General features: G+C 49.1%; 59 protein-coding genes, 1 pseudogene and 2 riboswitches (1 of these 62 cut by a window edge). Of the genes and pseudogenes, 22 read left to right on the forward strand and 38 right to left on the reverse strand.

The genetic code is table 11. The annotated features are described in order from the left end of the window. Positions 1-713 precede the first annotated feature (713 nt). The 14 genes from IPL17_RS16225 to IPL17_RS16290 all read right to left on the reverse strand — a co-directional run bounded on the left by IPL17_RS16225 (position 714) and on the right by IPL17_RS16290 (position 9449). Positions 714-1073, reverse strand: coding sequence for an ABC transporter permease subunit (locus IPL17_RS16225; RefSeq protein ID WP_345308125.1), 360 nt, complete (start codon positions 1071-1073; stop codon positions 714-716). Next, complete coding sequence (locus IPL17_RS16230; RefSeq protein ID WP_345308126.1) at positions 1070-1489, reverse strand: hypothetical protein; 420 nt, start codon at positions 1487-1489, stop codon at positions 1070-1072. Before IPL17_RS16230 ends, IPL17_RS16225 begins: the two co-directional genes overlap by 4 nt. Then, on the reverse strand, positions 1486-1752 hold the full coding sequence (locus IPL17_RS16235) for a hypothetical protein (protein ID WP_345308127.1): 267 nt from the start codon (positions 1750-1752) through the stop codon (positions 1486-1488). Before IPL17_RS16235 ends, IPL17_RS16230 begins: the two co-directional genes overlap by 4 nt. Beyond that, positions 1749-1970 (reverse strand): ABC transporter permease subunit, encoded by a 222-nt coding sequence (locus IPL17_RS16240; protein WP_345308128.1) that lies wholly within the window; start codon positions 1968-1970, stop codon positions 1749-1751. Before IPL17_RS16240 ends, IPL17_RS16235 begins: the two co-directional genes overlap by 4 nt. A gap of 137 nt (positions 1971-2107) precedes the next feature. Next, complete coding sequence (locus tag IPL17_RS16245) at positions 2108-2386, reverse strand: hypothetical protein (RefSeq protein WP_345308129.1); 279 nt, start codon at positions 2384-2386, stop codon at positions 2108-2110. A 4-nt stretch (positions 2387-2390) separates the two neighbouring features. After that, positions 2391-2567, reverse strand: a complete 177-nt coding sequence (locus IPL17_RS16250) for a hypothetical protein (protein WP_345308130.1) — start codon at positions 2565-2567, stop codon at positions 2391-2393. Between the two features lie 17 nt (positions 2568-2584). Further along, positions 2585-2947: a glycoside hydrolase gene (locus tag IPL17_RS16255; RefSeq protein ID WP_345308131.1), complete on the reverse strand. Its 363-nt coding sequence runs from the start codon at positions 2945-2947 to the stop codon at positions 2585-2587. After that, positions 2944-3744, reverse strand: a complete 801-nt coding sequence (locus tag IPL17_RS16260; protein WP_345308132.1) for a glycoside hydrolase — start codon at positions 3742-3744, stop codon at positions 2944-2946. Before IPL17_RS16260 ends, IPL17_RS16255 begins: the two co-directional genes overlap by 4 nt. 184 nt (positions 3745-3928) lie before the next feature. Further along, positions 3929-5272, reverse strand: a complete 1344-nt coding sequence (locus IPL17_RS16265; RefSeq protein WP_345308133.1) for a sugar ABC transporter substrate-binding protein — start codon at positions 5270-5272, stop codon at positions 3929-3931. Between the two features lie 142 nt (positions 5273-5414). Beyond that, a complete protein-coding gene (locus tag IPL17_RS16270; RefSeq protein ID WP_345308134.1) occupies positions 5415-6680 on the reverse strand; it encodes an ROK family transcriptional regulator in 1266 nt (421 codons plus the stop codon). A gap of 96 nt (positions 6681-6776) precedes the next feature. Further along, positions 6777-7289 carry an ATP-binding protein gene (locus tag IPL17_RS16275; RefSeq protein WP_345308135.1) on the reverse strand — a complete coding sequence of 171 codons (513 nt, stop codon included), beginning with the start codon at positions 7287-7289 and terminating at the stop codon, positions 6777-6779. A 92-nt stretch (positions 7290-7381) separates the two neighbouring features. Then, positions 7382-8008 (reverse strand): transposase, encoded by a 627-nt coding sequence (locus IPL17_RS16280; RefSeq protein ID WP_345308136.1) that lies wholly within the window; start codon positions 8006-8008, stop codon positions 7382-7384. Further along, positions 7956-8303: a hypothetical protein gene (locus IPL17_RS16285; RefSeq protein ID WP_345308137.1), complete on the reverse strand. Its 348-nt coding sequence runs from the start codon at positions 8301-8303 to the stop codon at positions 7956-7958. The genes IPL17_RS16280 and IPL17_RS16285 overlap by 53 nt, the downstream gene beginning before the upstream one ends. A 594-nt stretch (positions 8304-8897) precedes the next feature. Beyond that, positions 8898-9449, reverse strand: a complete 552-nt coding sequence (locus IPL17_RS16290) for a hypothetical protein (RefSeq protein ID WP_345308138.1) — start codon at positions 9447-9449, stop codon at positions 8898-8900. Between the two features lie 117 nt (positions 9450-9566). On the opposite strand from IPL17_RS16290, the gene IPL17_RS16295 reads away from it, so the two are divergent. Beyond that, positions 9567-9794, forward strand: coding sequence for a hypothetical protein (locus IPL17_RS16295; protein WP_345308139.1), 228 nt, complete (start codon positions 9567-9569; stop codon positions 9792-9794). 27 nt (positions 9795-9821) lie between these two features. Here the strand turns inward: IPL17_RS16295 and IPL17_RS16300 are convergent, their stop codons facing one another. Next, the gene (locus tag IPL17_RS16300; RefSeq protein ID WP_345308140.1) at positions 9822-10829 is read right to left on the reverse strand and encodes a hypothetical protein; all 1008 of its coding nucleotides are present in this window, start codon (positions 10827-10829) and stop codon (positions 9822-9824) included. A gap of 181 nt (positions 10830-11010) precedes the next feature. On the opposite strand from IPL17_RS16300, the gene IPL17_RS16305 reads away from it, so the two are divergent. Further along, positions 11011-11790, forward strand: a complete 780-nt coding sequence (locus IPL17_RS16305) for a hypothetical protein (RefSeq protein ID WP_345308141.1) — start codon at positions 11011-11013, stop codon at positions 11788-11790. A gap of 566 nt (positions 11791-12356) precedes the next feature. On the opposite strand, the gene IPL17_RS16310 is transcribed toward IPL17_RS16305, so the two are convergent. Together IPL17_RS16310 and IPL17_RS16315 are read right to left on the reverse strand one after the other, a co-directional pair. Then, entirely contained in the window at positions 12357-14804 is a 2448-nt protein-coding gene (locus IPL17_RS16310) for a type IV secretion system DNA-binding domain-containing protein (RefSeq protein WP_345308142.1), read from the reverse strand. Then, positions 14801-16546, reverse strand: a complete 1746-nt coding sequence (locus IPL17_RS16315; protein WP_345308143.1) for a hypothetical protein — start codon at positions 16544-16546, stop codon at positions 14801-14803. The genes IPL17_RS16310 and IPL17_RS16315 overlap by 4 nt, the downstream gene beginning before the upstream one ends. Before the next feature lie 481 nt (positions 16547-17027). On the opposite strand from IPL17_RS16315, the gene IPL17_RS16320 reads away from it, so the two are divergent. The 14 genes from IPL17_RS16320 (at position 17028) to IPL17_RS16385 (ending at position 29493) form a co-directional block, all read left to right on the forward strand. Next, on the forward strand, positions 17028-19019 hold the full coding sequence (locus IPL17_RS16320; protein ID WP_345308144.1) for an ATP-binding protein: 1992 nt from the start codon (positions 17028-17030) through the stop codon (positions 19017-19019). After that, on the forward strand, positions 18997-19686 hold the full coding sequence (locus tag IPL17_RS16325; protein WP_345308145.1) for a response regulator transcription factor: 690 nt from the start codon (positions 18997-18999) through the stop codon (positions 19684-19686). The genes IPL17_RS16320 and IPL17_RS16325 overlap by 23 nt, the downstream gene beginning before the upstream one ends. A 99-nt stretch (positions 19687-19785) precedes the next feature. Continuing rightward, positions 19786-20331, forward strand: a complete 546-nt coding sequence (locus IPL17_RS16330; RefSeq protein ID WP_345308146.1) for a molecular chaperone TorD family protein — start codon at positions 19786-19788, stop codon at positions 20329-20331. 65 nt (positions 20332-20396) lie between these two features. Then, on the forward strand, positions 20397-22661 hold the full coding sequence (locus IPL17_RS16335) for a molybdopterin-dependent oxidoreductase (protein WP_345308244.1): 2265 nt from the start codon (positions 20397-20399) through the stop codon (positions 22659-22661). Between the two features lie 10 nt (positions 22662-22671). Continuing rightward, entirely contained in the window at positions 22672-23232 is a 561-nt protein-coding gene (locus tag IPL17_RS16340) for a 4Fe-4S dicluster domain-containing protein (protein WP_345308147.1), read from the forward strand. Position 23233: 1 nt separating this feature from the next. Continuing rightward, on the forward strand, positions 23234-24034 hold the full coding sequence (locus tag IPL17_RS16345; RefSeq protein ID WP_345308148.1) for a DmsC/YnfH family molybdoenzyme membrane anchor subunit: 801 nt from the start codon (positions 23234-23236) through the stop codon (positions 24032-24034). 56 nt (positions 24035-24090) lie between these two features. Continuing rightward, positions 24091-24252: a twin-arginine translocase TatA/TatE family subunit gene (gene tatA, locus IPL17_RS16350; RefSeq protein WP_345308149.1), complete on the forward strand. Its 162-nt coding sequence runs from the start codon at positions 24091-24093 to the stop codon at positions 24250-24252. A gap of 32 nt (positions 24253-24284) precedes the next feature. Beyond that, the gene (locus IPL17_RS16355) at positions 24285-25370 is read left to right on the forward strand and encodes a TAXI family TRAP transporter solute-binding subunit (protein WP_345308150.1); all 1086 of its coding nucleotides are present in this window, start codon (positions 24285-24287) and stop codon (positions 25368-25370) included. A gap of 74 nt (positions 25371-25444) precedes the next feature. Then, positions 25445-25584: riboswitch (molybdenum cofactor riboswitch) on the forward strand. A gap of 54 nt (positions 25585-25638) precedes the next feature. Beyond that, the gene (locus IPL17_RS16360; protein WP_345308151.1) at positions 25639-26253 is read left to right on the forward strand and encodes an FmdE family protein; all 615 of its coding nucleotides are present in this window, start codon (positions 25639-25641) and stop codon (positions 26251-26253) included. Positions 26254-26255: 2 nt separating this feature from the next. Further along, positions 26256-26999, forward strand: a complete 744-nt coding sequence (locus IPL17_RS16365) for a sulfite exporter TauE/SafE family protein (protein WP_345308152.1) — start codon at positions 26256-26258, stop codon at positions 26997-26999. Further along, entirely contained in the window at positions 26996-27799 is an 804-nt protein-coding gene (locus IPL17_RS16370; RefSeq protein WP_345308153.1) for a hypothetical protein, read from the forward strand. Before IPL17_RS16365 ends, IPL17_RS16370 begins: the two co-directional genes overlap by 4 nt. Next, complete coding sequence (gene moaA / locus IPL17_RS16375) at positions 27789-28778, forward strand: GTP 3',8-cyclase MoaA (protein ID WP_345308154.1); 990 nt, start codon at positions 27789-27791, stop codon at positions 28776-28778. The genes IPL17_RS16370 and moaA overlap by 11 nt, the downstream gene beginning before the upstream one ends. Position 28779: 1 nt before the next feature. After that, the gene (locus IPL17_RS16380; protein ID WP_345308155.1) at positions 28780-29028 is read left to right on the forward strand and encodes a MoaD/ThiS family protein; all 249 of its coding nucleotides are present in this window, start codon (positions 28780-28782) and stop codon (positions 29026-29028) included. Positions 29029-29034: 6 nt separating this feature from the next. After that, the gene (locus IPL17_RS16385) at positions 29035-29493 is read left to right on the forward strand and encodes a molybdenum cofactor biosynthesis protein MoaE (RefSeq protein ID WP_345308156.1); all 459 of its coding nucleotides are present in this window, start codon (positions 29035-29037) and stop codon (positions 29491-29493) included. Positions 29494-29601: 108 nt separating this feature from the next. On the opposite strand, the pseudogene IPL17_RS16390 reads toward IPL17_RS16385, so the two are convergent. Beyond that, positions 29602-29823, reverse strand: a pseudogene (locus IPL17_RS16390) (transposase); the annotation flags it as partial. Positions 29824-30022: 199 nt separating this feature from the next. Continuing rightward, positions 30023-31054 (reverse strand): integrase core domain-containing protein, encoded by a 1032-nt coding sequence (locus tag IPL17_RS16395; protein WP_345308157.1) that lies wholly within the window; start codon positions 31052-31054, stop codon positions 30023-30025. Between the two features lie 204 nt (positions 31055-31258). Here IPL17_RS16395 and IPL17_RS16400 point away from each other — a divergent pair, with 204 nt between their 5' ends. The 4 genes from IPL17_RS16400 to IPL17_RS16415 all read left to right on the forward strand — a co-directional run bounded on the left by IPL17_RS16400 (position 31259) and on the right by IPL17_RS16415 (position 35731). Beyond that, the gene (locus tag IPL17_RS16400) at positions 31259-33202 is read left to right on the forward strand and encodes a PHP domain-containing protein (protein WP_345308158.1); all 1944 of its coding nucleotides are present in this window, start codon (positions 31259-31261) and stop codon (positions 33200-33202) included. Between the two features lie 72 nt (positions 33203-33274). Continuing rightward, positions 33275-34270: a hypothetical protein gene (locus IPL17_RS16405; RefSeq protein WP_345308159.1), complete on the forward strand. Its 996-nt coding sequence runs from the start codon at positions 33275-33277 to the stop codon at positions 34268-34270. An 800-nt stretch (positions 34271-35070) separates the two neighbouring features. Next, entirely contained in the window at positions 35071-35319 is a 249-nt protein-coding gene (locus IPL17_RS16410; protein WP_345308160.1) for an AbrB/MazE/SpoVT family DNA-binding domain-containing protein, read from the forward strand. After that, positions 35312-35731 (forward strand): type II toxin-antitoxin system VapC family toxin, encoded by a 420-nt coding sequence (locus IPL17_RS16415; RefSeq protein WP_345308161.1) that lies wholly within the window; start codon positions 35312-35314, stop codon positions 35729-35731. Before IPL17_RS16410 ends, IPL17_RS16415 begins: the two co-directional genes overlap by 8 nt. A gap of 405 nt (positions 35732-36136) precedes the next feature. Here the strand turns inward: IPL17_RS16415 and IPL17_RS16420 are convergent, their stop codons facing one another. Continuing rightward, positions 36137-37330 carry an ISAs1 family transposase gene (locus IPL17_RS16420; protein WP_345308162.1) on the reverse strand — a complete coding sequence of 398 codons (1194 nt, stop codon included), beginning with the start codon at positions 37328-37330 and terminating at the stop codon, positions 36137-36139. Positions 37331-37483: 153 nt separating this feature from the next. Further along, positions 37484-39868: a methyl-accepting chemotaxis protein gene (locus tag IPL17_RS16425; protein ID WP_345308163.1), complete on the reverse strand. Its 2385-nt coding sequence runs from the start codon at positions 39866-39868 to the stop codon at positions 37484-37486. A 597-nt stretch (positions 39869-40465) separates the two neighbouring features. On the opposite strand from IPL17_RS16425, the gene IPL17_RS16430 reads away from it, so the two are divergent. Continuing rightward, on the forward strand, positions 40466-41653 hold the full coding sequence (locus IPL17_RS16430) for an ATP-grasp domain-containing protein (protein WP_345308164.1): 1188 nt from the start codon (positions 40466-40468) through the stop codon (positions 41651-41653). A gap of 350 nt (positions 41654-42003) precedes the next feature. Here IPL17_RS16430 and IPL17_RS16435 read toward each other — a convergent pair whose 3' ends face one another. The 14 genes from IPL17_RS16435 to IPL17_RS16500 all read right to left on the reverse strand — a co-directional run bounded on the left by IPL17_RS16435 (position 42004) and on the right by IPL17_RS16500 (position 53686). After that, the gene (locus IPL17_RS16435; RefSeq protein ID WP_345308165.1) at positions 42004-42615 is read right to left on the reverse strand and encodes an FmdE family protein; all 612 of its coding nucleotides are present in this window, start codon (positions 42613-42615) and stop codon (positions 42004-42006) included. A 53-nt stretch (positions 42616-42668) separates the two neighbouring features. Beyond that, a riboswitch (molybdenum cofactor riboswitch) is annotated at positions 42669-42814 on the reverse strand. Positions 42815-42818: 4 nt separating this feature from the next. After that, positions 42819-43235 (reverse strand): ubiquinol-cytochrome c reductase iron-sulfur subunit, encoded by a 417-nt coding sequence (locus tag IPL17_RS16440; RefSeq protein WP_345308166.1) that lies wholly within the window; start codon positions 43233-43235, stop codon positions 42819-42821. Between the two features lie 3 nt (positions 43236-43238). Beyond that, positions 43239-44447, reverse strand: a complete 1209-nt coding sequence (locus tag IPL17_RS16445) for a hypothetical protein (protein WP_345308167.1) — start codon at positions 44445-44447, stop codon at positions 43239-43241. 1 nt (position 44448) lies between these two features. Beyond that, a complete protein-coding gene (locus IPL17_RS16450; RefSeq protein ID WP_345308168.1) occupies positions 44449-45528 on the reverse strand; it encodes a cytochrome b N-terminal domain-containing protein in 1080 nt (359 codons plus the stop codon). Between the two features lie 193 nt (positions 45529-45721). Continuing rightward, positions 45722-46912 carry an NrfD/PsrC family molybdoenzyme membrane anchor subunit gene (gene nrfD, locus IPL17_RS16455; RefSeq protein WP_345308169.1) on the reverse strand — a complete coding sequence of 397 codons (1191 nt, stop codon included), beginning with the start codon at positions 46910-46912 and terminating at the stop codon, positions 45722-45724. Continuing rightward, the gene (locus tag IPL17_RS16460) at positions 46909-47685 is read right to left on the reverse strand and encodes a 4Fe-4S dicluster domain-containing protein (protein ID WP_345308170.1); all 777 of its coding nucleotides are present in this window, start codon (positions 47683-47685) and stop codon (positions 46909-46911) included. The genes nrfD and IPL17_RS16460 overlap by 4 nt, the downstream gene beginning before the upstream one ends. 9 nt (positions 47686-47694) lie before the next feature. Then, positions 47695-49881, reverse strand: coding sequence for a molybdopterin-dependent oxidoreductase (locus tag IPL17_RS16465; RefSeq protein ID WP_345308171.1), 2187 nt, complete (start codon positions 49879-49881; stop codon positions 47695-47697). A gap of 69 nt (positions 49882-49950) precedes the next feature. Next, positions 49951-50157: a hypothetical protein gene (locus IPL17_RS16470; protein WP_345308172.1), complete on the reverse strand. Its 207-nt coding sequence runs from the start codon at positions 50155-50157 to the stop codon at positions 49951-49953. A gap of 60 nt (positions 50158-50217) precedes the next feature. Continuing rightward, the gene (locus tag IPL17_RS16475; RefSeq protein WP_345308173.1) at positions 50218-50499 is read right to left on the reverse strand and encodes a YeeE/YedE thiosulfate transporter family protein; all 282 of its coding nucleotides are present in this window, start codon (positions 50497-50499) and stop codon (positions 50218-50220) included. Between the two features lie 9 nt (positions 50500-50508). Then, on the reverse strand, positions 50509-51054 hold the full coding sequence (locus tag IPL17_RS16480) for a YeeE/YedE thiosulfate transporter family protein (RefSeq protein ID WP_345308174.1): 546 nt from the start codon (positions 51052-51054) through the stop codon (positions 50509-50511). Positions 51055-51057: 3 nt separating this feature from the next. Beyond that, complete coding sequence (locus tag IPL17_RS16485; RefSeq protein ID WP_345308175.1) at positions 51058-51882, reverse strand: hypothetical protein; 825 nt, start codon at positions 51880-51882, stop codon at positions 51058-51060. A gap of 40 nt (positions 51883-51922) precedes the next feature. Continuing rightward, on the reverse strand, positions 51923-52258 hold the full coding sequence (locus IPL17_RS16490; RefSeq protein ID WP_345308176.1) for a metalloregulator ArsR/SmtB family transcription factor: 336 nt from the start codon (positions 52256-52258) through the stop codon (positions 51923-51925). A 193-nt stretch (positions 52259-52451) separates the two neighbouring features. Beyond that, positions 52452-52988 carry a hypothetical protein gene (locus IPL17_RS16495; RefSeq protein ID WP_345308177.1) on the reverse strand — a complete coding sequence of 179 codons (537 nt, stop codon included), beginning with the start codon at positions 52986-52988 and terminating at the stop codon, positions 52452-52454. 32 nt (positions 52989-53020) lie between these two features. Then, on the reverse strand, positions 53021-53686 hold the full coding sequence (locus IPL17_RS16500; RefSeq protein ID WP_345308178.1) for a helix-turn-helix domain-containing protein: 666 nt from the start codon (positions 53684-53686) through the stop codon (positions 53021-53023). Positions 53687-54123: 437 nt separating this feature from the next. Here IPL17_RS16500 and IPL17_RS16505 point away from each other — a divergent pair, with 437 nt between their 5' ends. Next, positions 54124-54738, forward strand: a complete 615-nt coding sequence (locus tag IPL17_RS16505; RefSeq protein WP_345308179.1) for a helix-turn-helix domain-containing protein — start codon at positions 54124-54126, stop codon at positions 54736-54738. Positions 54739-55846: 1108 nt separating this feature from the next. On the opposite strand, the gene IPL17_RS16510 is transcribed toward IPL17_RS16505, so the two are convergent. The 3 genes from IPL17_RS16510 to IPL17_RS16520 form a co-directional block, all read right to left on the reverse strand. Next, complete coding sequence (locus IPL17_RS16510) at positions 55847-56239, reverse strand: hypothetical protein (RefSeq protein ID WP_345308180.1); 393 nt, start codon at positions 56237-56239, stop codon at positions 55847-55849. 5 nt (positions 56240-56244) lie between these two features. Beyond that, entirely contained in the window at positions 56245-56751 is a 507-nt protein-coding gene (locus tag IPL17_RS16515; protein WP_345308181.1) for a hypothetical protein, read from the reverse strand. A 156-nt stretch (positions 56752-56907) separates the two neighbouring features. Next, on the reverse strand, positions 56908-57373 hold the 3' end of the coding sequence (locus tag IPL17_RS16520) for a glycosyltransferase (RefSeq protein ID WP_345308182.1). It continues 785 nt past the right edge of the window; 466 of the gene's 1251 nt are visible here — the last part of the coding sequence; its start codon lies beyond the right edge, outside the window; its stop codon occupies positions 56908-56910.

Genomic DNA, 57373 nt, shown 5'->3' on the forward strand with positions numbered 1-57373 from the left:
TGACCGAATGGCATCACTTCCGCTTTGGAAAAGATCCAGAAGGGATTGATTCATAAAGCGGCGATAATCGAGAACCTGTGCCGATTGCGATACGAGGTGGTGCGATTCGGCAGCGCCGGAACATCTGCCCAATCACTGATGCCCAATGACCAGAACGTCGTTCCCCAAACATCATTCAATACATCCACACTTTTATATCTTTCTGGACACAGCCATTCCTGAAAAGCTTGAGTGCAGACGGGACAATAACACCCTATGAACGTGGCAGCCATATTCATTATTCACATGCCACATCCAAACTGCCGGATGTTGACCGTATCGCCGCGCCATTTCACCTGCCAATCTGGAGGATGCTTCGCGGTAAGCCACGCTGTTCGGGCAGTAGATTTGACGCGACCCTTATTGTAGGAAGTCTCATCCATAGCCACGGGCCAATTTTCAGGATGGCAGACGCGAAAACCAGGTGAGGCGGGGAGGCGGTCGCTGCTGCTAATGCAACTTGCACACCGTTGGCATGTAATAAATCCAATATGCGATCTAGCCAGTCAAATTGATATTGACTGGGCTTGGGTTCCAGCTTTGCCCAACCAAATGCCAAGCGAAACCAAGTTGACGCCAGCCCCGACCATTAAGCGCATCATCTTCCTCGCCAGATTTCTTCGTTCCACTGTCTTTAGATTGTAATCCCCGCCGTAATAAATTTTATTGATGTTTTAACATTTCGCCGCCATGAAAAGAATAATTAGAGAACAGGTTATTTGATTCCCGCGCTGCCGCCCGACAGACTGAGTTGATCCATAAAGCACTGACCAAAGAAATAGACCAGAATCATTGGTACGGTCAACACCAGAGCGCCGACCATGACCAGATTCCAAGGTGGAATCTGACCGGCGCTGGATGGCAACCGCCACCAGCGCGGGACGGATCAAAGGCAGGATGATGTAAACGTAAATACCAAAGAAATTCAAGCCGTCAATTTGCGCGGCTTCATCCAGTTCACCTGGAATACGGGTGATAAACTGGCGCAACAGGAAAATGTTGTAGGCCCCGCCAAAAAAATTCGGTACGATCATCGGCAGCGAGTGTTAATCCAGTCCAATTTGGTGAATAGGACAAACTGCGGGATGAGCGTCACGGTGGGGATCATCATCGTCGAGAGCAGGACAATGAAAATGATTTCTTTTCTTGGGGCGCGCAAACGGGCAAATGCATAAGCCACCAGACTGCTGACAAACACCTGTCCCGTCATCGAGAAGAATACCAATGTCAGGCTGTTGAGTAGAAATTGACCGAAGTTCAGCCTGGAAGTGAATACTCGTGTGAAATTTTCAAAATGAAATTCATGCGGAATAAAAGTAAAGTCAGTTTGGATGGTGGCGTCACTGGCAAGCGCCATTGAAATGACATACACAAAAGTGCAGCCAAAAGCGCCCCCAAAACTGTCAGGATCAATACGTAAAGAATTTTCGATCAGTCTCATTTTGCTCATGATTTACGTACCTCTGATTCGTAATAGACCCAAGCGCTTGAGGAGCGGAACACCAGCAGGGTCAAAATCATTACCAGCACAAACAGGATCCAGGCGATAGCGGAGGCATAGCCCATTTTGTAGAAACGGAAGCCATTGTTGAAGAGATACGGCACGATCATCATGCTGGCGTTGTTCGGTCCACCCATGGCTTGCGCCGCCGTGCCGGTCATGATATAGATTTGGGTAAAAATCTGCAACGCGCCGATCAAACCGTTGATCAAGTTGAAAAAAAAAACCGGGTCAGCAACGGCAGGGTGATGCGGTAGTACTGAGTGATAGGGGAAGCGCCATCCAATTCAGCAGCCTCATAAAACTCGCCAGGAATGCTCTTCATTCCCGCCATGAGCAAAGTGATGTTGGCACCCACCGTCCACAAGGACATCAAAATCAACGCAGGCTTGACCCAATCAGGCTCCAACAGCCAGGCGGGCCCATTCATCCAAAGATCGCCAGAAAGCGATTAATCATCCCGGCATCAGGCGCGAGGAGCCATTTGAACAGCAACGCCGAAGCCACACCGGTACGGTCGCCGGGATGTAATAAAGCGTACGATAAATTGCCGAGCCTTTGATCGGTCTATTCAGAAAATAAGTAATAAAGAGGGAGAAAAGCATGCCCAACGGCACGGAGATAAACGCGTAATATAAAGTGTTGAAAACAGTTTTCCAAAAATCTTGTCTTTGGTGAATAGTTGATGTAATTGTCCCAGCCAAGGAACTTGGGTGAGGTGAACAGATCCCAATTGGTCAGGCTGAGAAAAAATGAATAGAGCATCGGTCCCAGGGTCAGGACGATAAAACCAAACACCCAGGGGAACACCAGCAGATAAAACCACAACGCTTCTTTTTTTCTCATATGCCTACCTATTTATGACGAGTGTGGTTACACTCAGCGGCGCCAGAGTCCATGCACCTGACTCAGTTCGCGACTCTACCAATGCCAGATCGAATTGCTCTGAAGTCTCGAATTGCTGAACGGACTCAGGCAATTGACCCTGCAACGCTCCCAACATAAGGACAACTGGTTCGTTTGCCAAATTACCGCCACTACCACCTAGCGCTGATCGTCTGCGGAGCGATACGCTGACACAAGTAGGGTATCATCACCGCCCTGTGTTTCCAGGCGCACAAAACCGGGACGGATGAAGCGCGAATAATTTCCCAGAGCCCACAAACGTTTGGTTTGCAGAACATCTTGATTGAGCGGGTTGACATAGATCAAACCGTCGCGATACTGATATTTGGAGACTGCGATCCAATATTGCCATGATGTAACGTTAGCAATCACCAGGTCATCGTGGATGACATTCGCCATAATCAACGCGGATTCCATACCCGCGTCCCGCCCCTCCTGCATCTCCGTCCACTCCGACATCCACAGTGGCTTATCCGGATGGTTCTTCTGCATATATTTCATGAAGCGTTCTTTATCCGCGCGTGAGACCAATACGAATGGATGGAAAGATGTGGCAGGGCATCCCAGACCTGTGGATCGCTGGCAAGTTTTTCGATGTAGACATCTGCGGTCTTCCACTCGCCCGACTCGAACAGGGATAACTTTACATCCAATTGGTTTTGTTGGAGAGTCTCCAGCAAAACGCGGGTCAGGTCAAGCACTTCAGCGGGACCATAATGACAGCCTTCCTGCCCGTTTTTGTAACTCCAGTTCCATTGTGGCTCATTGATCGGGCTGAGCCAATCAACTGGAATATTTTCCTCATCTTGCAAGTGACGAATCACATCTACCATGTATTGTGAAAACTCCGCATACATTTCAGGAGATAGATTCGACTTGCCGTCCTTTTCCCCAGTCGTTAACCCGGAAACAGTCATACGTGCCGGGGGGCTGTTGACAAAAACTACAAAATGTTCAACGCCTCGATCACGCGCCGCCCGCAACATCCACATGGCATTGGCGTCGCGAGTCCAATCATATTGCCCGGGGGCAACTTCAAACGTTTCCGCGCGTCGCCATACATCCTGAATGTTCTCGCCATTACCGCCGCCGATGTTGTGGCGGTAAAAGGACAGACCAATTCCCTTTGCAGAATCAAATAAAAGGTCGGCAATGAGGCGCCGTTTCTCATCCTCCCAGCCGCCGACATCCTGTGCCCACCAGGCTCCTGCCGCGCCGAATCCTTCCATAGTTTGCGCTGTGGATTGGGCGTTGATGGTCACTACAACTGTTTTTGAATTTTGGGAGATAGGTGTCATGGGAGTCATTTCCACGTTAGGAGGATGTGTTTCTACATCAGGTTTTACCGTGACACAGGCGTTCAATTGAATCAAAAAGAATAATAACAAAATACCTGCAGGACATTTGAACGCAATTCTCACAATTTGGCAATCCGGGGAGAAAACTGTGGGAGGCTTGCACCTCCCACGGTTTCTTCAAAACTTATTGAGCGAACAGATCAACTAGTTGTTCCTGAATGACATCCATCGTCGGTTGAACTTCGGCGCGATTCGCAAACACTTCGCCGAGGTTGGTGTCGAAGACAGACATCATTTCGTTCCACTTCGGGGAGAGGGGCAAAGCGAAGGCGGCATTGGCAGAATCGCCCAACGCAGACATATTGATCGGCTTGCTACTCCAACTCTGATTGAGGAATGCGTCACCGCTCAGGTTGGCGATGTTGGCAGGCGCGTCCTGCTTGAACTCGACGATCGGAGCCTGACCTTCTTCACTTGTGAGGAATTCGATCAGCTTCCAGGCGGCTTCGGGGTTCTTGCAATCTTTGGAGATGGCTAAGCCAGAACCGAACACCACTGTGGCATTGTTCTTGTTCTTGAAGAGTGGAGAAATGTCCCAATTGAAGGTGGCGTCTTTCAATCCGCCGATGCCCCAGAAACCGGTGGTGCTCATGGCAACCTTGCCCTGCGCAAAGAGAGGATCCGGGCTGTTGGTGCCGAGGTTGGCATAATCTTCGGGGGAGGGAGCTACCTGATATTTGTAGACCAGATCATTATAGAACTGGATGGCTTCCACAGCTTCGGGAGAATTAGCAACGGGTTGACCACTCGCATCCAAAATAGCTCCGCCGTTCATATAAATGAAGCTCATCCACCAGGGCCACCAACCGCCAGCGGCAAAGCCGTATTGAGTCACGGTATCGCCATCACGGATGGTCAGCTTTTGGGTGGCATCCAGGAATTCGACCCAGGTCCAATCCTTGGTTGGGTAGGAAACGCCAGCTGTATCGAACATATCCTTATTGTAATAAAGGATCAGCGCGCCGCCACGGTCAGGCATGGCATATAAATTGCCGTCCAAGGAATAAGCGGTGGTCAAGCCGCCGGTTTCACCATAGCGGGCTTTGAGGTCGAGGCTGTCCTTGGTGACGAAATCATTCAAGGAGATAACCTGTCCCTTGGATGAATAGGAGTGCACATCTTCCGACAACTGGATGATATCGGGAGCGGTACCGCCCGCGATCATGGTCTGAACCTTCTGGCTGTAGTCGCTGGGGATGTACATCAGTTCAACTTTGATATCCGGGTTCTTTTCCATGAACATGTTCACACGTTCCTGGTAGACCTGGGTGTCCAGATCGCTTCCCCAGAAGCTCAATGTCAAGTTGACCGGTTCGGTCACTGGTGCTTCAGTGCCGGCAGGGACTTCTGCTGCAGGCGCATCGGTGGCGGCAGGTGCTTCCACCGCAGTGGTGGGGGCAGCTTGACCACAAGCTGTCAACAGCATACTTAACACAACGAGCACGGCAAATAACTTGGATAGTTTCATTTTCTTTTCTCCTTCTTGGTTTATGTGAAGATCGACTTGATTGTTAAATAGACGCGTTGAATAAACCGGAATGCGTTTAAATTCCGTTCACCTCCTGTATACTAAATTTTTGGGATTATGTTCTTAGTTCGACATACACGGCTTACGTCTTGGCTGCCGGAAAGCCTTCGGAACGAACTGCAACAGCCTGTCGTCCGGTGCTCGCTAGAAATTCTTCAAGCACCAAGGTTGCCGCACCCACACTGACCGGATTTCTTTTCATCTTGCTGAGAGTAAATTGAACTGATTTAAAAGGTTGAGCGAGGGACTGTTTTTCAACCAATTCAAGTAATTCTGGCAACATTACAGATCCCAATGCTCCTGTCACCCAAGACCCGAGAATCACTTGTTCGGGGTTGAGAATATTGATTAAGCTGGATAACCCAGCGCTCAAATAAACAGCGGTTTGATGAATAACTTCCTTAGCCGTGGTGTCGCCCTCTTCTGCGGCAGTAGCAATGGCTGAAATCGTGCGGGTTTGATCTTCAGGAAAAAGCAGTGGACTTTTCGGATCAATCTCAGTCAGGGTTTGAATGATTCCAGGGGCACCGACGTACGCTTCCAGACAGCCCTGATTTCCACATCGACAAGTCCGCCCACCGGCAACGATTACGGAATGTCCCCATTCTCCTGCGGTGTTGCTGGCACCGCGAAAGAGCTGTCCGTTGATCACCAATCCAACTCCAACACCGGTCCCTAATACCACGGCAGCCATCGTCTCAGCGCCTCTTCCAGCGCCGAACCAGGCTTCTGCGAGGGCATTGAACTTAAGCGGGTTATCCATGTATAAGGGGAGGTTTAGTTCTTTTTCCAGCATGGACTGTAATGGCACATCCTGCCAGCCCCATGAAGGCGCAAAAACAGAGACGCCTGTTGAATGTTCAAAGGGACCCGGGATGCTGATGCCGACGCCGACCACCTGGTCGCGAGGTAATCCGACCTTACCGAGGAGCATATTAAAGCCGGACACGATCATATTCACTACCTCCTGCGGTTCTTTCTTCGTGGAGGGAAGTTCTATTTCATATTCGGCAAGGTTTTGGAGGGTTAGGTCATACAACTCAAATCGAATATAGGTTTCTGCCACATCAACCCCTACACAAGCTCCAGCGGAAGCATTAACCGCGAGGATTGCCGTTGGGCGTCCGCCTTGGGAGGCGACAGTACCTGTTTCTACAACCAATCCTTCTTCCATCATGCCAGCAATGAGATTGGCGACTGTGGCGTTGCTCAACCCTGTTAATTGAGTAAGCTCTTGGCGGGTGCTGGTTTTGCGCAAAAGCAACTGATGCAAAATTTGCAGGCGATTCGCCTCGCGAATATCGCGGGTTGTTGGCTGAGTTTTGTCGATGGGGAAGTTTGAAAGCATGGGAAACCCTGTTATTATTTGACTTATTCTAATACTCGGAATAATATTTGTCAATAGATTAATTTCCCCACTCAATTGCTGCATGATGAAGTGAAGCTACCCCATCATGATCTTTGGCCTATATTGTAATGCCTCTGCCAAATGCGCGGACTGTATCTCTTCACTGCCTGCCAAGTCTGCAATCGTGCGCGCCAGTTTCAAGATGCGATGGTAAGCTCGTGCTGACAAATTGAGCTGACTCATGGCAGAGCGCATCAAGCTCTGACCTTCGGCTTGCAACTGACAAAATTGCCTGACCTCCCCGATGCGCATATCCGCGTTGCAGACAATATCTGCCGACTTTCCATTTGCAAAGCGTTTGTTTTGAATATCGCGCGCTGCTTGCACACGAGCGCGGATCGATTCGGATGATTCGCTAACCCGGTTGCCGCTTAATTTTTCATAGTCCACGCGCGGGACTTCGATATGAATATCGATACGATCTAACAGTGGGCCTGAGATTCGCTTTTGATATTTTGTTACTGTTGATGGGGCGCAAGTGCAAGGCTTGAGTGAGTCACCATAATATCCACAAGGGCAGGAATACACACAATAGACCATATTTTTCATGCACAACAAAGAATAAAAAGGTAGTTTTCAGAACTTTCCTAGTGGCTGACTGGAAGAACTTATATAACTTTTCTAGCGACCCGACTGTTTGATTAGCGAGACCATAAAGGCAGCGAAATGGGTAGCGAGTGTAAGAATAGACGATCAATGAGGCGCAAACCGATCTGGAAAATACTCAAGTCACGACGATCCTTGCGATCGACCAAATGACGGAGGCCAGCACGAATTGCACGACTGCCAATCGAAAGGAGCCAGACATATAGGAAGGCAACAGCCAAAGTCAAGCGAGATAAACGCGGTGGATTACGCAACATGGTGCTCTCCAGATCAAAGCCATGTTTTTTGAAATCAGCAAACATTTCTTCTATCCACATGCGTCTGCCATAATAGCGCAGAGTCAAGGAGGCATTCGGTAGATTGGTTGCCAGACACCAGGGTTCTTTTTCACCAATCCGCCAGTGGATCAAGGCAGAGACCGGATAGATCTCAGTTTGGGTCAGGTAGCAGTTCGGAGACCAGGTAGTCTGTCCAGCATGTTGAACGACCTTCTCTATTCTCTGCCATCCTATTTGTTCGTTGATCCACAGGCCGGTATTGCCTTTTTGTCGCAGAACAAAGAACCAGTGCCATTGTTTCAACTGCCGCAGGACTGCAATCGAGCCAAATTCACTGTCTCCAACCAGAAAAACGGGTGCATTTTGCGGAATAAGGCTTCCCACGTACTTCAGCAAACTGACCTGCTTCAGTAGCACTGCTATGTCCACGGACATGACGAACCCAGGACCAGGCAATCGGTATCGCTCTTCGGCGGTAGGCCAGACTGACCATCAGGAGCTGATGCCCAAAGCCTACCTTCGTACCATCCACGATCAGGCGGATCTCGCCAACCTGCTGGAACTGCGACAACAACCAAGCTTTGGCAGTCGACCGATACCAACTGCGCACATCGATGGCCGGATTGGCAAGGAAGCGGCTCAAACGTCGAACCGTACTCACGTTCTTGGCTGTACTCATTACCTTTCCCGCGATCTTGCTCAGGCTCACGGAGTGACTATGAAAAATGCCTACTACCAACCAGACAAAATTCTGTACTTGTGTTTTCCGCTGTCTCGGTCGCAGTTCACAAATTCGCTGAATCCAAGTACGATAGGTTTCGTTGATCGGCATTGGAACCTCCTGGTGAAATCGTTTGTCGCAAAACAACTTTACCCGATTTCCTTTGCCGATCAATATCCTTTCCTTAAACTGTCAGGTCACTAGTAACTTTTCAAAGTACAACTTAATCGATCGCAAAACCCAAAGATAACTTTGACCAATTTACAGAAAATACCTTGCACTATCTATCCCAAATAATCGGATTGGATGTCTTCTTGCAGGGTATTCAATATTCGGGCAAAATAGCTGGGTTGATCTCATCGGTATCCTTTCTGGTCTAATCACCCAAAAGTTTGCCCCTGAGCTCAACTTTTTTCAACCCTTATATATAAGAAGGAGCCTATTTGGGAGACTCCTTCTTATATATTTACATTCTTCCACTCTTTTAGTGGGTGCTGCCGAAATCTGAAGACTTTTTATGTTTTCATGTTCACTAATGGTTGAAGTATATTTTTATTTTCTTTCTCTATACATCCATATCGTTTCAAGTTGACCAGCGCTTTGCCCGGTCAATTCTTTCCAGGCTAATTGAAGTTCAAGATCAAACATGATTCCCGCATTCAAGATTGAAAGCTCATATGCAGTAACTTTTCGCGGTAGCGATAACAATGGATTGGCTTCGCCTATGCGGGATAAACGACTTCTTTTCCAATTTTTCATTCTTTGGATTTCTTTTTCACCTAGAGGAGAGAATAGGATCTTTGAATTCTGATCTCCTGCTATGCAAAGTAAAGCTCGCGGTTCATCGTACGATTCCACGAACTGCAAGTTTAAATCCACTCCTGAAACCCTTGTCGCAACCCTGCTTAGCCAGGCAAGCGGATCATTCATGCGCACCTCGCGCGCCATCCTCTCTCTCTTTATGAGCAGGTCCTGAATTGCCCATAGCTCGGTTTGTTCGCGCAAGGCGTCGATCGCCTTGCGCTGACGTTCATTTCCACGGCTGATCAAAGCGCCGAAGATGATCACAGCCGCTGATACGACAATTGCTAGTATTATGTCCATTTTAGAACTCCTTGTTATCTTGATTTTTCGTCATCTTTTGACGGGTATTGAAGATTTTGGATTGATATCTGATCGAACATACTTCTTAGGCGATCAAGCGCAGCGGGACGCGGGTCGATGACACTCACAGAAGTGATTACGATGAATAAAGCTGCCAATATCGGTAAAAGCCAAAGGGGCGTAGCTTGGGCAGGGAGTGATGTGTTGGCTGATGGGGTAATTATTACAGCTGTTGGTAAAACAACTGTTCCTGTTGCTGTAATTATCACAAGCACGGTAGGCACAGTTGTCGGTGTGGGACTGGCGGTCGTTGAGGTAATCAAGGGCATCGTAGTAATAACATGAGGTATATATGCTTTTGTTGAAGTTGAATCAATTATTCTCATCGGCGTTGATGTGTAAGTAGATATGCTGGTAGGCGTCGCGGTGAAAGTATGGGGTGTAAGTAAAAGTATTGGTGGGTACCGCGGTTAAAGTTGAAGTCGGGGTGTAAGTAGATGTGTTAGTGGGTGTCGCGGTGAAAGTCGGAGATGGAGTGTAAGTAAATGTATTGGTAGGCGTCGCGGTCAAAGTTGAAGTCGGAGTGTAAGTAAAAGTATTGGTGGGTGTCGTGGTCAAAGTCGGGGATGGAGTGTAAGTAAAAGTATTGGTGGGTGTCGTGGTCAAAGTCGGGGATGGGGTGTAAGTAAAAGTATTGGTGGGTACCGCGGTTAAAGTTGAAGTCGCGGTGAAAGTCGGAGATGGGGTGTATGTAAATGTATTGGTAGGCGTCGCGGTGAAAGTTGAAGTCGGGGTGTAAGTAAATGTATTGGTGGGTGTCGCGGTGAAAGTCGGGGATGGAGTGTATGTTGATGTGCTAGTAGGCGTCGCGGTCAAAGTTGAAGTCGGGGACGGAGTGTATGTTGATGTGCTAGTAGGCGTCGCGGTCAAAGTTGAAGTCGGGGACGGAGTGTAAGTAGATGTGCTTGTAGGTGTCCCTGTTGAAGTTGGAGATGGGGTGTAAGTAAATGTGTTGGTGGGTGTCGCGGTCAAAGTTGAAGTCGGAGTGTAAGTAAATGTATTGGTGGGTGTCGCGGTGAAAGTTGGGGATGGGGTGAATGTAAAAGTCTGGGTGGGTGTTGCAGTCAAAGTTAGAGTCGGGGATGGAGTGTAAGTAGATGTGCTTGTAGGTGTCCCTGTTGAAGTTGGAGATGGGGTGTAAGTAAATGTGTTGGTGGGTGTCGCAGTGAAAGTCGGAGCTGGAGTGTAAGTAAATGTATTGGTGGGTGTCGTGGTCAAAGTTGGGGATGGGGTGAATGTAAAAGTCTGGGTGGGTGTTGCAGTCAAAGTTAGAGTCGGGGATGGAGTGTAAGTTGATGTGCTGGTATGTGTCGCGGTCATAGTCGGAGATGGAGTGAAAGTAAATGTGCTAGTAGGTGTCGCGGTCAAAGTTGAAGTCGGGGACGGAGTGTAAGTAGATGTGTTTGTAGGTGTCCCTGTTGAAGTTGGAGATGGGGTGTAAGTAAATGTGTTGGTGGGTGTTGCGGTCAAAGTGAAAGTCGGGGACGGAGTGTAAGTAAATGTGCTAGTAGGTGTCGTGGTCAAAGTGGAAGTTGGGATAAGGGTCGGAGTCCTAGTCGGGGTGGATGTAAATGTGGAAGTGGGGATGAGGGTCGGCGTCCTGGTCGGAGTGGATGTAAATGTGGAAGTGGGGATGAGGGTCGGCGTCCTGGTCGATGTGGAAGTGAAGGTAAAAGTCGGAATAACTGTCGAGGTCCTGGTCGGAGTGGATGTAAATGTGGAAGTGGGGATGAGGGTTGGAGTCCTGGTCGGAGTGGATGTAAATGTGGAAGTGGGGATGAGGGTCAGCGTCCTGGTCGATGTGGAAGTGAAGGTAAAAGTCGGAATAACTGTCGAGGTCCTAGTCGGAGTGGATGTAAATGTGGAAGTCGGAATGAGGGTCGGAGTCCTGGTCGGAGTGGATGTAAATGTGGAAGTGGGGATGAGGGTCGGCGTCCTGGTCGATGTGGAGGTGAAGGTAAAAGTCGGGATAACTGTCGAGGTCCTGGTGGGGAAAGAAGTCGGTATGGAAGTTGGCGGTCTCCTGTTAGGAGTTGAAGTAACAGTAAATGTTGGCAAGGGTGTTGGTGTCGATGTAGGCAGAGCAGCTACATACCAAACATCCACGGAACGAAAATCCACATATCCGCCCGAAGCGGTGAGCGACCATGTTCTGCAGCCAGCCGGTACAGTCAAGATCATACTGACAAAGCCAGGCAGACTTCCGCCGGTGTTATACAAATACCAGTTTGCGGTTGAACCACAAGCGCTCAATATGGCGCTGCCCACACTGGCATCCTGAGTGAAGGCGACCATTGCTTCGAAATAGGTAACATCACGCGCAAAGGCGCCGCTGACGCTACCTCCATTTCCAATCCGAGTGACCCATTCATAGCACCCCGACCCGCAGAAAACACCACCTTCCTCCGGGGGCAAGGTGGTTCCATCTTTGTGGCCGAGATACACATACTGGGCATTACCATTCCAGTCGATATAACCACTGTCATGCGCCTGGTCATAGGTGCGATCCTCATTCAATACGATTGCCAAACGCGGGATCGCGGCTGTGTTCATTAGGATGAGGAAGATACAGAACAGTACTCTTTTAGTGGTACGGCGCATGCCAATCTCCAAATTATTTTTCATTTCTTCATCACAAGGATCAGAAGTCTTAATAGATTCCAATCACCCACTTTCTTCACCTGGCAAGCACTTTGTGGACCAAGTGATATTCCGCTGGCAGCCATCTGCCCATTCATTTTTTATGGGTGTGTAAAAACTTTCCCGGTTTGATCGGTCCGGCTGCCCTGAAGCTGCGGCTGTGATCATATGTTGGATCAAAATTTGCAAGGTTTCCAATGATGCTCCTCACAATCCCAGATTAAGCGGGTCAGCAGGCGGTTCAGGTTGGCTGACTCTGGTGCTCTGGCGTTCCATCCGTGCGCCCAGAAATTCCTCTAATAGATCCGCCAATGCCTTGGGCAGCATATTCCTCAAAACCCGAGATGCCCGTTCCTGCCAGCCATCGATCGGCTGATAGTCTGCCTGGTGTTCCGCAATGACCTCCTCGATGAGCCGGTTCACCCTGGCCCTGTCTGCACGTGGTAATGGTTTGATCCGAATCAGCGTAGGCGGCTGCCAATGACCATTCACGCGCGCGCGCAGCCAGCATTCCAGGGATGGCAGGTCGAGGGTCATCTCCCCATAGCGCACGGTTGAATTCAAAGTGGCACGGATCAGATCGGCGTCTTCAGGATCGGGAGAGAAGAACATCTGCGTGGAGGTGTTAGCCAGCATGGCCTGTACGACCGGCTCCATTCCTTCCACCTTGCGCATCATGGACATGGACTGGGCGAGCACAAACATACGCGCCCCGAATTTGGCACCTTCGGAGAGCATGGACTCCAGGCGCATGCCTGAACCTATTTCCTGGGCTTCATCTACAATAATATAGAAGGGAATGGGTTCTTCGAGTGTGGCACGGCGATATGCCGCGTCGAAAACGTTGTAGACGACAGAGGCGGTCAGCCGCGCGCCTTCCCGACCCATTTCACCGGACGGCAGGCGCAGGATGATCCAGTCCCGCTCATTGATCCAACGTTTCAAGTCCACAAAACGCTCTTGATGCATTGCAGAGAACAGCCAGGGCGAGAGCTCCAGGGCCATGACCTTTGAGAGGACCGGACTGATCACTTCTGTGATCCAACTCTGGCTCTTTTTATCCTCCTCGCCAGTCTGCCCAAGCAGGGCATCCAGCGCGATGGCGCTCATGCGTTCAGCGGGCGGGAGGGCCGCGATGGCGGTATGGCGCCAGTGCTTGTTGTATGCCATGAAGACCACATGCAACAATCCCAATCCATCATCAGGATGATCTTGATTCCAGACATGCGCGATACGAAACAATCCCAGCAGCGCGGCCTGCATGCGCGGTCCCCAATAATCATCCCAGATGCGGCGGCCGATCTGCACGATTGCGTTGCCGGCCCAGGTGAAGTCCGGCACAGCCAACAAGTTCAATGGGATCACATAGGGTTGGTCCGGAGTGATGATGCGCAGCCGTTTGATGGCGGCAAGACGCTGCTCTTCAGGTAACTGAGCGATCGCGTCCAGAAAAGCATCGGCTAGAGAGACATGCGGGTCGGTCAGGAAAATTCCAGGCGCGTCATGTCCCTGTGCGATCAATTGTTCAAGCAGGGCGAAGACGAAGGAGGTCTTGCCTGAGCGGCTTCCGCCTGTGGCCATGCCATGAACGTCGGGATCGATGCCAACCATTTCATCAGTAGCCACGCTTTGTCCGATCTTGAAGACTGCCTCAAGCAATGGCTGGGATGGAGGCGGGGCCGGCACTTCCTGGGTCGTGTCGCGGTCAAGCAAGCCGCTGCCTTCGCCCAATTGAAGCGGCGCGATCAGGCCGGCCAGATCACTGGCCGGCTGCGGGAAGGTGTGTCCCGTAATTTCAGGCCAGGAATCCGCCAGCTTCCTCCAGGACCCCTGTCCGGCAAACATCGGCAGATCGATGGGTGCGGATAGGGATAGGGCGACCCTAATCAGGGGTTCTTGAATTCTTTTTTCAAGGACCTCTTTGGGAATGGAACGCCACTCCAGCCAGTTACGAATTCCCCAGGAAGCGGCGATGGAGATCAGCGTGCCGGCCAGAACGAACAGGATCTCTGGAACAGGCTTAAACCAGCCTGCGTTCCAAATGCCCGCGCTGATACCGGCCATGATCATCCCAAGAAATAGCATACCTCGCAGCAATTCCAACTGGAATCCCCACGGATTGGGAGCATTGTTTTGCACGCCGCCTTCGGTGCCATACGAATAGGCTGAAAGACTTCGCAGCCTTTCCTGAAGTTCGCCTTCGTTACCCAGCAGCCAGAGTCGCAGACCTGCTTCAGCGTTGATCAGCCGGCTCCCGATTGCCAGAAGCGTGTCACTATCTTTCGCAGAGACAATGATGGATGGCAATCGGTCGGATGGATGAAATGCGTATACCGTTCCTTTGATGTCCAGCATTCCCAATTTACGCCAGCGCGAGTGCTGGCCTGTCATTGCTGCCCAGGCCCGCGTGACTGCTTCCGCGTCGGCGAGCTGAGGGGGAAGAAATAATCGAATACGCAAACCCTTTGGAGATCCGATCCATTCGATCATGGTTGGAAAAGGCAGTTGTCCGAGCCAGCCAGCAACTTGTGCCCGCAGATCATCCAGGGCGTGTGGCGCGAACAGTAACTCCCAGGCCTGCCAGGGACCGCCGCTGCACAGTGAGCACTCTGTTGGACTGGATGCGAATTCATAGCCGCACCTGATGCAGATCATCGCATGACTCCCATCGCGCCCAGTTGTTTCCAGAATTGGATCCACGCCGGTGGAATGGAAACCAGCACCGGGAACAACGCGCCTCGGCTGCCGGAGGGGGCGGCCAGAAAAACGCGCGGGGGTAATCTGGATGTGAGCTCGGCATTTCTGTGTGCCTCGCTTTCCGGGATGCCAAGCGAGCGATAGAAGGCGAAGGCTTCCTGCGGGCCAAGCCTGCCAATGAAAGCAGTGGAGGCCAGACTCAATGAGGTCGGGTTCTTCATCAGGTCGGCAGGCAGGTGGGTGATGAGAGTCACGCCGACTCCGCGTTTACGCGCGCGTCGGCCCAGTTCATCCAACAGGTCTGTGAAGGGACCGCTACGTAATAAACGCCAGCCTTCATCAATGAAGATATCCATTGGCTGTTTCCCAACTGTGACCGCGTGATAGAGAAACCACGCCAGCACCGCGTGCACGATGGCGCGGTTCTCTTCACGCAGGGAGGACAGATCTAAGTTCCACCATTGTCCGGCTGGAAAGTGGGGCGATAACAAGGCTTTGGGTCGATCAAAGAAACCTTCAAATAAGCCGCCACGCATGAACGGCCGCAGCAGCGCGATCGGGAGGGCCGCCTCGGGGGTATTGATTGTTCCCAGGGTTTCGACCAATTCGGCAATCGAAGTCGGACCGGGTCTGCGTTCCCATCTGCGTTTGACAGCCTCATGCAAGACGGCCTGCACTGCGGGGGATAGTGCCGCTTCGCCTGCCAGCGCAGCGATCAGGAAGCGCGCGGCGAGTAATAACTCAGCCGGGTTCTCGCCCTGCAGGGGATGAATGAGGCAGGTCTTATTGTCTTCGGGAATTCCTGCTGGCACGACCCAACCCCCGACGGATGCGCATAGATTATTATTCTCGCCTTCGGGATCGATCGAGATCACAGTGCGTCCCTGTAATAATCTTTGCAGCATGATCCAGCGCAAGAGGCTAGTCTTGCCGGCACCGGGTTCGCCCAGGATCAATGTTGTGGCGTGCGGCGGTGGGGGAACGGCTGGATCGAGTCCTTTTGTAAAAGAGAAATGCACATCGCGTCCATCACGCGCATGGGTGCCGATCCAGACGGAATCATCCGCGGGCAATACCTGGCGTGACGGCGCCGGGATCAATGGAAGCGTCTCCTCCATAAACAGTGTGGGTTCATCGAGGCCAGGAAAAAGCCTGCCTCCAGGTTGGAAGTGTTGCAGTGCGCGCTCGGCGATATAGAAGAGGCGCTGCGCTGACAGTCCGCGCGCGCGTAAATTGGCTTCGATGACTCTGCGCGCCGCCTCGGCCTCCTCGAAACGGCCGCGTTCCACGAATAACCCGCTCATCAGCGCGATCTTGAAAGCCGGCTTGCCGAAGGTCAATTCAGACTCGGCCGCATCCATCGCGTGATCTGCGGAGCGTTCCGCGATCGATGGACGCCGGCCGGTCTTCTCGGCCAGCGCCATCATGAACCCTTCGAAGAGCGTGCGGCGGGTGCGCAACGAACCGCGCAATATGTCGGGCGGTTCGCGGTGTAATGACAGTGAATATATTGCTGGTAGGTTGGGATAAAAGACATCTGCGGTCAGACGCGACCAGGGACGATCGGCCATGCCAGGCACCCCGCCACCGCGCGCGGAAAGAGGAAGCAAATATCCGCCTGGAAAGAGCAAGTGGTCTTCGAGGATCTCAACCGCTGCGGATGCGATCGATGCAGCAAAATGATTGTGTGGTTCGGTCATGGGCTGCATGATACAAAAACACTGACAGGGGTGTCCTGTTGGTGTCGGTATGAAGACATAAGATTTACATAATATTTTCTTCCAGATCGCGGGTACGATCCCCGTAAGGACCGCCAAGGTAAACAAAAAAACTGCCCTAAATAGGCAGTTTTTTTGTTTACTACTGCCCATTTTAGCGTAAAAACAGGCCTGAAAAATAGTTACGCACCGTGAGTTCCATTATCGGGCATCTTGTAACGAACCCGCGATCTCGGAACTTGTATCGCTATAGTAAAAATCCAATCTCCTCGGTAAAACTATACCTTCGAATACCAAGATATTGTGAACTCAAATAAACCTTGCCATTTGTCACTATTAAGATGTCCTTTTGTCAGTATTTCAGATAAACGGGAGTTTCAGTGATTGATAAATCTGCGAAAACCATGCAAAATGATTACTGAACATAGTTTGGAAGGGTTTCCGGCAAAACGGAGCATAAAGTATGAATAATTTAATGGAATTAATTTCAAAAAATGAAGACTGGGTATTAAGACGGGTGGTGGAATATGCCAAAGTTCATGAATACACCCGCTATACTTCGACCCTTATCGAAGCATGGCGCATTTCAATTGCATCACTTAATATGGCCATGTTCAATGCCATCAAGACCAATGATGTCATTGAACCTCCCAACTTGGAGGATAAATTCAACGAATCTGCCATCGATAAATTCAGCATCGAAGAAGTTCACAAACATCGTGCGCGGGGTATTACGCTTGGAATGTTTCTTGGTCTGGTGAAATATTATCGGCGCAGTTACTTTGATATGATTCGCGAACAAAACTTTGACATCCGGGAAGAGCGTGAATACCTGGCTTTTTTGGAAAATTTCTTCGACCGATTTGAAGTTGGATACAGTGTTGAATGGAATTCACTGAACGATAATCAGGCTGTCGATGAATTACGAAACCAGAACCGTGTTCTGACCAATGAAAAAAACAAATACCTAACCATTTTCGAAAGTCTTTATGATCCAGTCATTCTACTGGATCGCAACAATAACATCGAGAATATCAACCAGGCTGCTGCTGAATTATTCCAGGAATATGATCTTCCCGCCCATCGCTATTACGATCAAAAGCCTGCCAATACTGCCTTTCCCTGGCTGGCGCAGGAAATCACGGTCTTTTCCCAGAGCCGTGAGCAGGAAATGATCATCGTCAAATCCATGCAAACTTTGCTGGGCGAGCGTCATTACCAGGTCAAAATGAAACGGATGCAGGATTTTAGCGAAAAATATCCCGGCACAGTCGTCATCCTGAACGATTTAACCGAACGCATGAAAAAAGAGGAAGTGATCACCTTAAACCGTGCCATCCAGCGCTGGGTCAACACCCTGGTCGACCTCAGCCGCCGTATCTCAAGCGGGATGGACATTGAAGAGATATTGTTGATGTCGATGGAATCTGTATATAACCTCACCGAACCAGAGGTGGCCGTGCTTGGAATGTGGGAACCCGAACATGAACAATTCCGCATCAAATACCAGGTCACCGGACAAGGCCTTGAGAAGACCGATTTTGTATTCTCCTCCGATGATCTAAAAGTTGTTAGTGAAGGGCTTGTGTTTCCCATACAGCAGAAAAATATCGGACATGTTTTCCCCATTCTGTTAAAAACCAATGAACAGGTGATTGGCGGATTGTGGATCGGTCGCGCACAAAATGTGCCATTCACTGCCTCGGACAAAATGGTGCTCGAAAGCATTGCCCAGCAAATTTCAATTGCCATCGAACACGCTTTGATGACGGCACAAATTCAATCTGGCGCAATTGTCGAGGAACGTGCACGCCTGGCTCGTGAAATGCATGATGGGCTTTCACAGATACTTGGCTTTCTCAGTCTGGAAATGCAGTCACTTGAATTGCTGGTGCATCAAGGCAAGATTGATGAGACCCTTGCTGAACTTCATCTTGCCCGTACACGCATCCGCGACGCACAAGCTGAGGTGCGTGAAAATATTCTTAACCTGCGAACAGCATTGTCCAAAGACGGCGAAGCGATCCCATTCTTGTGTGAATATATTCGTGAGTTTGGTATGCAGACAGGCATTGAAACTCATATTGAGCAGGAGGGCGAGCAAAAGACCAGCCTGCTGCCAATTTGTGAGGTTCAACTGGTGCGCATCATTCAGGAGGCGCTCACCAATATCCGCCTGCATGCGGATGCCAACAATGTCTGGGTCAAGTTTTATTCCAAACAGGGAAACCTGTGTGTTGAAATTATTGACGACGGCATTGGTTTCATTGAGACGACCCTTAAGAAACATTTTGGATTAAAGTCCATGCGCGAACGGACAGAGAGCGTGAATGGCAAACTGACAATTGATTCACGGCCAGGTCACGGAACCCATATTACGCTATGCCTGCCCCTGATCGAACGCGTAGCCCATTCTCGACAGGAGATATTAAATGCCCAAGCAACTGCCGCTTAAGACTCTGGTAGCTGATGATCACCGCCTGTTCAGGCAGGGATTGATCTCCTTGATGAACGCGCGCCCTGATTTATTGACAGTGATCGGTGAGGCGGAACACGGCGCGGAAGCTGTGGAGATGTGTGAACGGCTACGCCCTGATCTTGTGATGATGGACATCCTCATGCCTCAAATGGATGGTCTGCAGGCTGCCAAGAGGATTTTGGAAAACCATCCAGACACTGCCATTATCATTCTGACGGCATCCAGATCAAATGAACATTTGGAGGAAGCAATCGGGCTGGGAGTGGCCGGTTATCTCTTGAAGAATCTCGATGCCAGTGAATTGTTTGATCTCGTGCTTGGCGTGACTCATGGGGAAGTGGCTGTTACTCATGCCACTGCTGCTCGGGTAATGAAAAATATTGGGTTTGGGCGCAATCGAACTTCCAATCCATCAGAGCAAATCACTGCCAGAGAATTGGAAGTTTTGAAATTGGCCGCGCTCGGGGTCAGCAACCCGCAAATTTCAGCACGATTACAAATTTCCGTGAACACAGTTAAAGCACACATCAAAAGCATCTTCGAAAAACTAAATCTCGAAAATCGTACTCAACTAGCTGCTTATGCAATTCACAAAGGGCTGATCACCCAGGAGGATGATCTGCAAGACTACCCGATTGGGTAATAAAAAAATGGTCTGATGGCAGGATGCGCAGAACCAGCAGAAAGGTTAAAGTAGTTGTGAAAATTATCGCAAACACTTCCCACCTACTGCGGAGTCTCCATGTCCACCTTATCAAACCAGTTCGAACAACTTAGTCTTTTTTTCTTTGCAGGGGATGCGGATGAGATGATGATTCCTTATTTCGAATTAGGCATTACTCCACCGGTTGACAATTGGTCAGCGGTGGAGTTTTCATTTAATCACCTTTTTGTAGGTCCACGCGCAGTGCTGGCTCCACCCTATGCTTCGATTTATATCGAAGGAGACAGCGCGCGCCTGATGGGCGAATCCACTCATAAGATACGTCAGTTATATGAAATAATCGGCCTGACCTCTCCCTGGCTGAATAAAATACCCGACGATCATGTTGCCCTGGAACTGGATGCGCTCTGGCAGATCGAATCCGTCCTCGAAAAAGTGGACATCCCTCAATTACGGGATGTGCGCGAATACCTGCTGACTCACATGCAAGCCTGGGTGCCCAAGTTTGTTAATCGGATCCAGGCTGTGGACGATGTCCATCCGGCCATCCTGGCGGTTGCTGAAAAATTGAAATCCACAATTTTTGCAGAAGAAACAATGACGGCGATGCATGTCGCCGCTTGATAAACACGAAAGGAGTTATTCTTATGCAAGACAAAAGTAGTTCAGGCAAGAAGAACATCCAGCAGATGCTGGAAAACAAGGTCTCAAGGCGAGACTTTCTAAAAATGCTGACGGCCGTTGGCGCCATCGCTGCCCTGCCGGGAACCGGTCTGCTCCGCAGGGGACCCAGTGCGGCTACTTTGAGTAGCGGCGGATATGAAGGCAAAGATGCCTATCAGGTCTTCCACAATGCCTGCCCGCGCAATTGCTACGACACCTGCAGCATTTTGAGTTACGTGAAAGACGGCGTGCTCAAATATGTTGAAGGCGATCCCGCCTCGACATTCACCAGAGGCGGATTGTGCGTCAAGGGATATTCCTATCCTCGGTCAGTCTATAGTCCTGACCGGATTAAATATCCCATGAAACAGGAAGGACGCGGCTCCGGAAACTGGAAACGTATCTCCTGGGACGAGGCGCTCGATACCATCGCCAAAAAGGTTCTTGAGATCAAGGAAAAGGATGGCAGTTTGCTCGGGATGGGAATGACTAAATATTCTGGCAACTTTGGCATCACCCATTACGGAGTGGAAGGCATGATGTCCTCCCTCGGGTACACCACCCGTTTCGTAGGCACACCCTGCTGGCCGGCCGGCATTGACGCCCAGAATTTTGACATGGGCAATATGTGGTGCAACGATCCTGAGGATATGGTTAACAGCAAGTACATAATTGTCTGGGGCGCGAACCCGTGCACGAACTCGATCCATTCGATGAAGTACATCAATGAAGCCAGACGGCGCGGCGCCAAGATCGTTGTGATAGATCCGATCTTTACTCAGACCGCTGCCAAGGCGGATGAGTACTGGGAGATCAAACCCGGCATGGACGGTGCCCTTGCGCTCGGCATGGCACGTCATTTGCTCGACCTGAAAATGGAAGACCAGACTTGGCTCGATGAAAATGCAGAAGGATATTCTGAATTCGCCTCCTACTTACGTCGTGAGATCACCGTGGATTGGGCAGCTGAACAATCGGGCATTCCCGCTGAACGGATTAAACAGATTACTCAGGAATTCGCCTCTGTCAAACCCGCCACCATCTGGGCTGGCTATGGCCTGCAGCGCCATGTCAACGGCGGCGCAAACGTCCGCGCGATCGATGCCTTCGTAGCCATGACTGGCAACATTGGTAAAGTCGGCGGTGGCGCGCGTTATGGACATCTTTTCACTTGGGGATTTAATTACAACGCCCTTGTGCAAAGCGCCCCCGAGGGTTCCGTTGGCTATACTGGCGTAACCGGTCCAATGGGTGAATTTGATACAGGTCAAGGCGGGGCTGCCGCAACTTACACCGACCGCGCATTCAATATTAACAAGATTGCGCAGGAGATCCTTGACGCCAACGATCCTCCCGTTCGCATGTTATGGGTTGCCAATAAGAACGTGCTCAGCCAGGACTTTGACCGCAACAAGATCATTGAAGCCTTCAAGAAATTGGAACTGATCGTGGCCGTCGACCTGTTCTTTAACCCGACCGTCGAGCAGGCTGATATCGTGCTGCCGACCACTACCTTGTTTGAAGATTGGACCGTGAATGTCTCATACTGGCATTACTGGATGTCCATCAATGAACAGGCCATCGCCCCAATGTATGAAACCAAATCGGATATTGAGATTGCCTCCGCGCTTTCCTCCAAACTCAATAGCATGCAAGCCGGTTCCTGCACCTTCCCTGAGAACATCGATCCCAAGGAAATGATGGTTAAGGAATTCAATGATGGCATCTATTCGCTCTTTGGCATCAAATCCTGGGAAGATCTAAAGGAAGGCGCACACAAGGCTCAGTTGGCTTCATCCGCCTCCTGGTCTGATAACAAATTTGGCACACCCTCGGGAAAGTTCGAGTTCAAATCAAAACTCGCGGAGGAATACGGTCATACGGCGCTACCTAAATTCAAGGAAGCGCGCGAACCCTACGCTACCTATCGCCTTCTCACCCCGCATTCCAAGTACAACCTACACTCACAATTCCAGAATTTGGATTGGATGTTGGACTACAACCCTGAACCGTTGGTTTACATCAACCCGCGTCTGGCGATTGAAAAGGCAATCTCCGATGGTGACATGGTGCGTGTCTACAACAAGACCGGTGAAGTCAAACTTAAGGTCAGCGTTAGCGATATCGTGCCCGCAGACACTCTCCTGATGTATGAAGGTTGGTACGGTCAGAAGAATTCCTTCAATGTAAATATTCTCGTGGATGACACCTCTTCGGATATGGGCAAGTTCAAGACTGGCTCCCCTGGCGTCGCCCTCCATGATCAATTTGCCGAAATCGAAAAGGCATAGGAGATAGCAAATGACTAGATACGCTTTTTCCGTCAACGCTGAGTTGTGCATCGGTTGTTCCTCATGCGCAATGGCTTGCAAAAACCAATACAACCAGGAACCGGGCATGGTCTGGCGCAAGTTGTATCCTCTCAGTGAAGACATTTATCCACATCGCGACCGCGCATTTTACTCGCTGGCCTGCAATCACTGCGACCAGCCCGCCTGCCTTGAAGGCTGCCCGGTCAGCGCGTACACACAACGCGAAGATGGCATCGTGGTTCACAACCAGGATGTCTGCATCGGCTGCCGCAACTGTCTGCGCAACTGTCCGTTTGGCGCACCGCGCTATAACGAAGCTGAAGGCCATGTTGAAAAATGCAGCATGTGCTGGGAACGTATTGACGAAGGACTGCTGCCTGCCTGTGTGCAAGCCTGCCCGACCAATGCCTTGACTCTGGTGGATCTCGACACCTTCGATGAAACCGGCACCCTGCAATTTCCGCCCGGTTTCCCACATCGTGAAGATGTTGGACCATCCACACGTTTCAAATTACCTGCCGCTCCCGTTGTTGTTCGGAGGGATGTATAAAATGGAAAATCTAGAACTTCCGCTCGTCCTGTTTACCCTGTTGACCCAAATGGCCGTCGGCATGGCGATCTTCGCTGCCCTGCGCCAATGGACTGTCGTTGAGGGACCTACGATCAAAACTCGCAATGAATGGATCACTGTCCTGGTGCTGATCGGCTTGGGAGTCTTTGCCGCCTTCTTCCATCTAGGAAAACCATTTGGCGCTATCCGAATGTTGACCAACCTGGGCTCTGCCTGGCTTAGTCGTGAAATTCTCAGCTTCGGTCTGTTCGGCGCACTGACCGCCTTCACATTCTACATGGTATTTACCAAAGCTTCTAAAGGCTGGCTTTTCAAAGTGACGGCCCTGATCGGTCTGCTGGCTGTTTTCTCAACCGGCATGGCTTATGCTTCCGCGGGCTTGGATGCCATTCATAATGTTCTGCCCCTGGTCTTCTTCCTGCTGACCGTTTTCACACTCGGACCAGCGCTGGCTTCATATTTTGTGGAAGAGAACTCACAGTCCCTGCTGCGCTCCATCCTCGAGCCAAGCCTGCTGGCGAGTCTAATCGTCCGTTTCAGCTTCCCCTTTGTCTGGCTCTCAGGCAGTGAGGTGATGCGCGCAAGCGGGCAGAACTTCATGTCTTCACCGTTGCATTGGATCCAGATCGCCGCGCTTCTCATCGGATTCATCGTCGTACGCCGCAGCAAAGGCATTCCGACCTGGCTGCCCATTCTTTTACTGGTCGGTGAACTGTTGGGACGCGTAGCATTCTTTTCCCTAGTAGTCTCATCGGGTTCCAATATCGGTGGGCTGTATTAAAATATTATAAACAAGGGGCTTGCCGTCACGGGCAAGCCCCTCACTATCGAGGTCTCATGTTTGGACTTGGACATACTGAACTACTCATCATTCTGATTATTGTCGTATTGCTCTTTGGAGCCGGACGGATCGGGAAAATTGCGGGCGAACTTGGTATGGGCATCCGTTCCTTCAAGGATGGGATGAACGAGACCAAGGAGAACGACGTATCGCAATAAAGGTCGCCATACTCACCCAAATTTGACTTTTCATGAAATTTAAGAATCGATTGATCTTTTGTATTGTTTTGATGTTGCTGGCAGCAGGCTGTGCAGCCAGCGCCGATTCAACAAAAGCAGAACAGAGCATACAATCTCCTACACCGTCTCTTGTGCCAGCCACGCAAACGCGGTCTTTTTCTGTCGGGATCGCAGCCGGCGAAAGCAACGGCTCATGGTATGAATTGGCAGATGCACTTGGCAGACAGATGACAGACAGCCTTCCAAATGTCCGGGCTACGGCGCAAGCTACCGACACCGTCATGGAAAATCTGAAATTGCTGACATCCGGCAAGGCTGGACTGGCTTTCGGCTATGATTATCATGTCATTCTCGCCAACCAGGGAACGCTTGCGGGTGCATTCCCCAAGGCCGAACCTGAAAAACTTACAATCAAATGCGGCGTAGAAATCACCCGACCCTCATTCCCGGAGTATGCTCAGGCGGCGCGAATTATCATGGCTTTACATGAAGAGCACTTGCTGATCGTTACCACCGAAGCTACCGGCATTTCCACCTTGATTGACCTGAAAGGCAGGCGCCTTTCAAGCGGACTGGCAAACAGTGGAACCGAAGAACAAGCCGTTTATGTCTTGAAGGCCCTGGGATTGGATTGGGACACGGACTTCAAACATGAACAAATGGGGTTGGCTGATTCCATCGCAGCCCTTAAAAACGGATCGATCGACGCGTTTTTTTGGAGCGGAGAAGCATCCACCGCCTTGATTGATCTTGAATCTGTGCCGGATCTGAAAATAAAATTATTATCCATTGACGGAGAGATTGCAGAAAAGATATTGCAAGCATATCCACAAGTCTTTCACAAGAGCAGATTGACCGGCTCCTCCTTTGGATTGGACACCGACGTGGACACTTTAGCAGTTACAGTTGTGCTGACGGCCATGCAGGAATTTCCAAACGACCTTACCCGCCAGATCATCTCAATGATCATTGATGGCAGACTCGACCCTGGCGGCTTGACAGCTGAACTTTCATTGGCACAATTAAAGCCTGAAGCACGAGCCTACCTGCATGAAGGCTCGATTGAGTACTTCAAGGAACAAGGTCTCTCAAAGTAGCCGATCGATTGATTTGCGACAGAATTGTCGGTGACACATATCACTGAACCTGAACTAAACAGTACGCTACATTATAAAAACTATCTCTCCGAAGTCTGCCGAGCCTGTGGATAAACTCCGTGGCCAACAGACCCGACCATTTTCTAAATGGTCCAGGTGATTGTGGAAACACCTTCATCCCCCGTATTTGGAAAGGAGACGCGCCCAGATTAATTCAAGCCGTCTCTTGTTTGAGATGGCTTTTTGTTTTTCTGAACTGAGGCATAGAATGAACACAAAAACTCTTTCTCAATTACTTGACCTCTCCGCATCATCGCACAGTCACTTATGCCCGCGCCAGATCCTCGGCGTGCGCATGGGGATGCACGCGGGCGATTTACTAAATCTACCCTTGCCGCAACATGATAAGCGTCTGCTGGTCATCACAGAAACCGATGGCTGCTTTGCGGATGGACTTTCAGCGGTGACCAATGCGACCGTCGGACATCGCACTATGCGCGTCGAGGATTACGGAAAAGCTGCTGCTGTTTTCGTAGACACCCAAACTGAACAGGCGATTCGGATCGCCCCTGCTACTAATATCCGCCAACTGGCTTGTGGTCATGTTCCTGAAGAACAGCGTCATTATTTTGCGCAAATGAAGGCTTATCAAACCATGCAAGCAGAGATCATGTTCAATGTGCAAACAGTGCTGCTGAGTGTTTCCCTGCGAGCCATTCTTTCCCGCCCAGGTATTCGCGTGGAGTGTGAGGTTTGCGGTGAGGAGATCATGAACGAACGCGAGATTATACAGAACGGTCTGACCCTTTGCCGAGCCTGTTCTGGGCCAGCCTATTACCGGAACCCTGTTTCAATCCCTGTCTATGAGCAAATGACTGCATGAGTATGAATCTACTTTCGGCGCTCGTCCTTATCATTGCCATGCTGTATTCAAGTGCGGGGTTTGGCGGAGCATCCGGCTACCTGATTGCCATGAATTTCTTCGACCTGCCTGCGGCGGTCATGTCAAGTTCTGCGTTGGTGCTGAACATTGTTGTCTCTTCCATTTCATTTACAAACTATGCGCGTGCCGGACATTTTCGTCTGCGCTTATTGCTGCCATTTTTGATCACCTCCGTCCCAGCTGCATTCATCGGCGGGACCATGAAGATTTCAGAGCAGACCTATACCACCCTGCTTTATATCGTTCTCACCTATCTTGCGCTTCGCATGGTCTTGTTCCCAACTCTAACAGAAGCACCACATTGGAAGCCGCAGCCTGTTCCCAGGTGGGCGGCTTTAGCCAGTGGTGCCGCCATAGGTCTGCTCTCCGGTATGCTCGGGATCGGCGGTGGGATTTTCCTTTCCCCACTCATTATCCTAATGCAATGGGGCAACACAAAGCAGGCAGCGGCATCAGCGGGCGGTTTTATTGCCATCAATTCGATCAGTGGATTGATTGGCCGCTTTTCGAACGGCACATTGGAATTTGGCACGTTTGGGGTTTCCATGCTCATGGTCGGTTTGCTCGGCGCGCTGATCGGCAGTCAATTAGGCGCGATTCGGTTTTCCGGCGCTGGCGTTCGGCGCGCTCTGGGAACAGTTCTTAGCATTGCATCTGCAATCTACTGGATTAATTTTCTTCGATGACTCCCACAGACCGATATATTCTTGTGTGTGGCGCAAACGATATCGGCTCTGCGGTTGCACATTGCCTATTTAGATCTGGCTACCCAGTGGTCATTAACGAAGCGCATCAACCGACAACCACACGCCGCAGAATGTCTTATACAGATGCGATCTTCGATGGACATGCTGTGCTCGAAGAGGTTGAGGCAAAAATAATAAGCGAAAGTACTCTTTTGCGGGATGCCCTGGCTGCTCATCAACACATCCCTGTAGTTTTGGATGATTTTTTCGGACTTCCGCCTACGATACTTGTGGACGCGCGCATGCGCAAGCACTCACATCCTGAGTCTCAAATTCACCTGGCCGCCTTAACCATTGGGCTGGGACCTAATTTCATCGCGGGTGAAACCACCCACCTGGTTATTGAAACTGCCCGTGGCGATTCGCTCGGACGAATTATTGAACAAGGCTCGTCTAGGCCATTGCAGGGGGAACCAATCGAGATCGAGGGTCATGCGCGTGACCGTTATGTGTACGCACCACTCGCTGGCACTTTTCACACATCACTTCAAATTGGCGATCAAGTAGAAAGTGGGCAGGAAGTGGCGCGCATTAATACAACACTCCTTTATGCACCCATCCCCGGCATCCTACGCGGGCTGACTCATGATGGTGTGCCCGTGACTCAAAAAACAAAAGTCATTGAAATCGATCCACGCATCGGGCAGGCGCAAGTTTCTGGGATTGCTGAACGTCCGGCCCAAATTGCGCAGGGAGTTTTACAAGCCATTCAGGAATGGGAAGAAAAATATGTTCATTGATCCATTTGGACGCACCATTGACTATTTGCGTATCTCACTCACAGACCGCTGCAATCTGCGTTGTGTCTATTGTATGCCGCAGGAAGGGTTGCGCCGGCAGCCCCGCTCCGAACAATTGACAGTGAATGAAATTGTTCGGGTTGTTGAAACTGCCGCACAGGGCGGCGTAAAGCGTGTCCGCCTCACGGGCGGGGAGCCATTGGTTCATCCACATATCGTCGAAATCGTACAACGCATTTCATCCATTCAAAATATCGAAGAGGTGAGTCTCACTACAAATGCCATGCTGCTTGAACGGTTTGCCCAGCCGCTTGCCGATGCAGGCTTGACACGTATCAACATTAGTTTGGATACTTTGGATGTCGACAAATTTAAGAGAATCACGCGCGGGGGAGAGATTGACCGCGTCTGGCAGGGAATCTCAGCCGCCGAACATGCGCATCTTTCGCCCCTCAAGCTGAACACTGTGATCGTGCGCGGACTCAACACTGACGAATTGCCCGCACTCGCGCGCCTGACAATGGAACATGCGTGGCACATCCGCTTTCTAGAAATAATGCCGATCGGCAACTCCGGGGATTGGGGGAACGGATTTCCTGCGCCGCAAAATCGCTATGTCTCGGTTCAAGAAATGCGCGACCAGCTTTCAAGGTTCGATCTTCAACCCGAATCTACTCCCATTGGGAATGGACCTGCGCGAACTTTTCGTATTCCCAATGCGCTCGGCACAGTGGGCTTCATTTCGCCGCTGGGCGAACATTTCTGTCAGAACTGCAATCGCTTGAGATTAACCGCTGATGGAAGATTGCGTTCATGCCTTGTCATTGCCAATGAAATTTCCCTGCGGGATGCAGTACGAAACGGAAAGCCTCTTGAAGAGTATTTTACTCAAGCCATTGCACAAAAACCAAAACAGCATGACATGATGGCTGCCATACCGGCTGATCCCCAGCGTGGCATGAGCCAGATCGGTGGTTGAAATGATCCAAGTAACAACTCTTTTCTTTGCAACCCTGCGTGACCGTGCGGGAGTTAGATCTTTTGAAATGGAAATCCCAACCCAAACCAGCGTTGCAGAGTACAAAACCATCTTGATCGAAAAGGTTCCTGCGCTCGCAGACCTGTTGGGACATGCGCTGATCTCGGTCAACCAGGAATATGCATTTGATGAAACAATGATTCTAAATAATGCAGAGATCGCATTATTTCCCCCAGTATCAGGCGGTTAATTAACCATGAAACATCCGACTATTTATTCCATCACTGAAAACGAAATAGACTTGAATGACCTGCTCGCACAGATTACGCTAGCATCCACAGGTGCGGCAGCCATTTTCACAGGGATGGTACGCGGGATCACTTCCCGGGATAATCCTCACGAAACTATGTATTTGGAATATGAAGCCTACAAGCCTATGGCAGAAGCCAAGATGAAACAGGTGGCAGACGAGATTCGTGATCGCTGGAACAGCATTGAGGGGATCGCGATCATTCAGAGAATTGGGCGGTTATATCCACGAACTCCGACCATCTTGATCGCCTGTACATCCGCGCACCGGGATACGGGGGTATTTGATGCAGCGCGGTATGGGATAGATCGCCTAAAAGAAATAGTGCCCGTCTGGAAAAAAGAAGTTTTCCCAAACGGGGAAGAATGGGTAGAAGGGGAGTACATCCCAAAACCTGGGGAATAGAAAAATTCGAAATCAACTGTTCTGTTTATTTCTTGGCAATAGAGATAGGTTGAAGACATATATCGTTGCCACAAATCTGTTTATGTGATTCTGATTATTCGTAACTACTCAGCTGTTTAGAGAGATAAAAGCAGAAATATAAGAACGGCCCTCAAAAGCGGCAAATAAAACATCGAGGACAGACCAATCATTTTTCCGAGCATTAGAAATACACCCGCCAATAGAGGAGAAGGTTTCAGATCCATGATCTGAACGAAAGCACCCCGATATCTTCTGCTTGACTTTCATCATGCGTAGATCGTGTTTTGCCTGATTGTTGTCAAACGGCACATTAAAATCAGGTAGTGGGTCAAAGCACATGATTATGAGTAATCGCCAGATTGTTTTCGACAAGGAACCAGCGTATCACCAAATGGTGTATATACTCGACCTTAGAAAAAGATAAGGTCTTGCGGACATATCTGCTAAGCGTTGGCGTAGAGTGCAATTCCAGCGTTCCATATGAGCGGTCTCGCCCTGTTCTGGCTACTTACTCATCCATCAGATTTTTTTGGATTTTTGGCTTTAATCTTGTTTGATCATAGTGATCGGGGGTGCGCTGATCAATGCCCTGATGCAGTCGCTCCTGATTGAAGTATGACGTGTACTCCGTAGCTACCCGCTGTAAATGCTTATCATCATAGATCAGAATATGATTCATGCATTCTCTGCGTAAACTGCCCATGAACCTTTCACATCCCCCATTCGCCTCGGGCGTTCGATACGGTGTCTTCACCTCTTTGATACTTCCGGCTACTGCTAAAAAGTGTGCCGCATATTTTTTATAGTGGTCACGAATAAAATATTTCGGACCTTGACCCCAAGGTGTCGCTTCTCGTAGCTGTTGTGCCATCCATTTATCAGTAGGGTATTTTGTTACTCTTGTATGTATTATCCGCCGTGTTCTCAGTTCCATCACCACAAATACATACCATTGCCGAAACAACCAATCATACACAACAGTAAAGTCGCATGCCCAGATGCCACTGGCTTGATTCTTCAAGAATGTTGCCCAATTTTGGCCCGAAGAACCCGTTTTCTTTTCCTTCGGCATGTATCTCTGGACTGTTCGTTTACTCACTTCTATCCCCAGCTTCAACAACTCACCACGGATTCGCTCTGCTCCCCACAATTGATTCTCTTTCGCCATCTCTTGAATCAAAGCGATTGTTTCAGGCGATATCTTTGACTTGCCTTGCGATTTTCTCCGCCAATAAAATTGAAACAACTCACGATGCCAGCGTAATAAAGTATCCGGTTGAACGATATGCAGGGCTTGTTTCCAGAATGCAGTAAAGTGCGATAAAAACACTAGGCGAAAACGATCAGGATTGCTTAGCTGTGGTTGTTTGATCTGCCGTTGTAGCACGATCAATTGTTGGCGCAACAATGCATTTTCTACAACCAGATCGGTATGGCTGCGAGTCAAATCTGAAAGTATGCCAACGATTAGGACTGAAGATGCCGGTTTTGTCCAATGTTTGATGCGTTCTTTTAGCCAGTCAAGGAATTTTCCCATCATGCTACTCCCAGATAATTATGAAACGAGGTTAAAGTAGCATGATAATCCCCTTTTACCTCTTAAATCCGAGCGGATGAGTAAGTAGCCAGCACAGGTAGGGGTGATTTATAACTAAAAGACGGAAAAATTTAGGTATCAGACAAATTTGAAATCCACTGCTCTGGCTTTGGATTCAAAAGGCTGAACCGTTTACAATCAAGCCCAATGTACCTTCATCTCACCACCCATTCCGCATTTTCCTTGCAGGAAGGATTGACTGCCCCCGTCGATCTTGTTCAAGCCGCGCAGGCGAGTGGCATGTCTGCACTTGGCCTTACCGATCACAATCTGCTCACCGGCGCCATTGAGTTTATAACAGCCTGCAAACAGTATGGCATTCAACCTGTTCTCGGGCTGGAGATCGACCTGGATTATGGTCCACTCAATCTGCTTGCCACCAGTCTCGAAGGCTGGTCCAATCTCTGTCGGTTGAGTAGCGCGCTTGCCCTGCAGGAAAGCCCAGAAGCCGTATGTTCCCTGGATATGCTCTCGACCTATTCAAAAGATTTGATCGCACTGAGCAGCAATCCAAAATCACTCAAGGAGATTTTTCAGGATCGTTTGTACGTAGCTTTGCAAGATCCCGCCAAGGCTGCTTCTCTCTCAGACATTGCAAGTAAATTGGTCTTGCCCACAGTAGTTACCCATTCGGTGTATTACCTTCGCCCTGAACAAGCTATTCTGCAGCGGACTCTCACAGCCATTCGCCTGAATAAAAATGTTGACGGCTTGCCAGATCACGCCATCGTACCATCCGATGCGTATTTCATGAGTTCGGATGAAATCGAATCACGTTTCGAGGAATTTCCTGAAGCGCTCAAAGCTACAACGGAAATCGTGGAACGCTGCAAATTCAATCTGCCGATCGGTGGATCGCAAATGCCGACTGTTCCCTTGCCGAATGGCATCACCGCAGCTCAACATTTGCGAAATAAAGCGATAGAAGGTGCGAAGCAACTCTATGGCGAGGTCACGACGGTCATCCAGACTCGCCTGGACCACGAGCTGGATACCATCGCCCGCATGGGCTTCGAACCGATCTTTCTGATCGTGGAAGATATCATGGATTTTGCCCGGAAAACCGGGGTTCCATTTTCTTCGCGTGGTTCAGCAGCTTCCTCTCTCGTAGCGCACTGTTTGGGGATCACCAGTCCGGATCCAATACGATTGAATTTATATTTCGAGCGCTTTTTGAATCCGGCCCGCAGTACCCCGCCCGATATTGATACCGACCTATGTTCGCGCCGCAGAGATTCAGTCATTCAACATGTCTTTGATACGTATGGAGCGGAACGTGTCGCAATGGTTGGGACGATCAATCGGTATCGTCCGCGCTCAGCACTGGGGGATGTCGCCAAGGCGTATGGACTTGAGCCTGCGAAAGTCCGCGAACTTGCCAATCAATTGCCACATTCATGGTGGGCACGCCTTGAAGAAGGAGAGGAAGGAAAAGACCCGCCGTCTCCCTTTGCAGAATTGCGCGCCGCCTATCCATCAGAGCCTTATCAAACCATCTTCGATGAGTCCGAAGCCATCTTGAAACTGCCGCGCCATCTTTCGATGCATCCGGGCGGTATCATCGTCGCCCCCGCTATACTGACCGATCTCGTACCTGTCATGCGCTCGGGAGGGAAGGGCGTTGTCATCACACAACTGGATTTGGAATCAGTGGAGGCTTTGGGACTCGTGAAGATCGACCTGTTGGGCATCCGCGGTCTGACAGTTCTGGGAGACGTGGCGGAATTTGTTCAAGAGAGCCAACCGCATCAGTTTATCTCTGCGCTGGCAGTTTTAGATTCGACCCCAGCCGATGACCTGGCAACTGCCCAACGCATTGAAAAGGGTGAAACGATCGGCTGCTTCCAGATCGAAAGTCCGGGTATGCGCGCCACCTTGCGCGAGATCCATGCGCGAAGTGAAGATGACATCATGGCTGCGCTGGCTTTGTATCGACCTGGACCGCTCAGCGGTGGACTCAAGGATGCCTTCGTGCGCCGCTTCAAAGGGGAAGAGAAAGTCAAACACCTGCATGCCAGCCTCGCGCCGTTGCTCGATGAGACTTTCGGAGTCATTTTGTATCAGGAGCAGGTTCTGCAGAATCGCAAATGAACTTGCAGGTTTTAGTCTGGCAGAAGCGGACCTGTTGCGACGGGCGATGAGTCATTTTGATCCAGGTAAAAGATGCAGGAGTTGGAAAAGAAGTTTGTCGGCCAGGCACAGGAAAAAAGCGGCGTGCCACTGGAAATCGGTGGACGAATTTGGGAAATGATGGCGGCCTTTGCCGGCTATGGGTTCCCCAAGGCGCATGCCGCTTCGTATGCGAGGGTAGCCTGGCGTTCAGCCTGGTGCAAATCGTATTTTCCATCTGAGTTCATGGCGGCGGTATTAGCCAATTGGGGCGGGTATTACAGCCAGCGCGTTTATCTCAGTGAGGCACGCCGAATTGGATTGACAGTTCGCCCGCCGCACGTGAATTATTCCGGGCATAATTTTTCAGTGAGTAAACTTTTAGATTCTGATGAACGTGCGCTTTTCATGGGCCTGGATCAGGTTAAAGGAATTAACCAGCGGACGATTAAACGTATCATGCAATTCTCACCCTTCGTTTCTCTCGAAGATTTTTTGACTCGGGTTGATCCACGGGCTCAGGAGGCTGACAATCTTGCGCGGGTTGGTGCATTGGATGGGTTGGGGAAAATTCCTGCGATACTCAGGCGATTGCAAAATGGCGGTTGGCAACAAAACCAGATGAGTCTGTTTGATTGGACAGACACCAGCGAAGAAGATTGGACTTTGGAGCAAAAGGTACATGAGCAATTGGACATCCTCGGCGCCAGCCTCGATGCTCATCCGCTTGAGTTGGTATCAGAGAAAATCGTTGGGGTTGGTGCGATCACGACTTTGGATGCTGTTGAAAGGATCGGGCGCAGGGTGACGGTTGCCGGCGTGAGACAGACTTCCCATCGGAGTCGGACAGCAAAAGGGGATTCGATGTTGTTCCTGACTCTGGAAGATCTATATGGAACATTGGATGCGATCCTGTTTCCAGATGTGTATCGTCATGCCAAACTCATCATCGATTCAACCCAACCTTTTTTGATCACCGGCGTGATGGAGATGGATACAGAACGCGGGGAACCCTTCTTGAGGGCGGAGAAAGTTGTATCAGTGGGATAAATGAAAAGTATTCTTGCAGGTTTCTTGCCTCAAGAATATTGATATTCCAGCTCGAAGTAGCGCAAACGCACAATATTTTCCAGGAAAAATATGAACGATTCCAGTTGTATATTGTACAAGAAGTAAATCTTTGAAAAAGCGCTGATGCGTCCGTCGGTTGGCTTCGATTTTGAAAGTTCAAAGTGATCAGGGATCCGCTGTTCAATCCCCTGATGCGGCCTTTCTTGATTAAAGTATGCCGTGTATTCTGTGGCCACATGCTGTAAATGCTTTTCATTATGGATCAGAATATGATCCATGCATTCTCTGCGTAAACTGCCCACGAACCTCTCACAAACCCCATTCGCCTGGGGTGTTCGATACGGTGTCTTCAACTCTTTGGTACTTCCGTCTGCCGCTGAAAAGGGTTTCGCATATTTGTTATCCCGATCACGAATTAGATACTCCGGTCCTTTCCCCCAAGGTGTTGCTTCCCGTAATTGTTGTATGGTCTATTCATCAGTCGGGTACTTTGTCACTCCTGTATGCACGATCCGTCGCGTTTTCAGTTCCATCACCACAGTGAAGGATATAGCCAATCATGCAGCTCCCGAAAAGTTATGAGCGTAAAACAGCATGATAATCTCTTTTATCGCTCAAATCCGGGCGGATGAGTAAGTAGCCAGCACAGGGTACGAATGCGCTTTTCTGGTGTCTGGCAATGTAATCCCTTGAAGGTTTCATCGTGCTCATCCTCATCTTCAATTGCAATTATATGTTATACTTTTATATACAAAAGTATAACAACAAGGAGCGTCAATATGGTTCTGACAATTTCAAACAAAGGTTGGGTGGTTATCCCGGCCGAAATGCGAAAAAAATATAACCTTGTGCCCGGCACAGAGGTAATGCTTGTTGATTATGGTGGCGTACTAACCATCGTACCTGTTATAGCTGACCCCATCAAAAAAGGACGCGGCTTCTTAAAGGGACAGACTTCGTTATCTACTATATTAAAGAAAGACCGTGAATTCGAAAAAAAGCGCGAAAAGAGGCTTACTCATGCATGATCTGCCAGCCTACGTCTTGGATTCTTTTGCTTTCATTGCGTACCTGGAAGATGAGCCTGCAGCGCAGCGTGTTCAAAAAATACTAAGAGACGCTGAAGAAAATAAATGCAAAGTATATATTTCGATTATCAATTTGGGAGAGATACTATATAGTGTGGAAAGGAATAATGGATTGGCGAAGACGCATGAAGCGCTTGCCCTTATTCAAAGCCTCCCCATTGAAATTCTTCCTGCAGATAACCAAACGGTTCTTGCCGCTGCTCACATCAAAGCTAATCACCCTATTTCATATGCAGATGCCTTTGTAGTGGTTGCTGCTCAAAAAATAAATGGTACGATTATGACCGGGGATCCAGAATTTGAAGAGGTTACCAACCTTGCTAAAATCGAATGGTTGAAAAAAAGAAAGTAAACATGCACTTGTCTCATGAGTGGACATCCGTCTCGACTTTAACGAAATCCCCCATCTATTGCTTGACAGTCTCAGTGTCCCCGCATAGAATGGGCAAGTCTTTATAGGAAAAGCACCTAAAAATACTCAAAATCAACTCATAGTCAGTAGGTAAATAGTTACGCTTCGCGGGTACGATTCCCGTCGGGACCGCCAAGAATAAATGAAAAAACCGCCATTTTAGGGCGGTTTTTTTGTTTATTCTGACCAGTTTTAGCGTAAAAACAGGGCTGAAAAATAGTTACGCACCGCGAGTTCCATTATCGGGCATCTTTGAACGAACCCGCGATCCAGACCTTGCTTTGATACTGTACAAATCCAAATCAGTCAAGGAAACTATGCGTTTGCATCATGGCTGTAGCAAAGTCAGGAAAAAGGGGTAACCAGGAGGGCAAAAGCCTGGGAAAGATGCGCGGCAAAAAAACGTCTTGCTTGTGCTGCATTTAGAAAGCCAGACTGACGGATCAATGCCAAGATAAGATTGTTGATATTTGACATCACTCTTGCGCCGTTGCCGATTATGAATCGGGTTGCATCTTCTTTTAGGGTAACATCACGCCGATAGTGGGAGCCTGTCTCAATTCCCCAATGAGCGCGGCGAATTTCCAAGAGTTTCATCGGCGCAGCTTTTTTGCGTGATAAGCTAGTAATTCCAAATTCGACTTCACAGGAGGTTTTATAACAAACTCCTTTTCGCCACCACTGGAATTCACGTTCGAGCCGATAGACTTGAGCTAACCCGGGCCAAGCCGCATAGGTATTAAGCATTTCGCTAGTTGTCAAAGTTCGTTTTTCAATGCGTCCATGACCCTTATTAACTTTTTGTGCTTGATGGAAATCTGCTTGGATTTTTCCAAACCCGTGCTTGGGATATTCAGGTGCAAAGAGGGATTGGATGTTTTTGTACAGATTGGATTGGTTTTCTTTCACGGGAAAAACATAGTCGCCTTTTTCATCCAAGATAGTTTGCGCCAGGCGTTTTTGGGTGTGTAAAGCGTCCCCTGTAACTACTTTCCCAGCAATTTTCGCCAATTTTATAGCTTGAGGTGCCTTGGTGATCTCGTTTTCTTTACTCCCAACTTCCACTTGCGCTATAGTTTTCCCGGCCTGCACATCATATACACTCAGGGCATATTCCGAGGTGCCATCTTCGCGCTTCAACATGCCCAATAAGGCTTTGCCATCCAAGGCACAAATGTCGCCACGTTCGCCACTTTGATTGTATTCCCCCACCATTCGTTCTATTTCCGTTTCATACACTTTATATGCCAAGAGCCGTCGATAGGTGCTTCGTTCTGGCATGCGTTTTGGTTGGATCAGTAGCAATGCCTCTACTTCATCCTGATGGTGAATCCCCCATTCCGCAATGGCGGTGGGTGAATCCGCTCCACTCAATTTCGCCAACAACACAATCATCAATAACGTTGTCAGGCTATACCTTTTTCCTCTCGCTTTCCTCTTATCTGTCAGGGTTTGTAACCGACCATATACGCTCCCTTTATCATAGACCACCCCTTCTGCGCTAATTTCTTGCTCCTTGCCAATCGTGCTATACTCCATTTAGATCCTCCTCGTTATTTGCTGGTTTTGTCACTCGCAATTTTACCGAGAAGGATCTTATTTTTTACTTCTTGTCAATCGACTTTGCTACAGCCATGGCGTTTGCATTTCTCCTTTTTTCTATAACGGATGAGCTAAAATTGCCTAGCCAGGTCAAATCACCTTCTTTAACTGGTCGATACTGTTCATGACACCTTGAGACGAGACTTGTATCTGATTCAAGACTGTCTGCGCTTTATCGCCGCCTCGTTTGGTAAAAGTTTCAACATATTCCTTGAGCAGATCATGGAATTTTTTATGGTGGGATTCGATGGCGATGAATTCCCGAGTTTCACCATATTCAATCTTCCCAACACCGTAATACCAGCTGCCGAAGGAACAATTGGTATGAGATGGGATTTCTTCAGCCTTTATGATCTTCCCACCTTTTTGCATTTCAGTCACTTTCCTGACCCAATTGGCATGCGCTTGTTTGCACGTGTCAAGTTCGGCTAAAAGTTCGTTTCTGCTGTTGTTATTAGTGAGCTTAAATCTTATAACAACTTCTTGTAATTTCTGAGCCATCTCCATCAGGGAAGTGGCGGAGGCGGAAACTTCCTCGACCTGGGCGGAAACTTCCTCGGTGGAGGCGGAGACTTCCTCGACAGATGCGCTGTTCTCTTCGCTGACACTGGCGATGTTCTCGATGGCCTGGGTCAGTTCGGAGGAATTGGCAGCCATCTCTTCGGTGGCGGCGGTGTTCTCTTCGATCACGGCTGAGACCGCGTCCACCGCTTCGACCAGTTCAGCGGCGGCGGCGCCGACCTTGGCGGCGGTGTTGCCCGCCTCTTCCGCCTGCTTGTAAACGGATTCCGCCGCACCGAGGATGTTATCGAGCACCTCGCCAGCCGAGTGAGCGCGTGTCACACCCAGCTCGACTTCCTGAGCGGAGGCTTGCATGGCGGTCACGGCTTCACTGACGGTCTTCTGGATGCCCTTGATGAGGGCAGCGATCTCTTTTGTGGCGAGGCTGGAGCGTTCGGCCAGTTTGCGGACCTCATCCGCCACGACCGCGAAACCCTTGCCCTGTTCGCCTGCTCGGGCGGCTTCTATGGCGGCGTTGAGCGCCAGCAGATTGGTTTGAGAGGCGATGTCTTCGATGGTCTCAACGATGGCACCGATCTCCTCGGAGCGGGTACCCATCTCTTCGACCTTGGTGGCGGAGAGACCGACCTTGGAGCGGATGGCTTCCATGCCGTTGATGGTTTCCTTGACGGTCTTGGCGCCGTCGCGGGAGTAGGTGGCGGCTTGAGCGGAGTCACGGGTGACAGCCTGCGCATTGGCAGCGACCTGTTCGATGGCGGCGTTGATGCGGGAGGTGATCTGTGAAGCCTGTGAGATGGCTTTGGCTTGTTCCTGAGCGCCCTTGGCGACGCCGTCAATGGCGCGTCCCATCTGTTCGACGGAGGCGGAGGTCTTGGTGACGCCTTCGGTCTGCTGGGCGGTGCCGAGCGCGACCTGTTGAATGGTGGTGGCGATCTGGCTGGTGGCTTCGCCGGATTGTTCGGCGGCGGTAGTCAGTTGGGAGGCAGCGATGGAGACGGAGTTTGCGCCTTCTGCGATCTGGCTGACGGCATCGCGCAGACCGGCGATCATCTTGGCGAAGGAGTTGCCAAGCTCATCTTTATCAGATTTCGGGGTAACTGTAGTGGTCAGGTCGTTTTGAGAAATGGCGGTCGCGGATACGCCCATGCCCTGCATGTAGTTGATCAGCGCATCGAAGGCTTTTCCGATGTCGCCGATCTCATCCTCGCGCAGGCGCACTTTGTCTTTCTCTGCATCTTTCATATCGCGCACCAGGTCGCCGACCGACATTGCCTTGGCGATGTTCACGACGATGGATAACGGCACGGTGATACTGCGGCTGATGACGACCACAAAGGCGATCGCAATGATCACCCCAAAAATGCCCACCAGGATCAAGGTCATGCTGGAGGAGGAAAAAGTGGCTGTATTCTCAATCGACAGTTCTTCGGCCAACCCGGCATTGACCTCGACGATCGCCTCCATGGCTGTGCCCACTGCTTTGCGGGAGTTGGAGGCCTCACCCCCGTCGGTGATGCTGGTGATCGCGGCGTCCATGTTGCCGCTATCCACATTCTTCATGACAGCATTCACGGCATCATGATAGACGGGCCAGGTCTTGTCGAATTCCGCCAGGGCCGCCTTTCTCTTTTCACCAAGTTCGCCGGCACGGTAGGTATCCATCAGCCCTTCGATCGTCGTGATATCCCCTTCGATCGTTTGTCTTGTGTCTTCGCGTCCTGCGGGGATATACGTGAATTTATACAGGTCTCCGCGCAGTTTCCATAACGCGGAATTGGCGGCGCTCACATCCCGGATCGGAATGGTCTGGTCGGTGTATAAAGATTCCGAACCCTGGTTGATGGTGTTCATGGACATGTAGCCCACAACTGCAATGACGATCATTAATACAACCACCGCGCCAAACCCCCCGATCAACTTCGTACTTGTCTTTAGATTATCCAGCCACTTCATCGTTCCCTCCAAAAAATTAATTAAACATCTGATAATACACAACCCGGAAGCTCTCCTGATCAGATCGGAGATAGTGAGTTCATATTTGTTCTGGTTTACAAGGATTTAGCATAAAATCAAACTAGAATCTAAAATTAAATCCATTGTATAAACAAATGAAAACTGTCACAATAAAATTGACAGTAAGAACAAATAAATATTACATAAATATTTTCCCTCATTCTTATGCGCCTAAATAGATCATCCTGGCATTGCAAATAGATCTTCCATTCTCACGACCTCTATGGCTCACTTGAGTTAAGATCGAAACACATGACTGCAATTTTGGCCAGGGCGTATTGTGTTCGTATGGCAGATCAACTCAGAACCGATTTCGATTATAGTTAATCCATAATGATTGTTTATTTTTGTCTGACTTTTAGTTCTACATAAATAAAGAATATTTTTCAACTTGGTATAAAAACACCAAATGCCAATAAAACTATTCACTGGAACCAGCTTTTTGCCGCACGAACGAACACACTCTCACACAAGAGAGAATACCCGAGGCCAAATTCAGGTTGTGCTTGCACTTCAAAATGATTCACGGAGTTCCTTATGTTCTTTGTAGACATGCCTTATCTCTCAGATTTTTTCAAACAGACGGTCCGGGATGGTTGTATTCCGGTGGTAGGCACGGAGATCGCACAGAAAATGGGCTTGTATGATGGCACAAATATCCTCAGCGAGGAAGCAGCGGTTGAAATGGTTCGTGCGATTGATTCGAGGGATCTCAGAATCTATACGACTTCCGAAAATGCGATCGGGTGGATAGCAGAACATTTAAGTTTCAGCGACCTTCCAGAAAAGATCGCGCTGTTTAAGAACAAAGTGAAATTCAGGGAATTGATGAAGCCCATCTTTCCAGATTTTCGTTTTTTGGAAATTAAACTCGAAGACTTGAAGAATTTTCAATTAGAAGACTTTCCTCTTCCATTTATCATCAAGCCAGCGGTCGGCTTTTTTAGCATGGGAGTTCACAAGGTGACAAGACGCGAGGATTGGTTTCCTACCATCGACGTCATTGTCGAAGAAACGAGAAAAAATAAAACCTTATTCCCTGAAGCGGTATTGAATGCCAGCTCATTTATCATTGAAGAATGTATCAATGGTGATGAATATGCCTTTGATGCTTATTTCAATTCAAGCGGCGAACCTGTGATACTGAGCATTCTTAAACACACCTTCTCTTCAGATACAGATGTCAGCGACAGGGTCTATACCACCTCAAAGGAAATCATCGAGAAAAACCTCGCTGATTTCACACTTTTTACAGACAGGATTGGGAAACTGGCCCAGCTAAAAAATTTTCCAGTCCATATCGAGGTCAGGCGCGATCAAGGTGTATTAATGCCCATTGAAGTAAATCCCATGCGATTTGGCGGCTGGTGCACAACAGCAGACATATCCTTCATGGCATTCGGTTTCAATCCCTATCAATATTATTTTTCACAGAAAAAACCAGACTGGTTCGAAGTACTTCGAGGAAAAGAAGGGAAACTTTTCAGCCTCATTGTCTTGGATAATTCAACCGGTATAAACGTGAATGACATCACTGCTTTTGATTTTGACAGGCTGCTTTCAAATTTTGAAAAACCGATGGAGCTAAGAAAGATAAACTATAAAGAACATCCTGTTTTCGGATTTTTGTTTACAGAAACCAGGGAGGATAATTTTTCAGAATTAAAATATATTCTGGATTCAAATCTGGCAGAGTTCGTCTCATGCAGCGATACGGTCCCCTAACGGCTTGATCCTGTTCATATCCTGTTTGAGAGGGAAGAAAGTACCAAATGACTTGCTTTCCCAGCCTCGGATTTCTGAAAATCTTTGTATGTATAGTTAATTGACCTTCAGGTTACGAAAACTGCCTTTAACACGTCAAAAAGTTATACACCGCAAGTTCTATCCCCCGTCTGAACCAAAAAACTGCCATAAAAAGGTCAGTTTTTTTGCTTTTTTACCAGGTCTAGCACAAAAACAGATATAAAAATAGTGTTGTCCGCGAGTTCCATCATAACAAAGCACGCGATTGCTGCGCCAAAGCCAACCCCGTAATAAAAAACGCAATGAGGGAGACAAAAAGTAGATTATGTTCACACTTCTTCAACCTGCGCCACCCGCAAAAAATTTTCCGCTTTGGATTGACAATATCCGCCCTGGGCACAGGGCAGGCAGAGAATAAGTCCGTGCTGACGCACTTCCCGCTCATTCATAATTTCTTCACCGCACACGTCACAGTTGACACGCATGCCGGGACGCGAGACGATTTTCTCAATAGACCTATTCAATACCACTTCGCGCATGGTTAGCATCTCCCACTCCGGCATCACCTGGTAGGCGTACATTTGCGCAAAGTAATGGCGGGATTCTTCTGGCGCAAATGTACATGCCAACTCACGAATGTCAAGCCTTGGCGCAACCCTGATCGCCCTGCCTGTTATGGTATCCACGAATGTGGCAGCGACTTTTCCATAATCCTCCACACGAAGGGTACGGTGGCCAACAGTGCAATTTGTTGCCGCGGAGAGTCCATCGGCAAAACAGCCATCTGTCTCGGTAATAACCACCAATTGTTTTTTTGAGGGTGGTTCACTAAACCCAAGCGCGTTCATACCAGCCAGCCCAATTCGCACACCAAGGATCTGGCGCGGACAGAGATGCGAGTGGTCGCGGGATGATATTTCAAGCAGTTGTTGTATGTCCATTTTGGTTTCTCCTAAATAAAAACGAGACGGTCTCAAGTATAAAGAGACAGCCTCGCAGAACAAGGGAGTCTCCTTTCCAATGCCTTTTGTAGGGCGGGGGGACATGGTGTTTCCGACATATCCTAGATCACGATCGTGATCGGCCAGACTTCCATGAGCAAAGCTCGAAGGCAGTCAGGCTTCGGAGAGAATTTGAAAAATAGTTAATCAGTATGCAAGATCAACTGATTGTCTTCTGTTATTTCGATGCGTAATGACCTCAAGGGCAGAACAGCCGGGCCATGCATTACCTGACCGTCCACGTCGTAGCTTGAACCATGACAGGCGCAGGCAAAACCTTTTGCATCACTTGCCACAGTACAGCCCAGATGCGTACAAACCAAACTGAGAGCCGTAAACCCTTTTTCTGAATGTATCAGGAATGCGGGAATTTCTGGAAGGGAAGTCCGTGAACCGAGTGGATAATTCGAGGCGGGGCCCAGATCAAATGCGGTCTTTTGTGCCGGGCCGGGATTGTAATCAAGAAAACGAAGTAAACCGCCCAAAGTCAGCGCGCCGTTCAGGTAAAGAAATCCATCGCGGGCTAATTTCAGAAAATCACGGCGGGACAGTTCAGGCATGATTCACCTCTCCACCGCATGACATTCGTGGCAATATGTGGAGGATTGATCCTCGCCTGTTTGAGTACAACTGCTTCCCATCACGGGGCGAAAATTAAATTTCTGTTTTGTGGCTTTGCCGATCATTTCATACGTTCCATCTGATAAGACGCGCGTATTCCAAAGCGGCTCGCCCTTCTCTGTGACGAGAATCTTGTCGCCAGGTTTCAAGTCGACCACGGGATTTAGAAATCCCATCTTGAATGCGATGTCGTTCGGGTCTTCAATCGTTTTGGTCAATGGCAATTCAGTTGGCGTGCCGTGGCAGGTCTTGCATTGCACATACTGAATATCCTTTTTGTTGGCGTGGATGTCGCCGTCGCCCATTACTTCAGACCGTGTATGACAATCTATGCAATCCAAAGTGTATTCACATTGAGTGAACTGCGCGATGGGCTGGTAGTAATCATCAACGCGCTTCGCAGGTCGATCCGTGCGTTGGATAAAGGTCATCGTGCGCAGATCGTAATTCCCGCGATTGTGACAGGTGTTACATTGAGTGTAGGAAATGGCAGTTGTTAGTTTATGCTGTCCATTTGAGTGACAAGCCGCGCAGCCATTCTGGCGCGCAAAAGAATCGCCTTCACGCGCTAAGGCGTTGATATGACAGGTCAAACAATTTTCGCCAAATTTTAGAATCATCGGGTTTGCATCAGCCGTTGCCTCAAATGAAGCCAGCGACGCAATGCCTGTTTGAGTCTGTTCATCTGTTATCGCATTGATCCCAAAGTGAGCAGACAGATCAGCCTGTGCGCCAAATGTGAAACGGATATTGGCTATCGCCCCCGCATACGTGGATTGGACGCTGGTCATCACACGCTGGATGTGGTCACGATCATCCGCTTCGCTGCCTGAGTGACAGCTGCTCCCGCCGCATGAGATTTCCGCTACTGAAAGATCCGATGGGTTCGCACCGCCGCGCATGGTGCTGTGAGCCAGATCGGCATTAAGCGCAAGACGCTCGCCGCCATGACAGCTAACGCAGCCAAATGTTTCGACTGGATGCGATGCGCTGATCTCAGGCAAGTCCGCGTGGCAGGTGATGCAGTATTCAGGCTGGCCTGTAAGAACCGGAATTAATTCGATCGGTTTGGGCTGGTGCGAGTTCATCCACCATGCCAGCGACAAAGATAGAAAAAGAATACCGGAAGCAACGACAATTAATTTTCGCATTTTAGAGGGCGGGCCGGCTGCCCAAAATCGTGAGGAAAATAATTAACGAAGCCATAAGGGCCAATATGACCTGAACCAATCGGTTGGATTTTGGAAACCAACGACCCAGCTCACTTTCAAGCGGCTTCGGGAAAATATATGGAATCAAGACAAGAATCAATAACATGATGAATGGAACGAGTATGCCCCACACAAAAGGATCGCCCCATTTGAGCATTTGCTGGACCCAGAGAAAGAACCACGGAGCCGAAGCAGATTCTGGAACGGTTTGTAAAACGGATAATTGAATCGGCGCGGCGATGGGGGCGGGAGACCAGATCGAGAAAATAATTAACGCAGCCATGACCAAAACCATCGTCAGGACTTCGCGGCGCACCAACTCGAAGCGTGAGATCCGCTCGGGGTCAGTGCGCAGGATCGGGGGTGGAAGAGCGATGCCTCCGTCGCGACGGACCCTGAAGGCGTGCCATCCGATCAAAATGGCGCTGAGGATCATTAATCCAAACACATGCCAGGCGTAAAAACGAATCAGTGTGGGCGATCCAGGTTCGGAGCCACCGATCAGAATCATATAGAGTTTGTTTCCAAAAAACGGGATGGTCTTGATCAAATTCGTACCCACAACCAAGGCCCATTGAATGCCGGTATCCCAACGCAGGATGTAGCCTGTGAAATTTAAAAAAATGGAAGATACAAATAATGCAAGCCCGAGCAGGTAATTGAAACGGCGCGGAGGAATATATGCGCCTGTGAAAACAACACGCATTAGATGCACTGCGCTGATAATGATCAATAATTGCGCCGACCAAAAATGGAGGTTGCGGACAAGTCCCCCAAAAGGAACATGATATGTAAGGGATTGAATTGAGAGAGCTGCTTCTGCGGGAGTGGGGATGTAATAAAACATTTCAAGCGCGCCAGTGATGACTAAAACCAGCATCAGAAAAATGGCGGTTCCACCTGCGCCTAACGTGTAACGCCAGCGCGCTTGTGCAGCGGGAATGGTTGGTGGGTGCAGGTGGTGAAAGAAGTTTGGGCGCATAGTTTTTGATTGATAGTACATCGTGGTAGGGAAGTCCACAACCCTCGCCTCGAATCTCTGCCCATGAAAACTTTTTCATGGGCAGAGACGAAAAAAGGAGGATGTATCATCTTTCGGGCGGTAGAATTTTGATTTTTCACTCTGCCCAGAAGTAGAAAATATACCTACTTGCCCGTCCAATAATCATTTTTTGCCGCTTTATAGGATTGCATTCCTTGAATGAGTAATATGTTTAGTCACCTGCATGGGCCTGAGGTGAATGTTCATCCTCAAAGACAGGCAAATATTTTGCCGCAAGCCCAAACGCAAGGATGCCAGCAGCGAATATTCCAAAAGAAACAGCAACTTCGGGCAGCGTCGGGAAGTACTTGACATTGCTCATAAAGGTTGGCATATAGAACATGGGATCGGGATGCTTGACCGCGAACCAACTTACATTGAAGCGGTTGAGGATCATGCCGCCAAGAACAATGATCGCGCCTGTCAGCAGGCCATTTGCGCTTTCGCGATTCTCCTTGATGGAGAACCACACGATCGGTGTGACGACGCCAATGAGGATTTCAGCCCAGAAGAGGATGCTCATAGCTCCGCTGGTAAAGAGGTAACCGAGATCACCTGCGACAGCCAGTTCGCTGAATTTGAGAAGCCCATAAATTACGAGGACAATGGGAATTGCCCTGGCAAGTTTGGCAAGCAGGTGAGTCTCCAGTCCGCGCTGGAAGTAGCGTGAACTGAGCGAGGACTCAAGGATGATCATCGCGAGACCGATCGAAATTGCGGAAGTGAAGAACATGATCGGCAGGATGGGCGTCCACCAGAGCGGATGCAGTTTACTTGGTTGGATGAGCAGGAGCGAGCCCAGGGATGATTGATGTAATGTAGAAAGCACCACGCCAAGGATAACGAAAGGCATGATGAACTTGTGGATGAGGTGTGCCCACTTTTGCAATTTGAAACCTTCAAGAGCGACCGGCGCAAACTCAATGGCAAGCACGGTGAGATACAACATCACACAGATACCGATCTCGAGTAGAACGGAAGTGCCGTTCCAATGGATCATCATATACCAGATCCGCAGGGGTTGACCAAGATCAACGAGCAGCGCAATGGCAACCATAACATAGCCAATGAAAGCAGTTAACACGGAAGGACGCAGCAGTGGTTCAAATTCTTTGATGCGCAGAATGTAGACCGTGCCCGCCATGAGGAATCCGCCGCTGCTGATGGCAACACCCGTGAACAGGTCAAAACTGATCCAGAAACCCCAGGGATAGGAATAGCTTAAGTCGCTGATGACACCGATGCCAAAGGCGTAGCGCATCATGGCGACCACAAAGGCAATGCCCATCAAGGTCAATAGAATCCAGACCAGCGGACTAAAGTTCAAGCGGAAGCGAGGTTGAACAGTGAGATTAAGTTTCATTTGGTTGTCTCCGCCTTTTTATCCGCTGCGGATTTTTCCTTTTTCTTATCGTAAAGCGCCACACCTGTTGTGACTGCGGTCAGCACGGCTCCCCAGCCAAGAGCAAACGGGATGGTCATTTCCATCACTTTTTCGCTGACTTCATTGACTGGCGTTTCAGGCAGATTGGGCAAACCCAATTCGCTGAATGGGACATGCGAGAGGATGAGATAGGATGTGCCGCCATTTTCAAATTCGCCATAGACGTGGTCAATATAACGGGTGGGATGCTCAGCGATACGGGCATGGGCTTTCGCGATAAGTTCTTCGCGGTCGCCGTATTCAAGCGCATCGGTGGGACAGGTCTCAACGCAGGCGGGTTCCTGTCCGTTATAGATGCGCTGCGGGCAGAAGGTGCATTTATCAATGAACGCGCCTTCGATGATGCCCTTGTCATAGTCAAAGTGCGGCACGCCGAACGGACAGGCGTTCATGCAATAACGGCAGCCGATACACAGGTCAGGGTTGTATGTCACAGGACCATCATCGGCTTTTGTATATGCGCCAACAGGACACGCCGACATGCAATCCGGATGGTCGCAATGCATACAGTGATAAACCATCGTACCGCGCTGTAGTTCGGGATATTCGCCTGTGACACCAAGACCGGCCACCCAGATACGGGTCTTGTCCATGTCGATGTTATTTTCGACACTGCAAGCCACCATGCAGGCACGGCAGTCAATACAGCGTGTGGCGTCGAAGAGATAGGCGTGATGTTTAATTTCAGTCATAATATACCTCTAAGCCTTTTTGATCGTTACGAAGGTCTGGCTGAGGGCCTGTCCGCCGCTGATGGGATCAGTGAAGGTAACATGGACGGTCGAATCGCTCGCGCCAACGCCGAAGGCTGTTTTCAAACCTTTCGAGATATGACCGTACCCCGGAGTCATGTACAGGCAGTCAGGTCGAATGGCCTGTGTGACCAATAAACGGGTATGGATCTGACCGACTGAACTATTAACTTCAACCCAATCTTCATCCACAAGTCCGAGACTCGCGGCAGTTTTGGCATTGATCCACAAGCGCGGGTCATCTGAATATTTGTGAAGCAGTTGGTTGTTTTGCGTTCCAAACTGGGTGGACGTCGCAACTTTACCAGTCAGCAAATAGAACTCACCTTCAGCAGGCTGCGGTGGTTCTTCCCAGGTGGGTACGCCAGGGAAACCAACTTTGGCAAGCGTATCGGAGTACAACTCGATCTTTCCGCTGGGAGTGTTCCAGTTTTTCTCTGCCGCTTCCGCCGCATGTGGTGTTTCCGGGGCTTCGGCATACCCTTTGACTTTGACTTCCTCCAAGCTGACTCCAAGCGGAGCAAGCTGCTGGCGTAGATAATCTTCCTCATCTTCATATTGAAAGAAATCACCAAGCCCAAGACGTTCGCCTAATTGTTTATAAATCCATAGTGCTGATTTGGCTTCGCCTTGTGGTTCGATCACAGGCTGGCGCAGGAAGACTTTGTCACCCACTGGAAGCAGGGGATCGTAGCGTTCAAGATAGGATGCTTCGGGCAAAACAACATCTGAGAACCAGGCTGTATCATTCAAAACGATATCCACCGTGACGATGAAATCCAACTTGCCAAAGGCTTCCAGAGTTTTTCCGCGATCAGGCAAAGACATGATCGGGTTCTGACGAGAGATAAACCAGCCATGCGCCTGGTACGGGTCACCGCTGACAATGTTGTCACGCAGTTCCTGAAATACGCCGATCTTGAACGGCACGACAGGATATTTCCACGGCACGCCATCAAGGCGCAGCGCAGAGACACGCGGATAAGCAGGTTGTGGCGGAGCACCCAAAGTACCGCTTTCCTCACCACCTGCCTCCTTCAATACCACATCCCAGTTGCCGACCAATGCATTTAGGATGCTGATAGCACGTTGGGTATGGAATGAGTTGATAAAGTTGGATGTGCGCCAGCCGTTATGAGCCAGGGCGTGCGGAGCGGCATCAGCGAATTCATGTGCGATGCGTGTAATGGTTTCAGCGGGAATACCTGTCAGCGGAGCAGCCCATTCAGGCGTATAACGGCTGACTTCTTTTTTCAGTTCGTCAAAGCCGATCGTGTTCTTTTCAACGAATGATTTGTTATAAAGGTTCTCACCGATGATTATGTTGAGTAAAGCCAGATGAAAAGCGAGATCGTTCCCAGGTTTAATGGGCAGCCACTCGGTCGCTTTGGATGCGGTCTTTGTATAGCGCGGATCGAGATAAACCACTTTCGCACCACGGTCAATTGCATGACTCAAGTCAGACGTTTCGGAGGTTGAGATCGCTTCAAGCAAGTTACGACCAGTCAACAAAATATATTTAAGTTTGTCATCGTAAATGCGGGCGGGTTCTTCCATACCATAGGTCATCAGATTGGCGACGATCATGGCGTTGAAACACAACGAGCGCTGCGTGCCATAGTTGGGAGAGCCAAATGCATAGAGTAGATTCTCGAACAATGGCTGGCTCAAATTATGTGTGGATGAAAACACCATCGCTTCCGCACCGTATTTATTTTTGATCTCAGTCATTTTACTGGCGACCAGATCAAGCGCCTCTTCCCAAGTAGCCTCGCGGAATTTTCCCTCACCGCGCTGACCAACCCGAATGAGCGGAGTCAGCACACGGTCAGGATCGTACGTGTTCATTAGTCCAGATTGCCCGCGTGGACAAAGATTCCCGCGTGAATGGGGATGCTCGGGATTGCCATCCAATTTGACAACACGACCTTCTTTGATCTTTGCCAAAACGCCGCAACGCCACACACACATTTCGCACATTGTGGAAATGATGCCATCACCGGCGGCATTTAATACTCCGCTATCTTTTGCAGCTTTGGCCACCATCGGCGAAAGCATCTGGCCGACTGCCAATGCGCCGACAGATGCTGCGCCAAATTTCAGGAAATCTCTTCTTGAGATCGTTGCTTTTGTCATGAAATTCTCCGAAGTCAGATATTAGGTAGTTTGGAATCAGGATGAACCTGATTCCAAACTACCTAATTCCTATTTCTCTTTCCGCTGCCATCCAGCACGATCGATCAGATAGAAGAGCAAAAGTGACATTAGCCCAAAGACTAGAACGGTCAGGAATGGACTTAAATTCCACAGGTCAGGCATGGTCGTGCCGCCATAATTTGCAATTGCAGAAATCGCTGGAAAAACTTGTTGATAGGTCAGGCCGTAAATAACTGCGCCAGTTAAGAAACCCAATAAACCAGGAACAATGTAATCTAATTTGCCTTCGCCGCCACCGGCAGCGCAAGTACCCGGTCAGAAACCTGTGAGCGCCATGCCCACACCGAAGATCAAACCGCCGATAACGTTCCCTACAATATAGGTTGCGGGAATGGCAGGGAAGGTGATCAAGCCCAAACCGCGCAGGGCAAAAAGCCCGCTCATGGCAACCACGAGAGCGGTCATCATGAATTGAAGTACGGCCATGTCTGTAAAGCGAAACACATTTACGATCTTGTTGTACTTGGTCAGCCCGGCTTTATTCAATGAAAAGCCAAAGAACCCACCAAGCACAAGAGCAACGATATAGTTTGTCATATCAGCCTCCTAATAGTTTTTGCGATAAATAACCAACGCAGTAACAATACCGGACGCGAACATACCGGCGATGAACAGAAACGCAGCCGGGGCTAGTAACATACCGCCCGAGATTGCCAATCCGCTGGTACAGCCGCCGGCGATGCCTGCCGCATATTCCAAAATGATGGCACCGAGGAAGGCCAACAACCATCGCTTCCATGTTTGTGCGCCAAAGATACGCTTCCATTGTTCGTCGGAATTAGCCCAGCCTTTCTTGCCCCACTTAAGTGTTCCACTGGTTGCAGCACCGATCATCCCGCCAAAAAACACCCCTACGAGCAGAATAACGCTCACTGTGATGCCCGGTGGCATGATGAAATTAAAGTACATGTTATCGAATAGTTTCGGCGCAACCGTTTGGCCGATCAAGCCCGCCAAATTCTCAAACGCGCCGGAAGCACCCAGCAGACTATTGCTGATCCAGACTGCCGCAATGCCCACCAATCCAAGCAAAATGCCTGCCACATATGGTGACCATACTTCCTTGCGGATGTAACTCAGAATGAATTTCATGATCTACTCCTCGTCCTTTTTGATAACCGCGTCCATCAGATCCAATACCTTGTCCGCTTTTTTATTTTCCAAAACATTATTCAAAGACTTGCGCGCATCCGCCTTGAGTCCTGCGATCTTCGGCAGCATTTCAACTACATCGGCAGGATATTCGCCTTCAACCTTGCGCGTATCGCCAAATGAAACATTGACCAGCTTCTCGCGTGTGATCACAAATCCGCCGCCGCCCACGACCATCAATCCGATCAAGCCCATCAAAATGGAATTGCCCCAATTAATGGGCTTCTTCCCCAATACGATTTGGTTGTAATTCTGTGTGTAGTTGACTGCGTTCGGATCATCAACAACGAGCTCATTGCAGCTTTGGTCTGATGCCATCACGGGAGCAGATGCAGCGACGACAGGAGCCGCAGCAGTATCCCCGCCCGAAGCTGGCGCTGAAGAACCCGAGCCAATTTCCACACCCAAAGTGGTGGCGTAAACCTGTGCGCGAGCATCCAGATCCGCCACATGGCACTGCTGACAGGAGGCCTGGACATCTGAAAGCGGAGCAGCCATCCCTTCGTGTGCAGCGGCTTTATCAGTCGCCTGATTATTGCCAGCATGACAGATATAGCAAAAATCACCAAATGCATGAGATTGATGCCAGCCCGTTCCGTCCGCATTCACTGGCATTTCAGCTTGCGCCTCATGACAATTCTTGCAGGATGATGCCTGCGATCCGCATTGGGCGCTGACAGGCGTTGCTGTTGTCAAAAAAATGCTGGCAGCAATGACCATCGCTATTCCAACAAAGAGAAAATAAAAAGCGGTCTTTTTATATTGCATATTCTTCTCCTCAAAATAATAGGCACTTGACGAGCAGTACCTACGAAACTCCATTGATCAGCCTGGATTTAACTGTAATGCTTTCGCGTAATACACCGCGTAAAATTTCGAGCGCTTCAATCAGGCGGCTGTCAGCAAGTTCATACGTGATGGTCGCGCCTTGACGTGAAGTGATAACCATCTGATGATCCCGCAGGACCTTCAAATGACGCGAGATCTTCGATTGGGATGTACCAAGTTTATGAGTAAGCTCTGTGACGTTATGTGGATGCTCGTAGAGTGCGTACAAAATAAGGATACGCGTGGAGTCCACAAAGGCGTAGCAAAGATCTGCTTCAAGCTGGGAAACTTCCTGGGTTGGGGTCATTAATAGCATATGACAAACTTCCTTATTCAAACAAGCGTATATTCGAGCATGTTCATTGTAGCTGTGCAATTTCCAGACAGGCAGTGAAAGGCGTCACTTATTTTGTGACAAATGTAACAAATATATTGTATTTTTACCATAAAAATGTATTTTTCAAACAATATATTGGTCGAACGTGTGCATAAAATACAACTTCATCACACTACGGTTTTTGCGGTGAAACAAACACAAGCACCAACCACAATGAAAAGAGCACCAGAGCACCTGCCAGCCAAGGCCACTTTTCCAGAGGCGGATTGATCTCCGTCATTTCAGGAAAACCACTTCTAATCTCCTGGGAGGGTATATACGCACCTGCCTCGAGAACCTCGTTAAATCCTCCCAAAGAAGAAAGTTTAGCCAGTCTCGCCTCGGAGTCCTGCTCATGGCACTCCTGACACTTTGCGCCATTATCTTTTTGTGGGTATGCTATCAGCGCCAAATGCGCCTCTTCCTTAACCATCACTGCCGCATTTCCTTCGTGGCAGTTAATACAACGATCCTTGTGTTCAGTAATACAGTAATACTTGCCCATATCCTGAAGGTAGTACAAATCCTCGTGACAGGTAAAACAGGAATTGGGTCCAAGCTCACTCTTTTGCGCTGCAGACACTTGAGCTGGCAGGCTTAGCATTACAAAGAGCAGGACAAACACGGTTGCCGTCAAGGCAAATATCCAACGATTGTTTTTTGTAAACATTTTCACCTCCAGGTTATATTCATCTTTTTGACTTATGGCATGAAATAGCGTTCTGGTAGATCACCCGCGGAATCCACCGGGCACAAAACAAGCAAGGCACTCGAATTTCCGCAAGCCGTATTACGCCATGAATGGGGCGTATACGCATCAAAGATCAAGCTGTCGCCTGGCGCAAGCAAATACACCTCATCTTCGATGGTATAGGTTATTTCGCCTTCGAGGCAATAAATAAATTCTCGCCCCGCGTACACTATAGCCGTCAAGCCGCTATTGGCCTTTGGCTCAAGCCGCGTAATGAACGGCTCGCTTCCCATTTTCGGCATCCCTGCACTCAGGTTTTCCATCTGACCCTGAGAAAAAACAAGTTGCTGTCTTTCCCCTGCTCTTTGATACACAATCTTTTTTTTAGGATGTTCCAACTCAAAAAATGTAGTGATGGGCACATCCAAACTTTGGGCGAGTTGATGTAAAGTGCTGACGCTGGGTGATGTCTTTCCGTTTTCGATCAAGCTTAAGGTGTTCACACTCAAACCGCTGAGCTCAGCCAATGCGCGAATCGACAGCCGCCGGGCTTTTCGCATGATATGCAATTGCTGCCCCACTCGCTCCGAAGCCAGACTGGCATCTTTCTTCTTTGAAACCTGCCGTTGTTCTTTTTTATTTCTACCCAAGCTGTTTTCAATAGTTTTTGGCAACATAATGACCTAATTTCATTTTTTAACTATCCATGCTCAACAAATTAAATTGAACAACAATTTACGCCCCGAAGATAAGGGCTTTGGTGGGGTTTACCTTGTTCAACGAGAGAGCTACATAATGGCACATCTTGCAAATGACACAATCTATTATTACACACGTATGTCAATTATTTTAGTAATAAATGTAATATTAAAACGGTATAAATAACATTATTATTGACACACAAACTAAATTTTTGTGAAATTTATCACATTTCCATAAAATCAGCTTATTTTTCAATGAAAAGCGCCTGGTTTAACACGTCTGCCTTGTCAGGAGGATTCTAGCTTTCCATAGGTCACAAAATATTGTGTGTTTCATGTCACTCTGGTATGATTGAAATTATAGTTTAATTAAAATCAATCATGGGAATATCTGGTGGAAGGTAAAATTTATTATGGGTACAATATTTTCTCTCGGTGAAAAATTACGCCAATTGCGGGATGAAAGGAACATTTCACAACGTGATCTGGCTCGACTGGCAGGCTTATCCCCCAATTCGATCAGTCTGATCGAACGGGATGAAACCTCCCCCAGCGTATCGACACTGCAAAGCCTGGCCGCAGCACTTAATATTCGCATGAGCTATTTTTTTGAAGAGGAAACACCATCCTCCGTATTACATCTAAAATCCGGTTCCCGACCGAAGATAGTAAGTGAAGGATTGGGCATTGAAGGCATGGGGAAAACTTTGCCATTTCAGGAATTGGAACCCTTCATCATGACACTGGAACCTAAAGCGGGCAGCGGTGGAGAACGGCAGGTCGTTCACTCAGGGCACGAGTTTGTTTATTGTCTACAGGGAAAAATTGAATATGTGATTGACGGAAGGGTTTATCTGCTGGAAGTAGAAGATATTCTCATTTTCGAAGCCACCCTTCCCCACTTATGGCGCAACCCATTTGATAATGAAGCAAAATTTATTCTTGTTCTTCAAACCCCCAACGCTTCCAGGGAACCTGTCCAACGGCATTTCTCGAGCCATCCCTCGGTCACTCATATCGGAGGATGAGCAGACATTCGAAAAAAAGTACTTGCGTGAGACCCTGTTATAGAATTTCTGGCGGACATGGGACAAGTTCGATGCTTGTTTCGTAAACGCAAATAGTATGCCGTTCGCGAGTATATTTTCTCTTATATCGAACATTCACTTATAAAACCTCTACTTGTGGAAAACCGTGTCATGCCTCACTTGTTTTGGGTCTTGCAACCGGGATGGCCACATGAGTACAAGAAAATAAGATACAGCTACGCAATTAAATATCTTGAGCTCTGCTGTACCCAGGAAGAGAAAAAGTATCCATACGCCAGTCTGTGGAAAGACTCGCTTGATCGTACCGAAATGCTTATTAAGTCTTCACTGATCGCAGGTGCTGAGACATAGGCACATTGATTGACCACCCGCGCGATCCTCGACAACTCAGTCTAGGATTACCCCCCCATAAAAAAAGATAGCCGATAAATATTTTTTTGTTTACGCGCAGTTTGAAAATAGTTTGCGATTCCTGTCAGAAACTTCAGCTCAGGATTTTGAGGATTTCGCAATCGGGTGTGATCAAGCCTTATCCTTGAACCAGGAGGAATAGATCATGGAGAATAAAATATCGATCCCTTTTCAAATACTTGTAGCATGAAATCACAACCTAAATGCTATAAATGGGTGGTAAAAAGATCTCCGGATGGAACCCTTTTCACTACAGCTACCTTACAGCTACCGCATTGCACAGAATGGATACAATGCATAATATGTACAATTTATTGCCCATTTTTAGAACATAATGGCCTAAAAAAGCCTCAATATACGCTATGGACAACTCGGTTTGAAATTCGTAATTAGCAGGTCGTGGGTTCGTATCCCACAGGTGGCTCAAAAAATGCACAAATAATGGCAAGTTTAAGCTAATCGCACCAATGAAAGGACTCCTGCCTAGTGGAGCCTTTTTTTGTACAGTGACAAAATATTTATCCGGTTTCTTCAGGGATTACAGCACATGAGGGAATCAGAACTCTCCCATTTTCTTCAATCATCATATCTCGCATAAATAATCTGTAATTGGAGGGACAATTTTAAAGTTGAAGTTTCTTGACCACATCACCAACCCTGATCCTTCCAGGCTGCATTACTTTGGCATTAATACCGCGCAGTTGAAGTTGTTTTCCGACAGCGGCACATTATCGATACTTAAATCCAGGTCAATAAACAATTGATCCCCGGCCAGCTGCCATCGCTCTTTCTCCTGCGCCACCAAGGCAATCACGCGGGCATTCATGATATTGAGCTGCATATCGGGGTGCGATGTTCCATCCAATGTCCGTGAACTTCCGCGGACTTTCCAGTTGTCACCAACAAGCCCTTCAACCAGGTCAAGTTCCCCAACTTCCAGGATTTCCCGTGCTTCAATTTGCGGTCGTCGCACAATCAACTCCAATACACCATCATTTTTTGGGGCATAGCGGATAGCATCCAGTCCGGCTTCCAGTTCTGCCATCGTCAAATGCTTTGGAGTATTCATTCGTTTCATCCTCCCAGCCATTTGGGCCAGGTTTTTGGAGATGGCGGATTCGCTTTGATGACTGCCTGTTTGACATCTTCGCAAAATTCCTGCGCCGCAATTTCCGGCCCCATTCCAATATATCCGTTCAGCGGGCTTTTGGACCCCTGTATATATCCGGATACTTCCAGCCCATATTCTTTCGAAAACATCGAAGTATGTACGCCAACGGAAATGAGCTGTAGATTGGCCGCGGTCAACATGGTGCCAGTTCTGTCTCCCCGGCGCACCCAAATAAGCCATTGGGATGTAAGCAGCATTCCAGTGTGAATGGTCCTATCCGAATTATCATTCAGCCAGGATACCAGTCTGCTCACGCTCTTCTTCTCGGAAATGGTTTCACAACAGCGCAGGGTTTCAGCAACCGGTTCTCCCAGGGCATGTTCCTGAAAATAGTTCCGAACAGCCTGGCGCAGTTCGGGGTGTAATTGACTCACAGAACATTTTCGCGTGGTGCGGTTATAGTCACTCATATTTTTCTTTTTCCAATTACGATGGCATGTTGAGCCATGTTACCAACATGCTCACATGGGTTAAATGGTCTCGACCAAATTTATACCATGATAAAGCATAAAGGATTACACCATCCAGTTCTGGATGGAAGATAATATTTTTTCGTAAATTGCAAGTCACTCCGCCTTGTTACCGGTCAATCCCATATACACCTCAATGATACGTTCGGCAATTTTTTCCCAGGCGTAATCCAGTGAATATTGCGCGGCGTGAGTCCCCATCGCCTCGCGCAGATCGGCGTCACCCAGCAATGCCGAGAGCTTATCGCATAACGCGGAGGGGTCGCTATCCGGGACGGTGAAGCCCGTCACGTCGTTTTGAACCAGGTAGCCAAGCCCGCCCACTTCCGAGGCGATGACAGGCGTGCCGCAGGCCATCGCCTCCAGCGCCACCATTCCAAAAGATTCGTATAACGAAGGCATCACAACCACTTCTGCCGCAGAGTAATAATATGGCAGGGTATCCTGTCCGCGCATCCCCAAAAAGACCACCATGCCGCCCATGCACAATTCGTCGCATAATTTTTGCAGGCGGGTCATTTCCTCGGTCATATCTTCGGGGATCGCATCCGGCTCACCGCCG

Source organism: Candidatus Villigracilis saccharophilus (assembly GCF_016711665.1).

Excerpts from the sequence above, each read along its gene's own strand:
- IPL17_RS16225 (WP_345308125.1), bottom strand. The coding sequence starts at position 1,073 with ATGATCGTACCGAATTTTTTTGGCGGGGCCTACAACATTTTCCTGTTG.
- IPL17_RS16230 (WP_345308126.1), bottom strand. The coding sequence starts at position 1,489 with ATGAGCAAAATGAGACTGATCGAAAATTCTTTACGTATTGATCCTGAC.
- IPL17_RS16240 (WP_345308128.1), bottom strand. The coding sequence starts at position 1,970 with ATGAATGGGCCCGCCTGGCTGTTGGAGCCTGATTGGGTCAAGCCTGCG.
- IPL17_RS16245 (WP_345308129.1), bottom strand. The coding sequence starts at position 2,386 with ATGAGAAAAAAAGAAGCGTTGTGGTTTTATCTGCTGGTGTTCCCCTGG.
- IPL17_RS16255 (WP_345308131.1), bottom strand. The coding sequence starts at position 2,947 with ATGAAATATATGCAGAAGAACCATCCGGATAAGCCACTGTGGATGTCG.
- IPL17_RS16260 (WP_345308132.1), bottom strand. The coding sequence starts at position 3,744 with ATGACACCTATCTCCCAAAATTCAAAAACAGTTGTAGTGACCATCAAC.
- IPL17_RS16265 (WP_345308133.1), bottom strand. The coding sequence starts at position 5,272 with ATGAAACTATCCAAGTTATTTGCCGTGCTCGTTGTGTTAAGTATGCTG.
- IPL17_RS16270 (WP_345308134.1), bottom strand. The coding sequence starts at position 6,680 with ATGCTTTCAAACTTCCCCATCGACAAAACTCAGCCAACAACCCGCGAT.
- IPL17_RS16275 (WP_345308135.1), bottom strand. The coding sequence starts at position 7,289 with ATGAAAAATATGGTCTATTGTGTGTATTCCTGCCCTTGTGGATATTAT.
- IPL17_RS16285 (WP_345308137.1), bottom strand. The coding sequence starts at position 8,303 with ATGAGTACAGCCAAGAACGTGAGTACGGTTCGACGTTTGAGCCGCTTC.
- IPL17_RS16290 (WP_345308138.1), bottom strand. The coding sequence starts at position 9,449 with ATGGACATAATACTAGCAATTGTCGTATCAGCGGCTGTGATCATCTTC.
- IPL17_RS16295 (WP_345308139.1), top strand. The coding sequence starts at position 9,567 with ATGACACTCACAGAAGTGATTACGATGAATAAAGCTGCCAATATCGGT.
- IPL17_RS16300 (WP_345308140.1), bottom strand. The coding sequence starts at position 10,829 with ATGACCGCGACACATACCAGCACATCAACTTACACTCCATCCCCGACT.
- IPL17_RS16310 (WP_345308142.1), bottom strand. The coding sequence starts at position 14,804 with ATGATCTGCATCAGGTGCGGCTATGAATTCGCATCCAGTCCAACAGAG.
- IPL17_RS16315 (WP_345308143.1), bottom strand. The coding sequence starts at position 16,546 with ATGACCGAACCACACAATCATTTTGCTGCATCGATCGCATCCGCAGCG.
- IPL17_RS16320 (WP_345308144.1), top strand. The coding sequence starts at position 17,028 with ATGAATAATTTAATGGAATTAATTTCAAAAAATGAAGACTGGGTATTA.
- IPL17_RS16325 (WP_345308145.1), top strand. The coding sequence starts at position 18,997 with ATGCCCAAGCAACTGCCGCTTAAGACTCTGGTAGCTGATGATCACCGC.
- IPL17_RS16330 (WP_345308146.1), top strand. The coding sequence starts at position 19,786 with ATGTCCACCTTATCAAACCAGTTCGAACAACTTAGTCTTTTTTTCTTT.
- IPL17_RS16335 (WP_345308244.1), top strand. The coding sequence starts at position 20,397 with ATGCTGGAAAACAAGGTCTCAAGGCGAGACTTTCTAAAAATGCTGACG.
- IPL17_RS16340 (WP_345308147.1), top strand. The coding sequence starts at position 22,672 with ATGACTAGATACGCTTTTTCCGTCAACGCTGAGTTGTGCATCGGTTGT.
- IPL17_RS16345 (WP_345308148.1), top strand. The coding sequence starts at position 23,234 with ATGGAAAATCTAGAACTTCCGCTCGTCCTGTTTACCCTGTTGACCCAA.
- tatA (WP_345308149.1), top strand. The coding sequence starts at position 24,091 with ATGTTTGGACTTGGACATACTGAACTACTCATCATTCTGATTATTGTC.
- IPL17_RS16355 (WP_345308150.1), top strand. The coding sequence starts at position 24,285 with ATGAAATTTAAGAATCGATTGATCTTTTGTATTGTTTTGATGTTGCTG.
- IPL17_RS16360 (WP_345308151.1), top strand. The coding sequence starts at position 25,639 with ATGAACACAAAAACTCTTTCTCAATTACTTGACCTCTCCGCATCATCG.
- IPL17_RS16365 (WP_345308152.1), top strand. The coding sequence starts at position 26,256 with ATGAATCTACTTTCGGCGCTCGTCCTTATCATTGCCATGCTGTATTCA.
- IPL17_RS16370 (WP_345308153.1), top strand. The coding sequence starts at position 26,996 with ATGACTCCCACAGACCGATATATTCTTGTGTGTGGCGCAAACGATATC.
- moaA (WP_345308154.1), top strand. The coding sequence starts at position 27,789 with ATGTTCATTGATCCATTTGGACGCACCATTGACTATTTGCGTATCTCA.
- IPL17_RS16380 (WP_345308155.1), top strand. The coding sequence starts at position 28,780 with ATGATCCAAGTAACAACTCTTTTCTTTGCAACCCTGCGTGACCGTGCG.
- IPL17_RS16385 (WP_345308156.1), top strand. The coding sequence starts at position 29,035 with ATGAAACATCCGACTATTTATTCCATCACTGAAAACGAAATAGACTTG.
- IPL17_RS16395 (WP_345308157.1), bottom strand. The coding sequence starts at position 31,054 with ATGATGGGAAAATTCCTTGACTGGCTAAAAGAACGCATCAAACATTGG.
- IPL17_RS16400 (WP_345308158.1), top strand. The coding sequence starts at position 31,259 with ATGTACCTTCATCTCACCACCCATTCCGCATTTTCCTTGCAGGAAGGA.
- IPL17_RS16405 (WP_345308159.1), top strand. The coding sequence starts at position 33,275 with ATGCAGGAGTTGGAAAAGAAGTTTGTCGGCCAGGCACAGGAAAAAAGC.
- IPL17_RS16410 (WP_345308160.1), top strand. The coding sequence starts at position 35,071 with ATGGTTCTGACAATTTCAAACAAAGGTTGGGTGGTTATCCCGGCCGAA.
- IPL17_RS16415 (WP_345308161.1), top strand. The coding sequence starts at position 35,312 with ATGCATGATCTGCCAGCCTACGTCTTGGATTCTTTTGCTTTCATTGCG.
- IPL17_RS16420 (WP_345308162.1), bottom strand. The coding sequence starts at position 37,330 with ATGGAGTATAGCACGATTGGCAAGGAGCAAGAAATTAGCGCAGAAGGG.
- IPL17_RS16425 (WP_345308163.1), bottom strand. The coding sequence starts at position 39,868 with ATGAAGTGGCTGGATAATCTAAAGACAAGTACGAAGTTGATCGGGGGG.
- IPL17_RS16430 (WP_345308164.1), top strand. The coding sequence starts at position 40,466 with ATGTTCTTTGTAGACATGCCTTATCTCTCAGATTTTTTCAAACAGACG.
- IPL17_RS16435 (WP_345308165.1), bottom strand. The coding sequence starts at position 42,615 with ATGGACATACAACAACTGCTTGAAATATCATCCCGCGACCACTCGCAT.
- IPL17_RS16440 (WP_345308166.1), bottom strand. The coding sequence starts at position 43,235 with ATGCCTGAACTGTCCCGCCGTGATTTTCTGAAATTAGCCCGCGATGGA.
- IPL17_RS16445 (WP_345308167.1), bottom strand. The coding sequence starts at position 44,447 with ATGCGAAAATTAATTGTCGTTGCTTCCGGTATTCTTTTTCTATCTTTG.
- nrfD (WP_345308169.1), bottom strand. The coding sequence starts at position 46,912 with ATGAAACTTAATCTCACTGTTCAACCTCGCTTCCGCTTGAACTTTAGT.
- IPL17_RS16460 (WP_345308170.1), bottom strand. The coding sequence starts at position 47,685 with ATGACTGAAATTAAACATCACGCCTATCTCTTCGACGCCACACGCTGT.
- IPL17_RS16465 (WP_345308171.1), bottom strand. The coding sequence starts at position 49,881 with ATGACAAAAGCAACGATCTCAAGAAGAGATTTCCTGAAATTTGGCGCA.
- IPL17_RS16475 (WP_345308173.1), bottom strand. The coding sequence starts at position 50,499 with ATGACAAACTATATCGTTGCTCTTGTGCTTGGTGGGTTCTTTGGCTTT.
- IPL17_RS16480 (WP_345308174.1), bottom strand. The coding sequence starts at position 51,054 with ATGAAATTCATTCTGAGTTACATCCGCAAGGAAGTATGGTCACCATAT.
- IPL17_RS16485 (WP_345308175.1), bottom strand. The coding sequence starts at position 51,882 with ATGCAATATAAAAAGACCGCTTTTTATTTTCTCTTTGTTGGAATAGCG.
- IPL17_RS16490 (WP_345308176.1), bottom strand. The coding sequence starts at position 52,258 with ATGCTATTAATGACCCCAACCCAGGAAGTTTCCCAGCTTGAAGCAGAT.
- IPL17_RS16495 (WP_345308177.1), bottom strand. The coding sequence starts at position 52,988 with ATGTTTACAAAAAACAATCGTTGGATATTTGCCTTGACGGCAACCGTG.
- IPL17_RS16500 (WP_345308178.1), bottom strand. The coding sequence starts at position 53,686 with ATGTTGCCAAAAACTATTGAAAACAGCTTGGGTAGAAATAAAAAAGAA.
- IPL17_RS16505 (WP_345308179.1), top strand. The coding sequence starts at position 54,124 with ATGGGTACAATATTTTCTCTCGGTGAAAAATTACGCCAATTGCGGGAT.
- IPL17_RS16510 (WP_345308180.1), bottom strand. The coding sequence starts at position 56,239 with ATGAATACTCCAAAGCATTTGACGATGGCAGAACTGGAAGCCGGACTG.
- IPL17_RS16515 (WP_345308181.1), bottom strand. The coding sequence starts at position 56,751 with ATGAGTGACTATAACCGCACCACGCGAAAATGTTCTGTGAGTCAATTA.